Source organism: Mycolicibacterium hippocampi, assembly GCF_010723735.1.
GTDB classification, from domain to species: Bacteria; Actinomycetota; Actinomycetes; order Mycobacteriales; family Mycobacteriaceae; genus Mycobacterium; species Mycobacterium hippocampi.
Genome location: NZ_BLLB01000002.1, coordinates 2,443,251 through 2,500,134 on the forward strand (window position 1 = coordinate 2,443,251; position 56,884 = coordinate 2,500,134).

Sequence of the window (56,884 nt, forward strand, 5' to 3'; positions counted from 1 at the left end):
GCCCACGCTGGTCATCGGCAGCCAGAAAGACCGGCTGCTGCCGATGGTGTCGTCGCGCCGGATCGCGGCCACCGCGCCGAACCTTGCCCGGTTCGTCGAGCTCGCCGGTGGGCACTGCGCGATCCTGGAGCGCCCGGCCGAGGTCAACGAACACCTGCGGTGGCTGGCCGAGGAGGCGAGTCGGGCTCAGGCTGGGGCGAGCGAAACGACGGGGAAGAGTCAGGCTGGGGCGAGCGAAGCGACGGGGGAAAGTCAGGCTGGGGCGAGCGAAGCGACGGGGGAGAGTCAGGGGAGCCGCATCAGCTCCTGATGTGCCTCGGCGGCCGCCCGGAGACCGGAGCGCACCGCGCCGTCCAGAAAGCCCGTCCACTCGTCGGCGGTCTCGGTGCCCGCCCAGAAGATGGCGTCCACCGGGGCGCGCAACCACCGCCCGTGCGTCGTCCACGAGCCGGGCGGGACGGCTGCGGTCGGCCCGCCGGGCGCGAATTGCTCGGTGCCCCAACAGTGATCGAGATAGTCCACCGGGTGTGCGGCGGCGTCGCCGAACAGCGCGGCGAACCCGGCGAGCGCGACCTCGCGCCGCTTGTCGCCGGGCAACGGGTCGAAGACGCTGGCATCGGTGAAACCCAGCAGAATACCGGGGCCCGCGTCGCCGGGGCTGACGTCGAAGGTGATGAACACCGGCCCCTCGTCGGACAGCGCCTCCCCGGAGCTGCCGTTCTCCCGCCAGAACGGGGTCTTGTAGGCCGCGTAGGCCTTGCTCAGGCGTCCCTGCGGCCAATGCCGCGGGAGCTCGCGGTGCTCGGGTGGCAACGCCGGCTCGAACTCGATGCCGGCGCGGTGAGCGGGCGGGACCGCGACGACGACCGCGCGACCGCTGAACTCACCACCTGCGGTGACGACGGTCAGGGTGCCGTCGGGATGGCGTTCGATGCGCTGTACCGGTGCGCCGAGCACCACACGGTCGCCGAGTTCGTCGGCCATCCGGACCGCGATCTGCTGGGTTCCCGCCGGGAAGCGGTCCTGCTGGGCGCCGCCCTCGACGTCGAGCATGCGACCGAGTCCGCCCGCGGCCTTGACGTAGCGCACCGCATGCAGCAGCGAGACCGCGTCGGTTTCGCAGCCCCACGTCACCCGCGCCATGATCGCCATCAGGTCGCGTGTCGAGGCCCCGGCATGCACCGACCGCAGCCAGCCGTCGAGCGAGACGGCGTCGAGGTCCGCGGCGATCGGCGAGGCCCACGGCTCGGCCACCGGGACCTTCCTGCTCAACCGGTCGAACCGCCACTGGATCCGCGACACGTCGAGCAGTTCGATGATCGACAACCGGGGGATCGTGCTGCGGTAGGACCGCACCCGGCCGCGCCAGCGGATCAGGTTCTTTCCCTGGCCGTAGGTCGGGACCGACTCGCACCCCAGCTCGGCGGCCAGCGCGAGCACCGCGTCCTGGGTCGGCCCGACGAACGTCGCCCCGAGATCAACCGGCACCCCGGCCAGGTCCGCGGTGTAGGACCGGCCGCCGACGCGGTCGCGACCTTCGACGACGACAACGTCGTATCCGAGCCGGGTCAGCTCACGCGCCGCGGACAGTCCCGCGAAACCCGCTCCCACGACAACGACGTCGGCCATTCCCCCATCGTGGCGGATTCGGCGTGCAAACGTGCGCGGAGCGACGATTCGCACGCCGAAATCGCCCGATTCATTGAGCGAGATCGTCGACGCGCCGGGGGACGGACCCATATCGTGGTACGTGACCGGACCAAAGGAGCTTGCGGATGTACGGCAACGATGCAGACCCGGACTACACCGATGTGCTGATCATCGGCGCGGGGATCTCCGGGATCGGGGCTGCCTACCGCATCAAGGAGCGCAACCCGGCGATGAGCTATCGGATCCTCGAGCGGCGTTCGCGCATCGGCGGCACCTGGGACCTGTTCCGATACCCGGGCATCCGGTCCGACAGCGACATCTTCACGCTGTCGTTTCCGTGGGAGCCCTGGACGCGTCCGGAGAACGTCGCCGACGGCGAGTACATCCGGGAGTACCTGACGACGACGGCGCGCAAGCACGGCATCGACCAGCACATGCAGTTCGACACGTATGTGAAGTCCGCCGAATGGGACTCGACGACCGACACCTGGACGGTTCGCACCGAGCAGGACGGCCAGGAGCGGCTGTTCCGGTCACGCTTCGTGTTCTTCGGGACCGGCTACTACAGCTACGACGACCCGTACACCCCCGAGTTCCCCGGTATCGAACATTTCCGCGGCGAGGTGGTGCACCCGCAGTTCTGGCCCGAGAATCTGGACTACTCGGGCAAACGGGTGGTGGTGATCGGCAGCGGAGCCACCGCGATCAGCCTGATCCCGGCGCTGACCGAGAAGGCCGAACACGTGACGATGCTGCAGCGCTCGCCGACCTACATGATGTCGATGGCGCGCATCGACCCGATGGTGGACTTCATCCGCAGGGTGCTGCCGCGCAGGTTGTCCCACTCGGTGGTGCGCGTCCGCAACGCGGCCTTCCACATCCTGACCTATTTCATGTTCCGCAAGGCGCCGAAGTTCGGGCGCAAGCTCATCCGCAGCCGCGCCAAGGCGGCGCTGCCCGCCGGCTATGACGTCGACGTGCACTTCAAGCCGAAGTACAACCCGTGGGACCAGCGGATGTGCCTGATCCTCGACGACGATCTGTTCAACCGGATCAAAGACGGGCGCGCCGAGGTGGTCACCGACACCATCGACCACGTCGACGAGAACGGCATCGTGCTGAAATCCGGCGCCCGAGTGGACGCCGACGTGATCGTCACCGCGACGGGGCTGCAACTGCAGGCCCTCGGCGGCATCCGCATCATCCTCGACGACACCGAGATCAAGATCACCGACCGGTTCGTCTACAAGGAGTACCTGCTCGAGGATGTGCCGAACATGGCGTGGTGCATCGGGTACACCAACGCGTCGTGGACGCTGCGCGCGGACATGACGGCCAAAGCGTTCGCGAAGCTGTTGGCGTACATGGATTCTCGCGGTTACACGCACGCCTACCCGCATCGTGGTGACGCCCCGATGGCCGAGAAGCCGGCGTTCGACCTGCAGGCGGGTTACATCAAGCGGGCACCGCACGCGCTGCCGAGGTCAGGCACCCGCCGGCCGTGGAACGTGCGGCACAACTACGTGCTCGACGTCATCGACCACCGGTTCGACCGGATCGAGGAGTCGATGGTCTTCGGCCGCGCCGCGGTCCGCGAACCCCGCCCCGCCTGAGCGCGCACCCTTTCCGCCGGAACGGTATTCCAGCAGGGCTTGTGCGAGTGCACGCGTGCTGGAATACCGTTCCGGCGCAGAGTCAGGGGCTAGGGCGCTACGGTGAGCCAGTCGGCGAAACCTGACGGGTCGTGGCGGCCGAGCGCCCCGTGCTCGAACAGCCCCCAGCCCTCGCGTTCGGCGCCGTCGGCGTCGCGGCACACCGCGCGGCCGACGTGGTCGATGACCCCGAACCCGGCCCGGCCGACGATCGCCGGGTCGGTCATGTCGTAGGTCAGGCGCTCGGTGAAGTTCGGGCCCTTCCACATGCCGTGGATCCAGTCGGAGTCGCCGCCGTAGCCACCACCGACGTGGATCGGCACCGCCAGCTTGGACTCGACATCAAAATGAACGGGGCTGCCGTCGAACGCAGTCGCGTCGACGGTGGCCCCGGTGGGGATGCGGGTGCCGGAGCGGTAGTGGATCTTCACCCGGGGCCACCCCAGCTGTTCCACGCGACCGTCCTTCCAGATCCGCGTGCAGTCGTTGAGCGACCGGAAGCCGGTGTGATCCTCCTGGATGATCACCACGATGCCGAAGTCGTCGAACGCCATCGGAATGTAGAGCCACCACATGCCCTCGAACGGTGGGTCGTCGGGCCTGCCGGCGGGTTCGGCCTCACCGACAGGCCGGATACCCCAGGACCGGTCGCGGGTGCCGACCCATCGGGCGGGATCGACGGTGATGTCCTCACCGTCGATGGACAGCTGACCGCTCCAGGTGCCGACCTGCGCGAACCGCTGGGCGTCCAGCGTCACCCGGGTTCCGCGGCGCATGATGTGCGGCTGCTCCTGGACCACGTCGAACAGGCCGTCCCAGGTGAGATCGGCAGCGATTCCGTCGGTTTCGTCGAGCACGATCCGCAGCTTGCGCAGCGGTTCGACAACCTCGACGCGGTACCCCCCGACATGTTGGTTGAGCCGGTCCTGGTCGATGGCGTCGGACAGGTGCACCGCGGTCTGGGTATCGCCGCTGCCGCCGTATCTGCCGCCTCCGCGGCGGGCCACGAGCAGGAACGCGTCCTTCACACCCAGGTTCGGGTAGTAGCCGATGCCGGTGATGACGAAGATGTCGCCGGTGCGGTCGTGGGCGTTGTAGTAGGACCGGTCGTAGAAGTTGCGGTCCGAGGAACCGGGCCACGCGATCGGCTGCGGCACCTGGTGTACCGGGTATTCGTCCATCGGTCCGAGCATCAGTGGGATTCTCCGATCAGTCTTTTCAGCAGTGACGCGTGGTAGAAGAGGCTCTCGACGTCGTCGGGTTTCTCGATCTCCCCGAAGCGCACCCGGCGCGCCCCGGTACGCATGAACACACAGCACCAGATGACACCGGAGAACACGTAGAACCAGTCGAGGTCGCCGACCTCGACTCCGGTCAGGTCGCGGTAGGTGGCGCGTACATCCTCCTCGCGCAGGAAGTCCGGCATGCCGGGCAATCCGGCCAGCTTGGTCAGCTCCTGGAACACCATGTGCGCGAACCCGATCCACGCGACGTCGAACTCCCGCGGGCCGACGGTCGCCATCTCCCAGTCCAGCACGGCGACCGGGACGAAGTCACGGTAGATGACGTTGCCGATACGGGCGTCACCCCACACCAGCACGGGTTCGGCTGCGGCCACATCGGCGGGGAATCGGTCTTCCAGCCAGGCCAGTGCCCGTTCGACCAGCGGCGACCGGCCGATGTCGGGGACGCTGAACTCGTACCAGTTCTTCAGCCATCCGAAGTGCCGGTGCAGCGCGGTCTCGCCGGGCGGGTCGACATCCTGGAGGAAGCCGAAGACCTGCTGCGCGTGGGGGATCGAATGCAGCTTGGCCAGCACCTCCACGGTGTTGTCCTGAAGCCGGCGCTGTTGGTCGGCGGTGGCGTCGTGCAGCCAGTTGTCCCCGAAGGTGTAGGGCATCACGTCGGGCGGGACGACTCCGTCGACGCGATCCATCAGGAAGAACGGCCGGCCCAGCACGTCGCCGGTGGTCTCCAGCCAGCGCACCCGCGGGACCGCGACGTCGGTCATCTCGCCGACCAGTCGGATCACCTCGTGCTGATGGTCCAGGCGGTAGTGCTCGAACACCGGCACGTCGGCCTCGGTCGGCGCGACCCGGGCCACCCATTTCTGTTCGACCTGGTTGCCGGCCTGTTGCCACCGCCCGGACACCAGGATCGTCTCCGACGACATGCCGTTGGAGTCGACGCCGCTTTCCACGGTGATCTCCGGTGTGGCATCACCCAGCACGGTGGACAGCCACTTCGACAGCGTGGCAGGGACATCGGTCATGTCACGGCTGGACCGCTGGAGCCGCCCCACTTCCTCGACGGCTGGTTCATTGATCACGAAAGGGTCCTTCCCGCCCACCGTTACGCTACCGTGGGTAGCGTTATGAAAGCAGAGCCGTTACCGGTTGACAAGGCCCCGGGTGCCGGGCGCCCCCGGGATCCGCGTATCGACGCTGCCATATTGCGCGCCACCGCGGATCTGCTTGTCGAAATCGGATATCCGAACGTCACGATGGCCGCCGTCGCCGAGCGCGCGGGGACCACCAAGACCGCGCTGTACCGCCGATGGTCCAGCAAAACCGAACTGGTCCACGAGGCGGCGTTTCCGGCCGCTCCGACGGCGATCCAAACTCCGCCGGGGAATATCGCCGCCGATCTGCGCGCCATGATCGAAGCGGCCCGCGACGTGTTCACCAGCCCGGTGGTGCGCGCCGCGCTACCCGGGCTGATCGCCGACATGTCGGCCGACACCGAGCTGAGCGGGCGGGTCACGGCGCGGTTCACCGACCTCTTCGGTGTGGTGCGCGCCCGGTTGCACGACGCGGTCGAGCGCGGCGAGGTACGCGCCGGCGTGGACCCGGACAGGCTCGTCGGGCTGATCGGCGGCGCGACGCTGCTGGCGCTCCTGCAAACCCCCGACGAGCTCGCCGGGTCCGCGTGGGTCGACAACACCGCCGCGATCCTGCTGCACGGTGTGGTGGCATAGCGGAATGTCCGAAGAGCAGTCCCTGCAGCCGTTCCCGTCGGACTGGCGCACCGCGCTGGTGCTCGTCCCGCATCCCGACGATCCGGAGTACGGCATCGGCGCCGCGGTGGCCGCGTGGACCGCGTCCGGCAAGACGGTGCACTACGCACTCGCCACCCGCGGCGAGGCCGGCATCGAGGGTATGCCGCCGGATCAGGCGGCGCCGGTGCGGGAGGCAGAGCAGCGGCGGTCGGCGGCGGTCGTCGGTGTGCACGACGTGCGCTTCTGGGACTTTCCCGACAGCCAGGTGCGGGACACGCCGCAGTTGCGCGGGCAGATCGCCGAGACGATCTCCGAGACCGGACCCGAGGTGGTCATCACCATCTACGGCGGCCCGCGGTGGGCGCCTGATGCGCCGAACCAGGCCGACCACATCGAGTTCGCCAATGCCGTTGCGGCGGCCTTTGATTCGTTGCCGGATCCGCCCCGCTGGCTTTTCGAGAACGGCCCGGAGGCGACGCACGGGCAGCCGGTGGACGGGTTCGTCGACGCCGCCGTGGCATCGCTGGCCGCCCACGAGGCCTACTTGCGGGTCCTCGACCCGGACACACCGGTCATCGAGCAGGCGCGCACTCAGGTCGAGGAGACGACCCGCCCGCACCCGTCGTTCGACGGCCGGCCGACGGTGCAGTTCATCTTGCGCCGACCGATCAATCCGGCCTGATCTGTTCCTTGTTGCGTTGCGACACCGCCTCGAACGCGACACCGAGGGTGTCGAAATCCCGGTGCTGGGCAAACGCGATCTTCTCCTCGGCCGCCAGCGCCGGGCCGGTCACCGCCGACGCACCGGTCGTGTAGATCTCCTTGAGGCCGCGCATCGTCGGCCGCGGCACGTCGGCGATCTGGGCGGCGAGTTCGACCGCCCGCTCGAGCAACCGCTGATGGGGCACCACCTCGGTCACCAGTCCGATCCGCTCGGCGCGCGCGGCGTCGACGACCTCGCCGGTCATCGACAGCCGCCGGGCCATCGCCGCGCCGATCAGTTGAGGGAGGCGGGCGGTCATCCCGCCGCCGGGCAGGATCCCCACCCGGGCGTGGGTGTCGGCGAACACCGCCCGTTCCGACGCGATCAGGAAGTCGCAGCCCAGCGCCATCTCCAGGCCACCGGTGAAGGTGGCGCCGTTGATCGCGCCGACGACCGGGGTGCGCATCTTGGCCACGGCCGCGATGCAACTCTGTGATCGGAACTCTTCGAAGTAGGACAACCCGTCGCGCGCCGCCTCTTTGAGGTCGACGCCGGCGCAGAATGCCGGATCGGTTCCGGTCAGCACGACCGCGCGCACCGACTCGTCCTCGTCAGCCGCTGTCAGCGCGGCGTAGGTCGCTCGAATCAGGTCCCGGCTCAGAGCGTTCCGCGCGGCAGGACGGTTCAACGTCACCACCCGGACTGCGCCCCGGTCGAGGGTCAGCGCCAGCGTCTCGGTCATCACTTCATCATTCGTGTCAAAAGAACCGGTCCGCCGAATTGGCGAGGTCCAGCAGCGGCTGCGGCAGCGCACCGAGTGCAAATGTGACCGCCGCGGTGACGGTGACGACGGCCGTCGTCAGCGCGCTGGGCATCACCACCACCGGGGCGTCGTCGGGGCGGTCGGTGAAGAACATCAACACGATCACCCGGACATAGAAGTACGCCGCGATGGCGCTGGCGATCACGCCGACCACCACCAACGGGATGGCGCCGCCCTCGCCGGCGGCCTTGAACACCGCGAACTTGCTGACGAACCCACTGGTCAACGGGATACCCGCGAAAGCGAGCAGGAACAGCGAGAAGACCACCCCGACAACGGGATAGCGCTTCCCCAGGCCGGCCCACCGCGACATCGTGGCGTCCTCCTCACCCGCGGTGTCACGGACCAGGCTGACCACGGCGAACGCCCCGACGGTGGAGAAGCCGTAGGCGAACAGATAGAACAGCGTCGACGACAACCCGGCCTCGTTGCCGGCGATCACGCCGGTCAGGATGAACCCGGTGTGGGCCACCGCCGAATAGCCGAGCATCCGTTTCACGTCGGTCTGGGTGACCGCCGTGATCGTGCCGACCACCATCGTCAGGATCGCGATCGCCCACAGCACGGGCCGCCAGTCGGCGTGCAATTCCGGCAGCGCCACGTAGAACAGTCGCAGCATCGCGCCGAACGCGGCGATCTTGGTGGCGGCGGACATGAAGGCGGTGATCGGGGTGGGCGCGCCCTGGTACACGTCGGGAATCCACGAATGGAACGGCACGGCACCGACTTTGAACAACACGCCGACCAACACCAACCCGGTCCCGACGAGGGCGAGCGACGGCTTGCCGGCGCCGGAGGACACCGCCTCGGCGATGCCGTCGAGTGACATCGTGCCGGCGTACCCGTACAGCATCGCCGCGCCGTAGAGGAAGAAGGCCGACGAGAAGGCGCCGAGCAGAAAGTACTTCAGCGCCGATTCCTGCGAGAGCAGCCGTCGCCGTCGTGCCAGGCCGCACAGCAGATACAGCGGAAGCGACAGCACTTCCAATGCGATGAACATCGTCAACAGGTCGTTGGCCGCGGGGAAGAGCAGCATGCCGCCCACCGCGAACAGTGTCAGCGGGAACACCTCGGTCTGGGTGATGCCCGCCCGGGTCGCCAGCTTCTCGTCGACACTTCCCGCGATCGCCGAGGCCTGCGGGGTGAATGCGTCCAGCCCGCGGGAATCCGCTGTGTTGTCGGCATGCTCGCCGGTGTGCCCGATCTGCCGCTCACCGATCAGCAGCACCCCCAGCACGCCGACCAACAGGATGGTGCCCTGCAGGAACAACGCGGGCCTGTCGACGGCGACAGAGCCCATCATCGCGGTGAATCCGCTGCCGCCGCCCAGGTCTCGAGACACCATGACCACGGCGACGAACGCTGCGACCAGCGCGGCGAGGCTCAGGGCCACCTGGGCGCCGTAGCGCTGCCGCCGGGGTAGGAAGGCCTCGACGAGAACACCGACGACGGCCGCGCCGAGCACGATGAGCATGGGGGACAGCAGCCAGTACTCGACGCTGGGAGTGGGGACGTTCATCGCGCCGGGCCTTCCGCCATCCGGGGTGCCGGGTCAGGCTGATCGATTGTGGTCAGAGTATGGGTCACCGCGGGGTTGATGACGTCGAGCGCCGGCTTGGGATACACCCCGAGCACCAGCAGCAGCGCGATCAGCGGGGTGACGACGACGAGCTCCCGCGGCACCAGATCACGCAGCTTGCCCTCGCCGTGGGCCAGTTCGTCGGGCACCGGCCCGGTCATCATCCGCTGATACATCCACAGGATGTAGATCGCGGACAGCACCAACGCGCTGGCCGCCAGGACGGCGAACACCGGGTACCGGGTGAATGTGCCGATCAGCACCAGGAACTCACTGATGAACGGCGCGAGCCCGGGCAGCGACAGCGTCGCCAGCCCGGACACCAGGAATGTCCCGGCCAACACCGGCGCCACCTTCTGCACCCCGCCGTAGTCACGGATGAGACGAGACCCCCGCCGCGACACCAGGAATCCGGCGATCAGGAACAGCGCCGCGGTCGAGATGCCGTGGTTGACCATGTACAGCGTCGAGCCGGACTGGCCCTGGCTGGTCATCACGAAGATGCCGAGGATGATGAACCCGAAGTGTGAGATGGACGTGTACGCGATCAGCCGCATCACGTCGGTCTGGCCGATCGCCACCACAGCGCCGTAGACGATCCCGATCACCGCGAGCGTGATGATCAGCGGGCTGAAGTACTTGGCGGAGTCGGGGAACAGTTGCAGGCAGTACCGGATCATGCCGAACGTGCCGACCTTGTCCATGATCGCCATCATCAGCACCGCGCTCGCCGGCGTCGCCTCCACCGCCGAGTCGGGCAGCCACCGGTGCAGCGGCCACAGCGGTGCTTTGACGGCGAAGGCGAACATGAACCCGCCGAACAGCAGGTGCATCACCATCGGGTTCACCACGAACTCGCCGCCGGCCACCGCCGCGACGATCTCGCGGAAATCGAACGTTCCCGCGGCGAAGGCGTCGCTCTGCGCGGTCACCACATACAGGCCGACGACCGCCGCCAGCATGATCAGACCGCCGAACAGGTTGTACAGCAGGAACTTCACCGCTGCGGCGCTGCGGTTCGCACCACCGAAGCCGCCGATCAAGAAGTACATCGGGATCAGCATGGCTTCGAAGAACACGTAGAACAGCAGGATGTCCAGCGACACCAGCGAGATCAACACCATGCCCTCGACGGCCAGCGTCAACGCGAAGTAGATGTGCACCGAGCGACCGCCCCAGCTGAGCCGGTCGCGGGCGTCGTTCCAGCCGGCGATGATCAGCAGGGGCACCAGCACCGCGGTCAGTACCACCAGGGCCAACGCGATGCCGTCGACACCGAGGATGTAGCCGGTGCCGAAAGACGGTATCCACTGGTGTGATTCGACGAACTGGAATTGCTCACCGGCGGGGTCGAACCCGACGGCCACCACCGCCGTGACTGCCAGCACCGCCAACGACACCGCCAGCGCGGTCCACTTCGCGAGAGCGCGCTGGCTCGCCGGCAGCAGCATCACCAACACCGCGCCCAGCATGGGAACCGCCCACAGCACCGTCAGCCACGGAAACGAGGTCACCACAGGTTCACCGCCAGGATCGCCGCGACGACGAGGACCGTGCCGGCGAGCATCGACAGGGCGTAGGACCGGGCGAAGCCGGTCTGCAGCCGCCGTAGACCGTCGGACACGCGGCCGACGGCGGCGCCCAGTCCGCTGCCCGCACCGTCGACTGCCTCGTCGTCGATCTCGACCAGTCCGGCCGTGATGACCGCTCCCGGGCCCATCAGCACCTTCTCGTTGAACACGTCGCCGTACAGGTCGCGGCGCGCCGCGACCGTCAGCGCCGAACCGGCTGGAACCGCTTCGGGTACCGGCCGCGAACCGTACATGCGGTAGGCGATGACGATCCCGACGGCGACCACCGACAGCACGATCACCGTCACCACCCACACCGGCAGCACATGGTGGATCTCCGCGGAGCCGACCACCGGGGCCAGCCAGTGCTCGAGGGTGCCGCCGATCGCCAGGGCGGCGCCTGCGGTGACCGAGCCGACCGCCAGCAGGATCATCGGCACGGTCATCACCGCGGGGGACTCGTGCGGATGCGCGCTGTGTCCTTCCCCCGTCGCTTCGCTCGCCCTGTCATTCCAGCGTTTCGGCCCGAAGAACGTCATCAGCATCACCCGGGTCATGTAGAACGCGGTGATTCCGGCGCCCAGAATCGTTGCGCCACCAAGGATGATGCCCTTGACCCCGCCTGCGCCCAGCGCGACTTCGATGATGCCGTCCTTGGAGAAGAACCCGGCCAGCGGCGGGATGCCGATGATCGCGAGATAACCCAGCCCGAAGGTGACGAACGTGATCGGCAATGCCTTGCGGAGTCCGCCGTAGCGGCGCATGTCGACCTCGTCGTCCATCGCGTGCATGACCGACCCGGCACCGAGGAACAGGCCGGCCTTGAAGAAGCCGTGGGTCAGCAGGTGCATGATCGCGAACGCATAGCCGACCGGGCCCAGGCCGGCGGCCAGCACCATGTAACCGATCTGGCTCATCGTCGACGCGGCCAGCGCCTTCTTGATGTCGTCCTTCGCGCAGCCGATGACGGCGCCGAACAACAGCGTCACCGCGCCGACGACCACGACGGCGGTCTGCGCATGCGGGGCCAGGTCGAACACCGGTCCCGAGCGCACGATCAGATAAACGCCGGCGGTGACCATGGTGGCGGCGTGGATCAGCGCCGACACCGGTGTCGGGCCCTCCATGGCGTCGCCGAGCCAGGACTGCAGCGGAACCTGCGCGGACTTACCGCATGCGGCCAGCAGCAGCATCAACCCGATCGCGGTCAACGTGCCCTCGGTGAGCACCGGCGCGGCGTCGAACACGGCGCCGAACGACACGGATCCGACGGCGGCGAACATCACCATCAGAGCGATCGCCAAGCCGACGTCACCGACCCGGTTGACGACAAACGCCTTCTTGGCCGCCGTCGCGGCCGACGGCTTGTGCGACCAGAACCCGATGAGCAGGTACGACGCCAGACCCACACCCTCCCAGCCCATGTAGAGGCCGAGGTAGTTGTCGGCCAGCACCAGCAGCAGCATCGCCGCCAGGAATAGATTGAGGTAGCCGAAAAACCGTCGGCGTCCGGGATCTTCGGCCATGTAGCCGATCGAGTAGACATGGATCAGCGAACCGACGCCGGTGATCAGCAGCACAAAGCACATCGACAGCTGGTCTAGCTGCAGACCGAAGTCGACGCGCAGCTCGCCGACCGGAACCCAGGAGAACAGCGATTCCCGGGTCGTCCTGCTCTCGGCGTCACGGCCGACCATGTCGACGAACAGCACTGCGGCACAAACGAAGGACGCCACCGCGGCAAACGTCCCCAGCAGGTGACCCCACCGGTCGGTGCGCCGGCCGGCCAGCAGCAGGACCGCCGCACCCGCCAGTGGCAGCGCGATCAGGAGCCACACAGGAACTGTCATCGGCTCATCAGGCCCGTCTCTTCTTCGCGCAAGCGGCTCATCAGTTCTTCAGCAGGCTTGCGTCGTCGACGCTGGCAGAGCGTCGGGAACGGAAGATGGTCATGATGATGGCCAGGCCGATCACCACCTCGCATGCGGCGACCACCATCGTGAAGAACGCCACCACCTGACCGTCGAAGTGTCCGTGCATCCGGGAGAACGCGACAAACGCCAGGTTCGCGGCGTTGAGCATCAGTTCCACGCACATGAACATGACCAGCGCGTTGCGGCGCAGCAGCACCCCGGAGGCGCCGATGGTGAACAGCAGCACCGACAGATAGAGGTAGTTCTCGGGATTCACCGAAGCTCACCGCCGACGCCGCCGTCCTCGCTGTCCGGATCTCGGGGTACCTCGCGCAATTGCAGGATCGCGCTGACCGACAGTTCGGAGGCCGAACCGTCGGGCAGTCGGGCCGGCACGTCGACGGAGTTGTGCCGTGCGTAGACGCCCGGGTTGGGCAGTGTGGTCGGGTGCCCGCCCGGCGCGAACCGCTCGGCGGCCCGCTCCCGCTGGGTCTTGCGTCGCTCCAGTCGTTCCCGGTGTGCCAGCAGCATTGCTCCCAGCGTGGCCGTGATCAGCAGTGTCCCGGTCAGTTCGAAGGCCCACAGGTAGCGGGTGAAGATCAGCGCCGCCAACCCTTCGACGTTGCCGTACGCGTTCGCCTCGGTCATGCCGGCAAACCCGCTCACCGAGAAGCTGCCGATGCCGGCGATCAACAGGACTCCGAAGCCCGCACCGCTGCCGATCGCCGCGAGGCGTTGGCCGCGAAGGGTTTCCACCAGGGAATCCGAGGAGTCGACACCGATCAGCATCAGCACGAACAGGAACAGCATCATCACCGCGCCGGTGTACACGACCACCTGGACCACGCCGAGAAACGGTGCGTCCTGGGCGATGTAGAGCACAGCGAGCGCGATCATCGTGACAGCCAGCGCGATCGCCGAGTAGACCGCCTTCGGCGCGGCGACCACGCCGAGGGCGCCGGCCACCGCCACCGGCGCGAGGATCCAGAACAGGACGGCTTCGCCGGTGGTGGTGTTACCGGATTCGGTGATCGCTGCGAGGATCTCGGTGCTCACCGCGCCTCCTCGGTGGGGCTGATGTTACCGAGGTAGTAGTCCTCGTCGGTGCTGCCCGGTGCCATCGGGTGAGGTGGCTGCTCCATGCCGGGCTGCAGCGGGGCCAGCAACTTGTCCTTGCCCAGGATCAGGTCGGCCCGGTTGTCGTCGGCCATCTCGTAGTCGGTGGTCATCGTCAGCGCCCGGGTGGGGCAGGCCTCGATGCACAATCCGCACCCGATGCAGCGCAGGTAGTTGATCTGGTAGACGCGGCCGTAGCGCTCGCCGGGTGAAAACCGTTCGTCCTCGGTGTTGTCGGCGCCTTCGACGAAGATGGCGTCGGCGGGGCAGGCCCAGGCGCACAGCTCGCAGCCGATGCACTTCTCCAGCCCGTCGGGATACCGGTTGAGCTGATGACGGCCGTGGTACCGCGGCGCCACGGGGCCGGGTTTCTCCGGGTACTCCTCGGTGACCGGCTTCTTGAACATCGATCCGAACGTGACGCCGAACCCTGCGACGGCATCGAGGAACTTAGGCATCTGCGGGCTCCTTCGCCGGCATCGGCGGCACCGGGAAGGCACCGTCGTCGACCGATCGGGCGGGTGGTGCGGGGGTCCTGCGTACGTTCCTGGCGCGCACGGCTCGCCAGCCGGCGAGCAGCAGAGCGATCGTCGCCACGATGCCCGCGCCGATCAGTGCGGTGGCCCAGGCCTGGTAGCCGGAGTCCCGCAGCGTGCGGGTGGCCGCGACGATCATCGTCCACCCGAGCGCCACCGGGATCAGGATCTTCCAGCCCAGCGCCATGAATTGGTCGTAGCGCATCCGGGGCAGGGTGGCGCGCAACCACATGAACACGAACAGGAACAGCCACACTTTCGCGGTGAACCACAGCAGCGGCCACCAGCCGGTGTTGGCACCGTCGATGATGCTGATCGGCCACGGCGCGTGCCAGCCACCGAGGAACAGTGTGGTGGCCAGCGCCGACACCGTCGTCATGTTGACGTACTCGGCGAGCATGAACATCGCGAACTTCAACGACGAGTACTCGGTGTGGAACCCGCCGACGAGTTCACCCTCGGCTTCGGGCAGATCGAATGGTGCCCGGTTGGTTTCGCCGACCATCGAGGTCAGGTAGACCAGGAACGACGGCAACAGCAGGAAGATGAACCAGACGTCGTTCTGGGCCGCGACGATCCCCGAGGTCGACATGGTCCCGGCGTAGATGAACACCGTGACGAACGACAGCGCCATCGCGATTTCGTAGGAGACCACCTGCGCCGACGACCTCAGCCCGCCCAGCAGAGGGTAGACCGAGCCCGACGCCCAGCCGGCCAGCACGATGCCGTACACCCCGATCGAGGTGACCGCGAGGATGTAGAGCACCGCCACGGGCAGGTCGGTGAGCTGCAGGGCGGTCCGGTGGCCGAACACCGACACCTCGCCACCCATCGGAATGACGGCGAATGCCATGAACGCCGGTATCACCGCGATGACCGGCGCGGCCAGGTAGATCCCCTTGTCCACCCCGGCGGGGATCAGCCCCTCTTTGAGGGCGAGCTTGACACCGTCGGCCAGCGACTGCAGCAGCCCTCCCGGTCCGACCCGGTTGGGCCCGAGACGCAACTGCATGCGGCCCAGGATCTTTCGTTCGATCAGGATGGCCGACAGCACGGTCAGCAGCAGGAAGACGAAGATGCCCAGGGACTTCGCCAGGATCAGCCACCAGGGATCGTGGCCGAACAGTGTCGGATCTGGATAGGTCACGCCGGACCCCTTCCGATCGCCACAACCGCCCCCAGCGACACCCCGAGGGTGTGGTGCACCGAGCTGCCGGCGGAGTTCAGCGGCAGCCACACCACGCGGTCGTCCATGTCGGTGATCTCCAGTGGAAGCGTGATGGCGCCGTGGTCGGTTCGCACAGTCACCGGTTCGCCGTGGGCGGCGCCGATCTCGGCGGCGGTCGCGGCCGACAGCCGCACCTGGGGCGCGCGGGCGGTACCGGCGAGGTGCGGTTCGCCGTCTTGAAGTCGCCCGGCGTCGAGCAGCATTCGCCAGCCCGTCAGGACCGCCTGCCCGCTCACCGGGTGCGACGGTGCGACCCCGGACTGTGGCGGCTCTTGGCGGGCCCCCGCCCACAGTCCGAGCGCGGCGTGTTCGTCGGCGGCCGCGGTGACCGTCCGCAGGCCGAGGTCGACGCCGATCTCGTCGGCCAGGAAGGTCAGCACCCGCAGGTCCGGGACCGCGTTGGTGTGCAGCGACGGCTCGAAGGGCCGGATCCGTCCCTCCCAGTTGACGAACGAACCCGCCTTCTCCACCACCGGCGCGATCGGGAACACCACGTCGGCACGGGCGGTGACCGCACTCTCGCGCAGTTCCAGGCTCACGACGAACGGGGCCGCTTCGATCGCGGCCAGCGCGGCGCCGGGATCGGGCAGATCGTCGAGTTCGACGCCGCCGACGAGCAGAGCGCCGAGTTCACCGTGGCGTGCCGCGTGCAGGATCGCTGTGGTGTCGCGACCCGGCACGTTCGGCAGCTCGTCGACGTGCCAGGCGGTGGCCATCTGTTCGCGGGCCGCCGCATCGGCCACCGGACGCCCGCCGGGCAGCAGGTTCGGCAATGCGCCGGCCTCCAGGGCGCCCCGCTCACCGGCGCGCCGGGGCACCCAGGCCAGCCGTGCCCCGGTGGCCTGGGCGAGACGTCCCGCAGCCGACAGTGCGCCCGGGGAGGCCGCGAGCCGTTCACCGACCAGGATCAGCGACCCGGGCATCGTCAGCGATTCGTCGTCGGTCAACCGGTCCAGCGCATCGGCCTCGCCTGCCGGGCCGGACCTGATCAAGCGGCCCGACAGCTTCGTCAGGCCGCTGGAGGCGAACGGCGCGATCGAGTGCACCGCCAGGCCGCGCTTTCGCACCGCCTTGCGCAGTCGCAGGAAGATGATCGGCGACTCTTCCTCGGGTTCGAGCCCGGCCAACAGCACCGCCGGTGCGTTCTCCACATCCGAGTAGGTCACCGTCATCGGCCGGCCGGCGATGTGGGCGGCCAGGAAGTCGGCCTCCTCGGCGCTGTGCGCCCTGGCGCGGAAGTCGACGTCGTTGGTACCCAGCACGATTCGGGCGAACTTGGCGTAGGCGTAGGCGTCCTCGGCCGTCACCCGGCCGCCGACGAGCACCCCGGCCCTGCCGTGCGCCGCCGCCAGCCCGGCCCCGGCCACCGTGTGCGCTTCGGACCACGACGCCGGTCGCAACCCGCCGTCGGGAGAATCGGCGTCGCGCACCAGCGGCGTGGTGATCCGGTCGCCGACCGTCGCGTAGGTGAACGCCCACCGGCCCTTGTCGCAGTTCCATTCCTCGTTCACCGCGGGATCGTCACCGGCCAGGCGGCGCAGCACCTTGCCACGACGGTGGTCGGTGCGCTGGGCGCAACCCGACGCGCAGTGTTCGCAGACACTCGGGCTGGACACCAGGTCGAAGGGCCGCGCCCGGAACCGGTAGGCCGCACCGGTCAGCGCCCCCACCGGGCAGATCTGCACGGTGTTGCCGGAGAAGTACGACTGGAACGGTTCGCCCGGGGCGATCCCGACCTGTTGCAGCGCGCCCCGCTCCATCAACTCGATGAACGGGTCACCGGCGATCTGGTCGGAGAACCGGGTGCACCGGGCGCACAGCACACAGCGCTCACGGTCGAGCAGTACCTGCGACGAGACGTTGATCGGCTTCGGGAACGTGCGCTTGACATCCTCGAAGCGGGTCTCGGGGCGTCCGTTGGACATCGCCTGGTTCTGCAGCGGGCACTCACCGCCCTTGTCGCAGACCGGGCAGTCCAGCGGATGGTTGATGAGCAGCAACTCCATCACGCCGTGCTGCGCCTTGTCGGCGGCCTCGGAGGTGAACTGGGTGCGCACCACCATGTCCGGGGTGCAGGTGATCGTGCAGGACGCCATCGGTTTGCGCTGTCCCTCGACCTCGACCAGGCACTGCCGGCACGCGCCGACCGGGTCGAGCAGCGGGTGGTCGCAGAACCGGGGGATCTGCACCCCCATCAACTCGGCGGCGCGGATCACCAGGGTGCCCTTGGGAACGCTGACCTGCGCCCCGTCGATCGTCAGCGTGACCATCTCGACCGGAGGCGCGTCGTGGTTGTGCTCAGCGAGCGTCATGCACCACCCCGATCCCTCCGCGAGCAGACACAAAGTCGCACACTTTCGACCCGATCGGCGCGAGTTTGTGTCTGCTCGCGTAAGTGCGCAGTGTCATGCACCCACCCTTTCCGGAGCGGCGAGCATCGACGCGTACGGATCGAACGGGCAGCCGCCATCGAGGTGTGCCTCGTACTCGTCGCGAAAGTATTCGATGGAAGACACGATCGGGCTGGCCGCGCCGTCGCCCAGGGCGCAGAACGACTTGCCGAGGATGCTGTCGGAGATGTCGAGGAGCTTGTTGATGTCGGCCGGGGTCCCGGTACCGTCCTCGAGCCGCTGGTAGATCTGCGCCAGCCAATAGGTGCCCTCGCGGCACGGGGTGCACTTGCCGCACGATTCGTGCGCGTAGAACTGCGTCCAGCGCCGCACCGCCCGCACCACGCAGGTGGTTTCGTCGAAAATCTGCAGCGCCTTGGTGCCGAGCATCGACCCGACGCCGGCCATTCCCTCGTAATCCAGTGGCGCGTCGAGGTGTTCGGCTGTCAGCAGCGGTGTCGAGGATCCGCCCGGTGTCCAGAACTTCAAGGTGTGTCCGGCCCGGACACCGCCGGCGTAGTCGAGCAGTTCGCGCAGCGTGATCCCCAGCGGGGCCTCGTACTGGCCGGGTGTGGTGACGTGCCCCGACAGCGAGTACAGCGTGAAACCGGGCGACTTCTCCGAACCCATCGAGCGGAACCAGTCGATCCCGTTGAGCAGGATGGGTGGCACGCTGGCGATCGACTCCACGTTGTTGACCACCGTCGGGCACGCGTACAGGCCCGCCACCGCGGGGAACGGCGGCCGCAGCCTGGGCTGACCGCGTCTGCCCTCCAGCGAGTCAAGCAGGGCGGTCTCCTCGCCGCAGATGTAGGCACCCGCACCGGCGTGCACGACGAGGTCGAGATCGAACCCGGAACCGTGGATGTCGGTACCCAGGTGGCCCGCGGCGTAGGCTTCGGCGACCGCGGCCTGCAGCCGCCGCAGTACCGGGAGAACCTCCCCGCGCAGGTAGATGAACGCGTGGTGCGCCCGGATCGCGTACGCCGCGATGATCGCCCCCTCCACCAGGAAGTGCGGGGTCGTCATCATCAGCGGAATGTCTTTGCACGTGCCGGGTTCGGACTCGTCGGCGTTGATCACCAGGTAGTGGGGCTTGGCCGCGGCGCCCTCATCGCCCTGCGGGATGAACGACCACTTGGTGCCGGTGGGGAACCCGGCGCCGCCACGGCCCCGGAGCCCGGAGTCCTTGACCATCGTGATGACATCGTCGGGGCTCATGGCCAGAGCCCGGTCCAGGGCCTGATAACCGTCATGGCGACGGTAGGTGTCCAGCGACCAGGGCTGCGGCTCGTCCCAGAACCGGCTGAGCACGGGAGTCAGTGGCGTCATCTACGAATCCGTCGCCTTCGGGTCGGTTTCGGGTGTCGACGGCCCGGCCGGAACATCGGCCGAAGGCGCCGGCGCGGGCTCGTCCCTGGCGGACTCGGCTGCATGGGCTTCGTCGTCGCCGGCGGTTTGCCCTTCGCGGGTGGTCACCGCCTCCGATCCGGACGAGTCCGGCGCCGGCGCAGCCATGTCGTGTCGGTGAGCGAATCGCAGCCCGGCCAGGCTGGCGTCGCCGGGCAGCGAACCGTCGGCCTCGCGGTCGGCGGCCGGCAGCCCGGCAAGGACTCTCGCGGTGTCGCGGAAGGTGCACAACGACGCTCCGCGTGTGGGTTTCGGGAGCTCACCGCTGCGCAGCGCGTCGACGAGATCGCGGGCCGAGTGCGGCGTCTGGTTGTCGAAGAACTCCCAGTTGACCATCACGACCGGCGCGTAGTCGCAGGCGGCGTTGCACTCGACGTGTTCGAGGGTGACCTTGCCGTCCGCGGTCGTCTGACCCGCGTCCACCCCGAGGTGCTCCTGCAGGGTGTCGAGAATGGCATCGCCGCCCATGATCGCGCACAACGTGTTCGTGCAGACACCGACCAGGTAATCGCCGGTGGGGGTACGTCGGTACATCGAGTAGAAGGTCGCCACCGCGGTCACCTCGGCCGGGGACAAGCCCAATTGCTCGGCACAGAAGGCGATTCCAGCCGGTGTCAGGCAGCCGTCCTCGGACTGGGTCAGGTGCAGCAGCGGAAGCAGGGCCGAGCGTGACTGCGGGTAGCGCGCAATGATCACCGCGGCGTCGGCCGCGAGCCGGGATGCGACGTCTGCGGGGTAACTCGCCGTCCCGTGGATCGGCGGTCCGGGTTCGTCGGGCCGTTGCCCGAGCTCGAGGAAGACGCCCGTCACCTGTCGACCCCGCCCATCACCGGGTCGATCGACGCCACCGCGGCGATCGCGTCGGCGACCATGCCGCCCTCGCACATCGCCGCCACCGCTTGCAGGTTCGTGAACGACGGGTCGCGGTAGTGCACCCGGTACGGGCGGGTGCCACCGTCGGACACCATGTGCACCCCGAGCTCGCCGCGGGGTGATTCGACGGCGACGTAGACCTGGCCGGCGGGCACCCGGATCCCTTCGGTCACCAGCTTGAAGTGGTGGATCAGGCCCTCCATCGAGTGCCCCATGATCTTGGCGATGTGCTCGGGTGAATTGCCGAGCCCGTCGGGCCCCAGCGTCAGATCGGCGGGCCAGGCGAGCTTCTTGTCCTCGATCATCACGGGTTGACCGGCGAGCTTCTCCAGCCTCTCGACGCACTGCTCGACGATCTTGATCGACTCACGCATCTCCTTGACCCGGATCAGATAGCGGCCATAGGAGTCACAGCGGTCGTCGGTGATGACGTCGAAGTCGTATGTCTGGTAACCGCAATAGGGTTGCGACTTGCGTAGATCGTGCGGCAGACCGGTGGAGCGCAGTATCGGGCCGGTGATCCCGAGCGCCATGCACCCGGTCAGGTCCAGATAGCCGATGCCCAGGGTGCGGGCCTTCCAGATGTAGTTCTCGTTGAGCAGGTCCTCCAGGTCGCGCAGCCGTGTCGGCAGCAGCTCCAGCAGGTCCCTGACCTGGGTGAGCCCGTCGTCGGGCAGGTCGACGGCGACGCCCCCGGGCCGCACGTAGGCATGGTTCATCCGCAGGCCGGTGATGGACTCGAACACCGACAGGATCAGTTCGCGTTCCCGGAAGCCGAGGAACATCGCCGACATGGCCCCGAGCTCCATGCCGCCGGTGGCCAGGGCGACCAGGTGGCTCGAGATCCGGTTCAGTTCCATCAGCATCACCCGGATCACCGACGCGCGCTCGGGGATCTCGTCGGTGACATCGAGGAGCTTCTCCACGCCGAGGCAGTAGGCCGTCTCGTTGAAAAACGGTGACAGGTAGTCCATCCGGGTCACGAACGTCACGCCCTGGGTCCAGTTCCGGAACTCCAGGTTCTTCTCGATACCGGTGTGCAGATAGCCGATCCCGCACCGGGCCTCGACGATGGTCTCGCCCTCGATCTCGAGGATGAGGCGCAGCACCCCGTGCGTCGACGGGTGCTGCGGGCCCATGTTGACGACGATGCGCTCCCCGGCATGCTCGGCGGCGTTCTGCCTCGCGGCGATGACGACCTCTTCCCAGTCCTGGCCGCCGACGACGACCACCCGTTCAGCCGGGCTGGGAATGCTCTGTGATGTGGTCATCAGCGATAGGCCCTCCGTTCGTCGGGCGGGGGGATCTGGGCACCGTGGTACTCCACCGGGATCCCGCCGAGCGGGTAGTCCTTGCGCTGCGGGTGGCCGACCCAGTCATCGGGCATCTCGATGCGGGTCAGCGACGGGTGGCCGTCGAAGATGATGCCGAAGAAGTCGTAGGTTTCGCGTTCGTGCCAGTCGGTGGTCGGATACACCCGGAACAGCGACGGGATGTGGGGGTCGGCGTCGGGGGCTGCCACCTCGACACAGATGCGCCGGTTGTGGGTGATCGACATCAGAGGATAAACCGCGTGCAGCTCACGGCCGGTGTCCTCGGGGTAGTGCACCCCGCTGACGCCCAGGCACAACTCGAACCGCAGGCCCGCGTCGTCGCGCAGCGCCTGAGCCACCGCGGGGAGGTGCTCGCGTCGGACCTCCAGCGTCAGCTGGTCACGGAACACCACCACCCGCTCGATCGCGGCAGCGAACGCCTCGTCCCCGAGCGTGGCGACCAACGTGTCGACGACGTCGTCGAAGTAGCCGCCGTAGGGCCGCGGTGAACCGCCGGGCAGTGCCACCGGCCGCACGAGGCGGCCGTAGCCGGAGGTGTCCCCGGTGCCCGCGGCACCGAACATGCCGCGTTGCACCCCGATGACCTCGGGTGGCGAATCCCCGTCTTCGGCGCTCATTACCGCAACAGACCTTTCAGTTCGATCGTCGGCTGAATCGCCAGCGCGGCCTGTTCAGCCTCCCGAATCGCCTCCTCGCGGTTCACGCCGAGCGGCATCTGCTGGATCTTGTCGTGCAGTTTGAGGATCGCGTGCAGCAGCATCTCCGGTCGGGGCGGGCAGCCGGGCAGATAGATGTCCACCGGAACGACGTGATCGACCCCCTGGACCACCGCGTAGTTGTTGAACATGCCGCCGGACGACGCGCACACCCCCATTGCCAGCACCCATTTCGGCTCGGCCATCTGGTCGTAGATCTGCCGCAGCACCGGCGCCATCTTCTGGCTGACGCGCCCGGCGACGATCATCAGGTCGGCCTGGCGCGGCGTCGCCGAGAACCGCTCCATGCCGAAACGTGAGATGTCGAAGCGTGGCCCGGCGGTGGCCATCATCTCGATCGCGCAGCACGCCAGGCCGAAGGTCGCGGGCCACAGTGACCCTTTCCGCACATAACCGGCGACCTTCTCGACCGTCGAGAGCAGGATCCCGCCCGGTAGCTTTTCCTCTAGTCCCATGCCAGACCTCCCCGTCTCCACTCGTAGGCGTACGCCACCGAGACGTTGAACAAGAACAGCGCCACCGCGATCACACCGAAGGCGCCCAGGCTGTCGAACGCCACCGCCCACGGGTAGAGGAAGACGATCTCGATGTCGAACACGATGAACAACATCGCCGTCAAGTAGTACTTGATCGGGAAGCGCTGCGCGGTCGCGGCCACGGCAGGATCGGAGACGTCCATGGGCTCGATCCCGCACTCGTACGCCTCGAGCTTGGAGTGGTTGTAGCGCCTCGGCCCGACCAGCAGCGCGATGCCCACCGAGCCGACGGCGAACACGGCAGCGATCGCGCCAAGCACCAGGATCGGCGTGTACAAATTCATGCTGCGCAGGCGCTCCTCGGGGCTGTCGATGTGAGCTGACCCACAGCCTAACCATGTTTTGGATGCAAGCCACACATTTTGGTTAGTATCGCTATTGGCGCCGTTCGGCGATGTCGCTTTGCCGCGAAAATGCAAGCGCGACAAGTAATTCCGTGTTGGATCAGGTCACATGGCGGTGCGGAGCAGCGACACGACCGCGTCGCCCAGTCGGATCGGGTCGATCGGATGGGGGACCGCGGCCTCGGCGCGGGACCAGCGGGCCAGCCACGCATCGTCGGGTCGGCCCGTCAGGACCAGCACCGGCGGACACGGATCGATCTCGTCCTTGAGCTGTTTGGCGATGCCCATTCCGCCGACGGGGCTGGCCTCGCCGTCGAGGATCACCAGATCGAAGCCGCCCTCGTCCATCTGCCTGATCACCATCGCGGCGGTGGCGACCTCGACGTAGCTGAGTTCGGGAAGTTCGGGGTGCACCCGCTTACCCAGCGCGAGGCGCACCTGTTCCCTGGTCCTCGGGTTGTCGCTGTAGACCAGGATGCGCAGGGTCACCGTGGGCGCAGCCATGCCCGCGATGGTAGCCCCGCGGCGCGGTGACGGCACCGAAAACGCCTGCCTGATCGGCGAGTCGGTGCTCAGCGGCCGGCGGCCAGCAGCGCGGCGATCTCCGCCGGGTCGAAGTACTCGTCGATGCTGCTGATCAGGCCGTCGGAGTCCAGCTTGATCACGATGCACACCCGCATGGCGATCGACGTGTCCGCATGGCCGTTGGCGTGCAGGATGTGCTGCTGGACGAAGCCGCCGTCGAAGAACTGGCGGTCGAGGATCTGGTAGCGCCGGTCGACGGTGGCGTTGACGAACCAGGCGATGATCCGCACCGACCTGGCGCGGTCGCTGGGTCGCTCGTCTCCGGTCTTCCACACTGCCACCTCGGGGCTGAACAGCTGTTCCACCATGGCGATGTCGCTGCGTTCGATCGCGTCGAACAGCCGGTCGGCGACGTCGGCGGTGGTGCGCAGATCGGTTTCAGACATCCTGTTGACCTCAACTTCGGTTCAGGTTGAACACTGGTGTGCATGGACCAGACGCCCACACTCTCCCGATTCGACGAGTTCTACAAGAACCAGACGCCGCCGTGGGTGATCGGCGAGCCGCAACCGGTGATCGTCGACCTGGCCGCCGCGGGCGCCATCAGCGGCCGGGTGCTCGATGTCGGGTGCGGTACCGGCGAGCACACGATCCTGCTGGCTCGCGGCGGCGTCGACGTGCTCGGCATCGACGGCGCACCCACAGCCGTCGAGCAGGCCAGGCGCAACGCCGCGGACCAGGGTGTGGACGCCCGCTTCGAGGTCGCCGACGCGCTGCGCCTCGCCGACTCGCCCGGCTACGACACGATCATCGACAGCGCGCTGTTCCACATCTTCGACGACGGTGACCGCGCGACGTACGTGCGCAGTCTGCACGCCGCAACCCGACCCGGTGCGGCCGTGTTCGTGCTCGCGTTGTCCGACGCCGGGCGCGGGTTCGGGCCCGAGGTCAGCGAGGCGACCATCCGGGACGCGTTCGGTGCGGGGTGGGAGATCGAGGACCTGGCCGCGACCACCTACCGCGGTCTCGTCACCGAGGTGCACGCCGAGCAACTGGGTCTGGCCGTCGGCAGCCGAGTCGACGAGCCGGCCTGGCTGGCCCGGATCCGCCGGCAGTAACGCCTGCCTCATCCCGGGGAATCGTATCCGGGGTGTGCGAGGGACAACCGGTGTCGCACCAGCAGTCTCAGCACTGCCATCACCTCGTCACCCCGGTCATCCAATCGGCCTGCGCGGATGGCGTCCGACAGCGCGGTCTCGTCGGGGAACCCCAGGCCCGCCAACGCCTCAGCCACCTCACCCGCCGTCTCGTCGCGCAGTTCACGCTCGACGATCCGCAGCACGTTGGCTGCGACGCGGGCGTGGAAACCGACCTGCCCGTCACAGGCGCTGCGGACCTCGTCGTCGAGGAAGTCGGCGACTGCGGCGACGAGCTCGGCGGCGGTGGGTCGCCCGGAGAATGCATTCATCGCGGTCCCCCTCCGGACAGCAGATCCAATATGTCCCATTCGGTTTCGCTGACCCGACGGCCGATCGCGGCGAGCTCGACAGAGCGCTGCTCGCCGGACAGGTGCCGTTCGGCCTGGTGCCTGCAGATAACGCCCCACCGTAACGTCGCCACGGTCAGCCACCACCGGAACGCGTCGCGGTCCACCGCCGTCCCCGCCGCCTGCTCATAGGCCCGCAGGAACGTCTCCACGCTGCCGAGGCCACCGGCGCCGAGCGTCACCGGCGCGCCGAACCGCCACGCCCGGATGCAGAACCACGCCAGATCCTCATACACCTCCCCGATGTGGGTCAGCTCCCAGTCCAGCACCGCGGCCAGTCCGGATTCGTCGACGATCAGGTTGCCCATCCGGAAGTCGCCGTGCACCAACCGCATCGGCGACGGATCCGGGCGCCGGTCGGCGAGCCGACGGAACGCCCACTCGAAAGTGGCCGTGGTGTCGCCGATCTCGTCGAGCCGGGTACGCCAGTCCGCGAGGTCGTCGGGGGCGGTCAACCCGATCCCGTCCGGATCGGCGCGGTGGATCGCCGCCAGTGCCGCGGCGCACTGTTCGAGCAGCCGGGATCTGCCCTCCTCGTCGAGCCCGCGCAAGATGCGTCGCACGATGGTCTCGCCTGCCACCGCGTCGCAGATCAGGTACGGATTGCCCAGGGCGGCAGGCGAGTTGTCGGCCGTCAGGATGTGGGGGACCGGTGCGCCCGCGGCGGCAGCCCGCTGCTGCACCAGGGCCTCCAGTTCCATGCCCGCATGGATGTCGTCACCGGCGCCGGTGCGCAGGATGAGGGCACGCCGTCGGTCGGGGTGCGCAGCGGTGAACGCCCAGGTGATCCTGGACGCGCCGCCGGTCAGCGGTTGCAGGTCCTCGACGCTGACCTCACCGAGTACCGGCGCCAGCACCTGCTCGAGAGCGCGCGCCAGCGTATCGCTCATCGGTGCTCTTTTCTCTTCGGGCAAGCGCTCATCGGCGCCCGAACCCAAACAGCCGTTGCGCGACCCTGCGGATCTGTATCTCCTCGGCGCCTTCGGTGATCCGATAGCGGCGGTGGTGCCGGTAGATGTGCTCGAACGGTTCATGCCTGCTGTAACCCACACCGCCGAACACCTGCATCGCGCGGTCCGCGGCCTCACACACCAGGCGGTTGGCACGATAGTTGGCCATCGATACCTTGTCCGAGACCTCCATGTGGTGGTTGCGGTCGAGTTCGGATGCGGCGAACCGCACCAGCAACCGCACCATCTGTGCCTCTGTCTGCAGCTCCACCAACGGCCACTGCACCGCCTGGTTGACCGCCAGCGGCTTCCCGAACACCGAGCGTTCCCCGGCGTAGGCGACGGCCCGGTCGATGCAGTACTGCGCAGCCCCGAGGCTGCTCGCCGCCTGACGGATCCGATTCTCGTGCAGGAACGTCTGCCCGACCTCCAGGCCGCGGTCCACCTCCCCGAGGATCGCCTCGGCGGGCACCCGGACGTTGTCCAGCACCACCTCGCCGTGATCGGTGGGCATGTTGAACGTCCACCAGTAGTACGGGACCGAGAAGCCCGGGGCATCGGTCGGCACCAGGAATGCGCTGATGCCCCGGGCCTGACCCGCTTCGCCCGATGTGCGGGCGAACACCAGGTCATGGGTGGCGCGATGGACACCGGTGTTGAACCGCTTGGCGCCGTTGATGATCCATTCGCCACCGTCCTGCACTGCGGTGGTCTCCAGCCAGGTGGCATCAGATCCGTGGTTGGGTTCGGTGAGCCCGAACGCCATCGACCGCTCGCCGGTGATCAGGGCATCGGTCCACTCTTTCTTCTGAGCTTCGGTGCCGAACCGGTACATCATGATCACCTGGGGGAAGTTGCCGACGATCGAGGACTCGTCCTGCAGGTCGTTGTGCAGCCCGAGCCCCTTGTGAGCCAGGTGTTCCCGGATGACCGCCATGTCAATGTTGCTGCCGTTCCGGCCGCCGAACCGGGACGGCAGCCCGTACCGCAGCCACCCCGCGTTGTCGGCACGCCTGCGCATCTCGCCGAGCAGGTCTTCCCACTCCCGCCGCGGGATCCCGCCGTTGTCCCAGTCGGTGCGGGCATGCTCACGACGGTGGTCGAAGTACTGGATGTGTTCGCGTTCCAGTGGTTTGATCTCGGCCTCGATGAACGCGTCCATCTCGGTGAGCAACCCGGGAAGGTGGTCCGGAAGGCTGAAATCCACAGTGATCTCCTTTGTCGCGGTCTTTGTTGGCGGCGGTGCTAGAACCCGTACAGCGTCTTCTTCCAGATGCGTGACAGCGTGGTGACGGCGTCCTCGTCGCCGATGTCGATGCCGAGACCCGACGTGCCGACGAAGACGGTGGTGAAGTTCTCGAACAGCAGCGCTATCGCGGCGGCGGTGTACTCCGGGTTCAGCTCGCCACCGTAGCCCTGCTCCTGCGCGCGCTGCACCGAGGCGGCGACGATGTCGACACCGAAGCGACGGAACTCGTTCTGGACGGCGGCGAAGCGCGGCTTGGTGGACGCCAGTTGCGCCACCGCGATCATGATCCCGATGTTCTGCTTGAACATCGTCCAGTAGCCGGACACCACCGCGGTGAAGAAGGCGTCGTCATCGGGGGAGTCGGGCAGCTTCAGGCTCAGCCCCGACGGTGTCACCACTTCTCGCAGGAAGGACTCGGCCAGGGCGGCGAGAAGATCTTCCTTGTCGGCGAAATAGCGGTAGAACGCCCCAGGGGACTTGCCCGCTGCCGAGGTGATGTCGCTCAGGGTGGTGCCGTGAAACCCGCGTTCGGCGAACAGTTTCCGGGCGGCCTGCTCGAGGGCCAGCCGGGTTTGACGGCCTTTTGCGCTCAACGTGGCTGACGGTCCGGGCGCCACGTCCGCTAACCCAGGATCCGGTCACCGGCGCGCAACAGTGCGCCGGGCAGTTCGTGCCCGACAGCGTTCTGCGCGACCTCGGCCGCGGCGATCGCCTTCTCCAGGTCGACGTCCACGTCGACACCGCTGTCGCGCAACAGGTACACCAGGTCTTCGGTGGCGATGTTGCCGCTGGCGCCGGGGGCGAACGGGCAGCCGCCGAGCCCGCCGACGGATGCATCCAGCCGGGTGACACCGGCGCCGACTGCGGCGTATGCACTGGCCAGGCCGGTCCCTCGGGTGTTGTGGAAGTGCGCGCCCAGGGGCAGTTCTGCACTTGCCGGATGGACGAGGTCGATCAGCTCGCTGACCCGGCGGGGGGTGGCGGTGCCGATGGTGTCGGCGATCGCGAGCCGGTCGGCCCCGGCGTCGGTGGCGGCGGCCACGATGTCGACGACCCGTGTCGGCGGCGTCGGCCCGTCGAACGGGCAGTCCCACGCGGTGGCGATGATGACCTCGACGCTCACGCCACTGTCATGGGCGATCGCCACGATCTCGGCGATCTGGGCGGTCGCCTGCGCCGACGTGCGACCCACGTTGGCACGGCTGTGCCCGTCGGCTGCTGAAACCACGAACTCGATGGAGCGCAGTCCGGCGGCGATGGCGCGTTTGGCGCCGTTGGGACTGGCGACCAGCGCGGAGAACTCGATATCGGCGAAGTTGTGCAGTTCCGCGGCCAGTTCGGCGGCGTCGGCCAGCGCAGGCACCTTGGAGGGGGAGACGAAGGCCGTCGCCTCCATCTCCCGCACGCCGGTGGCTGCGATCGCCGCGAGCAGGTCGAGCTTCGCCGACAGCGGAATCGGGTCTTCGATCTGCAGCCCGTCGCGCAGCGAAACGTCACGGATGTCGACATGTGTCGGCAGTGCGGTCATATGACGCCCTCCTCCCGTAGCTTGCCCAGCTCGGCTTCGCTCATACCGAGCAGGCCGCGGTAGATCTCGTCGTTGTGCTGGCCGGGGCGGGCCGATCCGGCATGGCGGATGGTGCCCGGGGTCTCGGACAGCACGGGAACCACGCCGGGCCCCTTCACATTCCGCCCGATCCGGTCGTCCCAGTGGTCGGCGATCATGCCGCGGGCCTGCAGCTGGGGGTCCTCGACGACCTCGGCGACGGTGTTGATGGGGCCGCTGATCACCCCGGCTTCCGAGAGCGTCGAGATGATGTCGGCGGGCTGGCGTTCAGCGGCCCACGATCCGATGATCTTGTCGAGTTCGTCCTGGTTACGTCCTCGCGCAACATGATTGGCGAAACGTTCGTCAACCGCGAGTTCGGGCCGGCCCATGGCTCCGCACAGCCGGCGGAAGACGGTGTCCTGGTTCGCCGCGATCACCACCCAGCTGCCGTCCGCCGCCGGGTAGATGTTCGAGGGGGCGATGCCCTCCAGACGGGTACCGGACGGGCCCCGTACCACCCCGCCGACGTCGTAGTCGGGGATCGTGGACTCCTGCACCGCCAGACAGGATTCGGTCAGCGCCGCGTCGACCACCTGGCCCTGTCCGGTCACCGAGCGGCGGTACAGCGCGGCCAACGCCCCCTGCGCGGCGAACATCCCGGCCAGACTGTCACCCAGCGACAGCGCCAGCCGTGGGGGAGGGCCGCCCGGAAACCCGTTCATGTGCCGCAGCCCACTGGCGGCCTCGGCGACAGAGGCATAACCGGCCTTGTGCGCCTCCGGCCCGGTCTGGCCGTACCCGGACACCCGCACCAGGATGATTCCGCGATTGCGTTCGCGCAGCACCTCGTAGCCCAGCCCCCATTTCTCCAGGGTGCCGGGCCGGAAGTTCTCGACGATGACGTCGCTGCGCTCCACGAGCTCGAGGAACAGATCCCGCCCCGTGCTCTCCCGCAGGTTGAGGGTGACCGCTTTCTTGTTGCGCGCGTGGACCGTCCAGAAGAAGTGGTGCCCGTCGAGCTCGGCCTGTCCCCAGGTGCGCAGCGGGTCCGGTGACCCGGGCGGTTCGACCTTGATGACCTCGGCGCCCATGTCCCCGAGGAGACGACCTGCAAACGGCCCCGAGATCAACGTTCCCACCTCGATGACGCGGATTCCGTCGAGCGGCCCGGTCGGCGGGGCGGCTGCCGTCATCGGGGTACCGCGAAGTCGTGGCGGACCAGCCAGTCGGTCACGACGCCGACGGCCTGGCGCAGCTTGCCCCGCTGGTCGGCGCCGGCGTAGTAGTGGTTCGCGCCGGGGATCTCGTACATCTCCTTGTCGGGATGGCCGATCGCGGTGAAGATCCGGCGGGTGTGGCTCGGTGTGCACGCGTCGTCGGCGAGGTTTCCGATGACCAGCGCGGGCACCGCGATGTCGGGGCCGCACTTGACTGCGTCGCCGTTGGCGTCGTCGTAACTCCACTGCGACAGCCAGCTGCGTAGCGTGCAGAACCGCGCGAGACCCACCGGGCTCATGTTCACCACCTCAGGATCACCCAGATAGCAGGTTCCCGGGGTGCGTTCGTTGGGATCGACGGCGGGGTCCAGCCAGCGCGGGTCGGCCATGGTGCCGTGCACGACGAACGCGAACTCCTCGACGTCCGCGCCGGGGCGCCCGCTGGCTCTGATCTCGGCGAGTTTGTCCTTGGCCCACCGGGTGATTCGGCGGTTGCGGGCAATCTGCGCCCGGTGATAGCGCTCCAGGAAGGCGGCCGTGTACGGCGGCTGGTTGGGATTGTCGGGGTTGTAGAGATCCAGCTCGGGATCCCGCTTGGCGGGATCGTTCTCATCGAGGATCGAGGCGTCCATCCACTCGGTCATGGTGCCGTGCCTGCTGATATGGGCCGCCAGCAGCATGATGCCGTCGGCGGGGATCAGCCCGAGTGTGGTCAGGTCAGGGCCGTCGCCGGACGGGCTCGCGGTCACCGTGGGGTGCTGGGCCTGCTGCTGGTAGAAGACCGACAGCGAGCCGCCGCCGCTCCAGCCGGCGAGCACCACCTTCGAGTAGCCGAGCCGGTTCTTGGCGTCCTTGATGCACTCGCCGAGATCTTCGACGACCTTCTCCATCAGCAACGCCGAGTCGGTGCCCCGGAACCGGCTGTTGCAGTAGATGACGTGGTGACCGGCGCGGGCCAGTGCGTTGATCATCGGCAGGTAGGCGCCACCACCGATGGGGTGCATGAACACCAGCACGGTGTCGGAAGGCACCGCCTTCGGTTTGAGGAGGTAACTCTCCAGCACCACCAATTCGGCCACGCCACCGTAGACGTCGCGGACGGTCGAATTGTTCTGATACGCAACCAGATAGGGAATGCGATCGTATTCGTACCGGACCGGTGTCTGCTGGCTCTGCATCAGTGCTGCCCGAGGTCGTTGGCCAGGATCTCCGCCGAGGGGACCAGCCGCCGACGAGTGTCGATCGCGATCACCCGCCAGTCCACGGACTGGAAGTCGTCGAACTTACGGCGTGCCCTCTCGCGGGCCTTCTCCGGCGCACCATGATGGACCCCCTGGGGCGCATGCGAGATGAGCCCCGGCGGCATCGCGATCCCGTAGAGCGATCCACCGTGGAAGAAAGCGATCTCGTCGAAGTCGACGTTGCGGTGATACCAGGGCGTGCGTTCGGTGCCCGGTACCCCTTCGGCGGGCTTGGGCAGGAAGTTCATGATGTACACCCCGGTGGCCTGCATGAACAGGTGCACCGTGGGGGGTAGGTGCACGCTGTCAGAGGTGACCACGTTGTAGTCGTCGATGTTGAAGGTGAACGCGAAGTTGTCGCCACGCCACCCCTCGACATCGAGCGGATGGTGTGGGTAGTACAGGGTTGTGGTGCCGACACCGTCGACGGGTGAGTGCACCAGCCGTACCTCGTACTCGTCGCGGCCGTCGTCGTCGCACGGCTGCGGTTCGGGGATGACCGCCTGCGACGGGTCGAACGGGAAGTGACGTCCGAGCTGACCGGGCGGCGGCACCCGGAACTCGTCGGTGGCCTGGATCATCAGCCAGGTGCACTGGTCGTCCGGCACGTGCCGCCACGTACAGGCCTTCGGCAGATACAGCCAGTCGCCTTGGCGATAGCGCAGTGGTCCGAACTCGGTCTCGACGAGCCCGGAGCCCTCGTGAACAAAGCACAGCAGGTCCCCGTCGATGTGACGCACGAAGTGCGGCATCGGCGAGGCGCGCCGGGACAGCAATACCTCACAGTCGGCATTGGAGAACATCAGCAGGGGACCTCCCTGCGCGTCGGTGGCATCCGCGGGCTTGAGTTCGCTCGACAGCACGTCCAGCGGCCGCAGCGGGCCGACGGTGCGGTACGCCGTGGGGTCGTGGCGGCGGTAGAGGTTGGCAGTGCGGCCGGTGAAGCCGCCGCGGCCGAGTTCATCGTCTTTGAGCCCGTTGAGGTCGGCGTGCAGCCGTCGGGGCGTGACCCCTTTGCGTAGGTGCACGAACGACTCCATGGTGTTCCTCCCGGCTAGTGAAAGTAAAACTGACGTTAGGTTTATTTTTGGGGGCCGTCAATGACGTCGCGGGGCCGAACCTTTTTCAGTCGACGAGATCGACTCGCACCGTCAGCAGGTTCGTTCCGAACGTGCGGACGCCCATGCTGTTGACCTGGGGCAGCGACCGGAGCCGAGCGCGGGCGTCGTCGTCGGGCAGCAGCTGCGCCGTGCCGCGGTGCCAGCGCCCCTTCAACCGCACCCGCACCTTCGGGTCGGCCTTGATGTTGCGCACATACTGCGACTTCTCGCCGAACTCCGAGACGAACCAGAACTCGTCGCCGTCCCGGCGGCCGCCCACCGGCGTGCGTCGGGGTTCGCCGGACTTTCGGCCGGTCGTCTCGAGCAGTGTCTGGAACGGCATTCGCCCCATCACCTGATTCCCGACATATTTCTGGAAGAACTTGGTGACGTTGTCGCGGACGCTGGTCATCGGAACTCCGTTCGCCGGTTTCACACCATGGCGGTGCGGGGGACCGCCATCCCCATTGTCAGCGCAGCGGCGAGTTCGCGGCTGGTGTCGTAGTCGAAGACCACGTGACCGCCGATGACGTCGACGTCGCGTTTGATGCGTTGCAGCGGGTTGTCCAGGAAGTGTGCGCTCGCGCCCGACGCGCCGAGCAGATCGCCGATCACCGTGCGCGACTCGTGGACGATGTGTGCCGCGGCGAGCCTGGCCTGAGCGCGCACCGGACGTCCCACCGGGTCACCCGCTGCGACGATGCCCTCGATCTCGCCCACGGTGTCGGCCAGCAGTCCGCGCAGTGACCGCAGCCGGACCAGCGCCTGCCCGAGGTGCACGGAGGCGACGGGCTTGTCTTTCTGCATCACGCCCTCGTAGGCCAGGAACCGCTGGGAGAGCCGCTCGGTGTAGATCTGCGCGGCGCGTTCTGCGCTGCCGAGTGCGGGCATCGCGGCCAACAGGGCCAGTGCGGGCACCATCGGCCACCGGTAGGTGTCGGCGTCGTGTAGCGCGGCGCCGGGTGCGGTTCCTGTGTAGATGTCGGCGACGGCCACCAGTCGGTGCTCCGGCACGAAGACATCGTCGATCACGACATCGTTGGAACCCGTCGCCCGCATGCCGTCGGTGTGCCACACGTCCTCGATGCGCACGGCGTCGATCGGCAGCAGCGCCAGCACGGGATAGACGGTCGCCTGATCGCCCGGCACGCGCTCGCGCAGTGCACCGACGATGATCCAGTTGCCGTCCATCACGCCGGTCGCCCACGACCACCGCCCGGAAAGTCGGATCCCGCCGTCGCAGCCGACGCCCTGGCCCGTCGGTGCCAGCGGCGCCGGGGCCAGGAAGGGGCGTGATCCGAACGCCTCGCTCTGTGCCTGCTCGCTGAACAGCGCGAGCATCCAGTTGTGCAGGGCATAGAACCCGAGGGTCCACGCCGTGGATGCGCACCCGTGCGCCATCAGCCGGACGGGGTCGAGGATGGCCGGCAGCGGGGCCTGGCGGCCGCCGTAGCGGGCCGGCACCAGCAGGTTGACGAACTCCGTCGTCGCGGGGTCGGCCAACGTTTCCGCCGGTAGCCGGCGCTGACGCTCGGCCTCCGCCGCCCGTTCCGACAGCCGCGCGACGTATTCGGGGGTGACGGTAGTGGTGGCGACCATGACTGGCATGACGGCGACCGTACCATACGGTTTGGTATGGAAGCGTTGCGGTCAGGGCTTGAGCATGAGGTCGAGAAAGCGTTCCCGCTGTCGGGCCGTCCCGGCGGTCGGCGGCGCGTTCGAGAGGTGCAGGAAGCCGATGCCCGCGGCGAACGTGGCGTTCGCCCGCATCGCGGCGTCATCGGCGTCGAACCCGGCATCCGTGAACGCCTGGCGAACCGCGCCCAGCACCCGCTGGTCGGCGGCGTGCACGCTCTCGGCGACGGCCGGGTCGGTGCGTGCCCATTCCCGCATCGCCCGCTCCAACGCCCACTGCCGTTCGCCGAGAAGTGACGCCATCATCTGCGCGAGCCGCTCCCGGGCCGGCACATCCGCCAGGTCGCCGAAGTGACTGCGGTCCCGATCGCGCAGTTGGGCCCACGCCTCGACCACAGCGGCTCGATAGCTCGCGATGTCCTTGAAGTGCCAGTAGAAGCTGCCCTTGGTGACGCCGAGGCGGCCGCACAGCCGGTCTATCTTGAGGGCCTCGAGTCCGTCGTCCACCAGCAGGGCGTAACCGGCCTGGATCCAGTCCTCGGCGGAGAGCCTGCCTGCACCGGAAGGACTACTCGCCATCCGCTGGAGCCTACTGACCACGCCGGGTGTGACGACGGTCACCATGACGGAGGTATTACATTGGCGGGACTGGACGAGGCGTGGTACTTGCTCACTGCCGTCGGGAACAGCCGGTGATTTCGCCGGCGCCCGGACCTCAATTGGCTGCAGCGTCAGTTTTGTTTTCCAGCAGGAAGTGGCTGTTCGGCGTGGCCGGGCTTTCTCACATGCTGGTCACATGCTTTACTGCAACCGCTACAACTGAAGATTTTCCGGCTCACTGTGCCGCCATTCGGCAGTGCGCAGTAGTGGGACGGTGCGGCAAGCCATCGCTGAGGTGGTAACGGTTGCGCTGGCCCGCCCGAAAAGTCTAAGGACAAGCCGCGTCACGCGGTAACCAGGATGGATGGATTGACGGTATGAGACTTCTTGACAGGATTCGCGGGCCCTGGGCGCGCCGGATCGGCGTTGCGACCATGACGGCGGCGCTGCTGCCCGCGCTGGTCGGCCTCACCGGAGGGTCGGCGACTGCCGGAGCATTCTCCCGGCCGGGTCTGCCGGTCGAGTACCTGATGGTGCCGTCGCCCTCGATGGGACGCGACATCAAGGTCCAGTTCCAGAGCGGCGGAGAGAACTCACCCGCGGTCTACCTGCTCGACGGCCTGCGCGCGCAGGAGGACTTCAACGGCTGGGACATCAACACCCAGGCGTTCGAGTGGTACCTCGACTCCGGGCTGTCGATCGTGATGCCCGTCGGCGGCCAGTCCAGCTTCTACACCGACTGGTACCAGCCGGCCACCAACAAGGGCCCGACCGTCACCTACAAGTGGGAGACGTTCCTGACCCAGGAGCTGCCGGGCTTCCTGGCCTCGCAGCGCGCGGTCAAGCCCACCGGCAGCGCTGCGGTCGGCCTGTCGATGGCGGGCTCGGCGTCGCTGATCCTGTCGGTGTACCACCCCCAGCAGTTCACCTACGCCAGCTCGATGTCGGGCTTCCTGAACCCGTCGGAGGGGTGGTGGCCCTTCCTGATCAACATCTCCATGAGTGATGCCGGCGGCTTCGACGCCAACGAGATGTGGGGCAGGACCGAAGATCCGAACAGCGCCTGGAAGCGCAATGACCCGATGGTGCAGATCCCGCAGATCGTCGCCAACGGCACCCGGATCTGGATCTACTGCGGTAACGGCCAGCCCAACGAGCTCGGCGGCGGCGACCTGCCGGCGACCTTCCTGGAGGGTCTGACCATCCGCACCAACGAGACCTTCCGCGACAACTACATTGCCGCGGGCGGTAGCAACGGTGTGTTCAACTTCCCGTCCAACGGCACGCACAACTGGGCGTACTGGGGCCGGGAGCTGCAGGCCATGAAGCCCGACCTGCAGGCGCACCTGCTCTGATCCGGTACTGACGAACAAAGCCCCCGGCCGGCGGTCGGGGGCTTTGTCGTTCTCCGCCACCGGCCTGGCTAGGGTGGCCGTCATGACGGAAATCAATGCGATGGTCGCGCATGAGGACGCCGAAGGTGCCATTGTGCTGCGCCACGAGGTGGTCGACGAATCGTTTCTGCCCGAGGGCGACGTGGAGATCCGGGTCGAGTACTCGAGCGTGAACTACAAGGACGCGTTGGCGATCACCCCGAAAGGCGGAGTGGCACGCGGCTATCCGTTGATCCCGGGCATCGACGTCGTGGGCACGGTCACCGCGAGCACCTCACCCGAGTTCGCCGTCGGTGACACCGTGATCGCCCACGGGCAGGACATCGGCACCGGCCGGCACGGCGGTTATGCGCAGGCGGCGCGGTATCCCGCCGAATTCCTGGTCAAATTGACCTCGTTGAGCGCGGCCGACGCGGCGGCCATCGGAACGGCCGGCTTCACCGCCGCGATGAGCGTGAACGCGGTGCGCGCGCACGGTGTCAGCCCGTCCGACGGGCCGGTGCTGGTCACCGGCGCCACCGGCGGGGTGGGCAGCGTCAGCGTCGACCTGCTCGCCGGACTGGGTTACGAGGTGGTGGCGTCGACCGGTAAGGCCGAGGCGCACGATCTGTTGCGTGAGTTGGGGGCCGCAGAGGTCATCGACCGGGTCCCCGGCCCCGAGGAAAAGATGCGCCCACTGGGCAAGTCGCGTTGGGCCGCCGTCGTCGACTGTGTCGGTGGCAAGACCCTGGCCTACGCGCTGAGCACGCTGAATTACGCCGGCGTGGCAGCTATTTCGGGGCTCGCCGGGTCGGCGGATCTGCCGGCCACCGTGCTGCCGTTCATCCTGCGCGGGGTGACGCTGGCAGGTATCGACTCGGTGCTGCTGCCCATCGGAGCACGCCGCGAGGTCTGGGGTCAGATCGAGGCGGAACTGCAGCCGCGTCACCTGACCCGCATCACCCGCGACGTCCCGGTGCGCGATGTCTCCGACGTCCTCGGCAGCATCGTCGGCGGCGGCGTCACCGGGCGCACCCGCGTCGTCGTCCACGACGGGTTCTGAGCGGCGTTCAGTCGGCCCCGACGCTCACCGGCGCGACCCAGCAGGGCACGCCGTTGACGACCTGGGTGTTGCTCGGAACATCAATCAGCACAGCAGGGTTGAGCATGTTCGTGTTGGCGCCGGGATGGGCGTTGGCGACGTCGAGTCGGGTCCCGTCGACACCGTGACCCCAGCCGTGGGGTAGCGACACCACGCCGGCCATCATCTCGTCGGTGACTTCGGCGACCACCCGGATCGAACCCTCGGTGGTGCAGACGTCGACCAGGTGTCCGTCCGTCACCCCGAGCCGAGCGGCGTCGGTGGGGTTGATCAGCATCGTGCAGCGGTCCTTGCCACGCATCAACCCGGCCACGTTGTGCAGCCAGGAGTTGTTGGAGCGCAAGTGGCGTCGGCTTGTCAGCGCCAGCCCGTCGACGGTGCGGTCGATCCGGGCGAGCAGTCGCGGAATGTCGGCAGCCAGCAGCGGGTGCATCAGTTCGATGCGTCCCGACGGCGTGGTGAGCACCTCGTTCAGGCGACCGCCTTCGAGCTCGCCCAACCGCAGTCCGTCGGGATGGCGGCGTACCTCCTCGAGGGTGAGGCCGCCGGGGCGACGTCCGAGGTCGTCGCCCCACGGCCCGACCCGGACGCCGAGATCGATCATCCGCTCGGGTCCCCGGCCCCGCAGTGCGGCGAAGACCTCCTCGGGATCGCGGCCGAACAGGGGAGTGTCGGCAGCCTGGCAGGCGGTGTAGATGATGCCCTGGGTGTACATGTCGTCCATCGCAGGGACATCGACGTCGGGCAGCGGCGTACCGAGCAGCGCCCCGGCCAGGCGCAGCATGATCTCCCACTCCTGGGGTCTCCCGGCAGGCGGAGCCAGCACCGGGTCGGACCATTTCACGCACGACGCGATGGCGTACATCCAGTACAGATCGTCGCAGTGCGGGCGTTCCAGCGGGGACAGCCCGGGAAGCACCACATGGGCGTGCCGGGTCGTCTCGTTGAGCCAGTTGTCCACGGAGATCATCGCGTCCAGCCCGCCCAGCGCCGCGTCGAGCCGGCGGGCCCCTGGCGCGGAGACGGCCGGATTGCCGGCCACGGTGACAAGGCCGCGGATCTGGCCGTCACCCGGTGTGTCGATCTCTTCGGCCAGGCAGCTGACCGGGAACTGACCCAGGACTTCGGGCGCGCCGCGCACCCGGCTGCGGAACCGCCCGAACTGCCAGCCGGGGCCGGTCTGGTCGGGCGGCTTCATGAACATCGGCGACCAGACCGGGGCCTTGGGGAACAGGGCTCCGCCGGCACGGTCCACCGACCCGAGCGCGACGTTCAGGACGAACACCAGCCAGGTGGCCAGGGTGCCGAATTCCTGTGTGCAGGCGCCGATCCGGCTGTACAGCACCGGTCGGTCGGCGTCGGCGAGTCCTGCCGCCAGCCGGCGGATGGTGCCGGCGGAAACACCGGTGGCTGCCTCGACCCGCTCGGGTGGGAACCGGGCGGCGAGGGCGATGACGTCGTCGAGTCCGGTCACCATGTCGTCCAGATGGGGTGGGGGCCGCAGCCGGTGCTGTTCGACCAGTGTGTGCAGGATGGCGAACAGCAGCAGGGCATCGGTGCCGGGAAGCACCGGTACCCACTCCGAGGCGCGCCGCGCCGTCTGCGTCCGCCGCGGGTCGATGACCACCACGGTGCCGCCGCGCTCCCGGATCGCCGCGAGCCGCCCCATGATGTCGGGTGCCGAGAGCATCGAGCCCTGCGAGGCAGAAGGGTTGGCACCCAACATCATCAGGTGGTCGGTGCGGTCCAGGTCGGGGATTGGTGCATTCCACATACCGCCGAACAGCAGGGCGCTCACGACATTCAGCGGCCACTGATCGACGGTGCCCGGGGTGTAGTACGCGGGCATTCCCGCGGCGCCGGCCATCCCCACCAGCGCGCCGACGTAGGTCTCCAACCCGAGGTTGTGCGCGACCGGGTTGCCGATGTACACCGAGACCGCCGCGGCGCCATGGCGGTCCAGGACCGGCCGCAATACCGCCTCCGCCTCGGCGAGCGCGTCGTCCCAGGAGACCTCGACATGTGCACCACTGCGCGTCCGTACCAGCGGTTGCCGCAGCCGGTCGGGGTCGTGGTGGATCTGCTGCAGCGACGCGCCCTTGGGGCACAGGTGCCCGCGGGACCACACATCGTCGGGGTTGCCGCGAACGGCGCCGGCCGTCCCCGCCTGCACGGTGACCCGCAGGCCACACATCGCCTCACACAACGGACAGGTGATGCGATGCTCCACGAGCGCACCGTAACAAGCGGTGCCCGCGGTTACTTCAGTTCAGCCGATGACAGGCCGAGCAGGCGGCGCGCGACCACCAGCTGCTGGATCTGCTGGGTGCCCTCGAAGATGTCGAGGATCTTCGAGTCGCGGGCCCACTTCTCCAGGAGAGCCTGCTCGGAGTAGCCCGTGGTGCCGGCCAGTTCCACTGTCTTGAGCGTGATGTCGCTGGCGACGCGGGCGGCCTTGGCCTTGCCCATCGACGCTTCCTTCGAGTTCGGGATCCTGTTGTCGGCCTGCCACGCCGACCGCAGGGTCAGCAGATAGCCGGACTCCCAGTCGGCCTCCATCCGCAGGAACTCCGCCGCCGCAGCGCTCTGGGCGTGTGCGGGTTTGTCGTAGGAGATCTCGACGCCCGCGGCGGTCAGGATCTTGCGGAGCTCCTCGAGCGCGGCGCGCGCGATGCCCACGGCCATGCCGGCGACGACGGGCCGGGTGTTGTCGAAGGTCTCCATGACCCCGGCAAAACCCTTCTCCACGTTGACGTCGGGGTTGCCCAGCAGGTTGTCCTTGGGGATGCGGACGTTGTCGAAGCGGATCGCGGCCGTGTCGGACGCTTTGATGCCGAGCTTGTGCTCGAGGCGCTCCACGGTCACGCCGGGGTGCTCGCGGGGCACGATGAACGACTTGATCGCCGCCCGGCCCTTGGACTTGTCGAGAGTCGCCCAGACCACGATGTGCGTCGCACGAGACCCGGCGGTGACGTAGATCTTCTCCCCGTTGATCACGTACTCGTCACCGTCGAGCTTGGCGGTGGTCGACACCGCAGCCGAGTCGGAGCCGAAATCCGGTTCGGTGATCGCCATCGCGGCCCACACCTTGCCGAGTCGCTCGAGTTGCTCGTCGGTCGCGACACCCGAGATCGCCGCATTGCCGAGCCCCTGGAAGGGGATCGACAGCACCAGCGCGACGTCACCCCAGCTGACCTCCACGATGTTGAGGACAGCGGACATGTTGCCGCCGTTGACGTTTCCCTTCGGGCCGTCCTCACCGTCACGGAAAGCCTCGGCGCCGGCGAACGAGATCGTCTTGGCCTCCGAGATGCCCTCGAACAGGGTCGCGACGGTGTCCAGTTCGACGGGGTAGGCGTGTTCCTTGGCGTCGTACTTGCGCGAGATCGGTCGCAGGATCTCGGCCGCGCCCTGATGCCCCTTCTCCACCACTGCCTGCAGCTTCTTCGGCAGTTCCAGATTTATCGCCATGTCAGTCTCTTCTCGTCAGGGCCGGTGGGAATCAAAGGACCACAACACCTTCGGCGACGCCGATGGCACGCAGATCGCGGTACCAGCGCTCGACCGGGTGTTCCTTGGTGAAGCCGTGGCCGCCGAGCAGCTGCACGCCGTCGAGGCCGATCTGCATGCCCTTGTCGGTGCCGAGCTTCTTTGCCAGGGCCGCCTCGCGGGCGAATGACAGACCCTGTTCCGCACGTGCAGCTCCCCGCCAGGTGATCAGCCGCAACCCGTCGAGCTCGATCGCGATGTTGGCGCACATGAACGCCACCGACTGCCTGCGGGCGATAGGTTCGCCGAAGGCTTCGCGCTCCTTGACGTAGGGGACCACGTAGTCGAGCACTGCGTGCGAGGTGCCGACGGCCAGCGCCGCCCAGCCCAGCCGGGACAGCGCGATCGCCTCGGAGTAGTCCTGGTCGTTTGCGCCGTCCTCGCCCAGCCGCGCGCTGAGCGGCACCGTGACCTTGTCCAGCTCGACTCGGCCGAGGGCGGCGGCGCGGATCCCCATGCTCGGGTCCGCCTTGACCGTCAGTCCCTGCGACGACGCCTCGACGATGAACAGCGCCGGCTTGCCGTTGAGTTGGGCCGCGATGATGAACAACTCGGCATCCGCGGCGGCCGGGACCAGCGACTTGACCCCGTCGAGCCGGTATCCGCTCGGGGTGCGCACCGCCGTCGTCTTCAGCGCGGTGGGGTCGAACAGCGGATGCGGCTCAGCGATCGCCAAGCAGGCCTGCGGCACGTTCTCCCCGGCGAACTCTTCGAGGTAGGTGGCCTGCTGGTCGGCGCTGCCCCAGTGGGTGAGCGCGGCGGCGACGCCGCCGGGGGCCAGGATCGGCAGCGCCAATCCCATGTCGCCGTAGGCCAGTGCCTCGGCGACGAGCGCGTTGGTGACGGTGCTGCGGTGCTCGGCGATGCCGTCGAAGTCCTCGGGGATGTTGATCGCGGTGATGCCCAGTTCGGCAGCCTTCGCGATCAGATCCGCCGGGTACGTCGCGGCGTCGTCGGCATCGTGGGCGGCAGGCCGCAGGATCACTTCGGCGAACTCGTTGACCGTCTCGACGATCATCTTCTGGTCGTCGTCGGGCGTCAGGTCGAAGTAGTCCGACCCGCCGGCCTTCAGCCGGGTGGCCGGCTTGCCCACGCCCTGGATCCGCTTGAACTGCCGGGTCGTGGCGCCCGCAGCGGAGAAGCCGTGCTTGACGCCGTACTTGATGCCCCGGTTCAGCGGGTCACGCAGGTTGTACTTGTCCAGGAATTCCTGGCCCATGAGCGGGGTGAGCAGGGCCATCCCCACGTCGATCACACTTCGCTTGTGCTTCTGGAGGCCGACGGCGCTCTCGTGGCCGCTCCGTCTGGGAGGCAGGGTGTTCGTCATTGGCAGCTGCCCTCGTGTGGTGGTTCGGGATGCGCGATCGCGCAACTGACTCCACAGTAAGGTACCGGAACTGACTCTCCAGTAAGGTTCACCGACTTGTAATGGACCTCACACCTCCAGGCGGGCCAGAACCTCGTCGTGCAGCAACCCGTTGGTCGCCACCGCGCTGCCACCGTGCGGACCCGGGTCGGCGGCCAGATTCGTGAACCGGCCACCGGCCTCGCGTACCAGGATGTCCAGCGGTGCCAGATCCCATAACTTGACCTCCGGCTCGACGGCGATGTCGACGGCCCCCTCGGCGACCAGGCAGTACGACCAGAAGTCGCCGTAGCCGCGGGTGCGCCACACGGCGTCGGTGAGGTCGACGAACCGCGAGCGGCCCGCCTCCCACCCGGTGGTCATGTCGGAGAACGACAGGCTCGCCGCGTCGAGCGCACTGACCTCCGAGACCGAGATCTGCCGGGTCGCGCCGCCGAAGGATGTGAACGCCCCTTGCCCCTCGCCGGCCCACCAGCGTCGGCCCAGAGCCGGCGCACTCGCCACGCCGACCACCGGGACGCCGTCGACGAGCAACGCGATCAATGTGGCCCACACCGGCACGCCGCGGACGAAGTTCTTGGTGCCGTCGATCGGGTCGATCACCCACTGCCGGCCGCTGAATTCCCTGGTGCCGCCGAACTCCTCACCGAACACCGAGTCCTCGGGCCGACGGTGTGCGAGCCGGTCGCGCAGCAGCGTCTCGGCGTCGAGGTCGGCGTCGGTCGCCGGTGTCATGTCGGGCTTCGTCTGCACGCGCAGGTCCACCGCCCCGAAGCGCTGCATCGTCAGCGAGTCGGCCTCGTCGGCCAACTCGAGCGCCAGTGCCATGTCGTCCAGCAGGGTGTCCATACCTGCCGTCCTACCATGTGGGGGTGGCCGAACTCGCAATCCTCCTCCTGCTCGGCGGCGCGCTGGCGCTGCTCCTCGCGCCGTGGATCCGGCGCAAACGCGGCGTCGCCAACGACTGGGTGCCGGGCACCATGGTCGTCACCGGGGTCAGCCCGCGGCCCGACGTGGAGGGCGAGCAGTACGTCACCATCACCGGGGTGATCAACGGCGCGACGGTCAACGAGTACACCGTCTACACCCGGATGGCCGTCGACGTGAACAACTGGCCGACCATGGGTCAGCTGTTCGAGGTGGTGTACTCGCCGCGCAATCCCGAGAAGTGGGCGTTCGCGCCGCAGCCCGCACCCCCGCCGCCCATTCAGGACTCCTGACTTCCGCTTCGTCGTCAGGCGTGCCCGATGCGGAGCAGTTCCGCCACGCTCGTCAGCTTCACCCGCGGCCGCCCGGCCCCGACGCCTGCCGAGCGTTCGTGTTCGTCGATCAGCTTCCAGTGGTCGTCGGTCACCACCTTCGGCTGCCGCTCCACCAGCCACCTCGCCAGCTGATCGGCGTGGTCGTCGCCGAAGTCGGCCAGCTCGGCGGTGCTGAGGTCTTCGAGCAGGGTGTTGACGGTGGCCTGGGAGTCCTTCTTGTTGGTGCCGATCACGCCGCTGGGGCCGCGCTTGATCCAGCCCGCGACGTATTCGTTGCGGCTGCCCGCGACCCGCCCGTCGACGTGCGGGATGGTCCCGGCGCGCTCGTCGAACGGCAACCCCGGTGTGGGCATGCCGCGATAGCCGACCGCCCGCACCACCAGCTGCGCCGACACCTCGTCACGTTCGCCGGTGTCTTTGGCGCTCACCCGGCCATCGGCGTCGCTGACCAGTTCGTTGCGGCCGAGCACGACCGACTCGACCCGCTCCTCGCCTCTGATCTCGATCGGGGAGGTGCAGAAGCGGAACACGATGCGACGTGTCGCGCCTGCGGGTGTGTTCTCCGCGTACCCGCGCAACACCTTGATGTTGTTGCGCACCGTCCTGTCCGCTGCCTCGAGATCGTCGTCGGTGATGTCCGCCAGGTCGGCGGGGTCGACGATGATGTCGACGTCGCCGAGCGCTTCGAGTTCGCCGAGCTCTCGCAGCTCCATCGTGGTGAAGGGGGCCTGCAGCGGACCGCGCCTGCCCACCACCAGCACCTCTTCCACACCGCGGCCGTGCAGCGACTCCAGCGCGTGGTCGGCGATGTCGGTGGCCGCCAGCACGTCGGGGTCGCTGACGAGGATGCGCGCGACGTCCAGCGCAACGTTGCCGTTGCCGATCACCACCGCACGTCCGGTCGTCAGGTCGGGCGCGATCTCGCCGAAGTGAGGGTGCGCGTTGTACCAACCGACGAAGTCGACTGCGGCCACGCTGCCCGGAAGGTCTTCGCCCGGGATCCCCAGCGACCGATCCGACTGCGCGCCGGTGGCGTAGACGACGGCGTCATAACGCTCGGCCAGCTCGACCGGATGCACGTGCTCCCCGACGACGACGTTGCCGAAGAAGCGGAATCGCGGATCCATCGCCGTCTTCTCGAACTGAGCGCTGACCGACTTGATCTTCGGATGGTCAGGGGCCACGCCCGAGCGCACCAACCCGAACGGGGTCGGCAACATCTCCAGCATGTCGACGCGCACGTCGTGGTCACCGTCGGAGTCGGCGAACTTCAGCAGGGACGCGGCGGCAAAGTACCCCGAGGGTCCTGAGCCGACGATGGCCACGTGGTAGGGCCGGTTTTCGGGCATGTAGGGCTGCCTTCTGTCGCTGCCCGGGCGCGCGCAAGGGGCTGTCGCGACGCGGCCGGGCGAGGTTCCATCCCGATGCTAGATCGCGAGGAACCCCAGACACGGCATTCCGCCAGGGTCGTCCGGAATCGGGCCTGATTTTCCGAGAACATGCCGATGAGCGTTTGCCGCCGACACGGTGAGTACCCTGAACTCCCGTGGATCCTGACCGTCAAAGCGACATCGCCAGCCTCGACACCACGCTCACCACGGTGGAGCGGGTTCTCGATGTCGAGGCGCTTCGCGGTCGCATCGAGATGCTGGAGCAGCAGGCGTCCGACCCGAACCTGTGGGACGACCAGGCGCACGCCCAGAAGGTGACCAGCGAGCTGTCGCACGCCCAGGGAGAGCTGCGGCGCGTCGAGGAGTTGCGCGGGCGCCTCGAGGACCTGCCGGTGCTCTACGAGCTGGCCGGCGAGGAGGCGGGGGCGGAAGGCGACTCTGCGCTCGTCGAGGCCGACGCCGAGCTCGCCCAGCTGCGTGAGGACATCGCGGCGATGGAGGTGCGCACCCTGCTCTCCGGTGAGTACGACGAGCGCGAAGCCGTCGTCACCATCCGGTCGGGTGCGGGCGGAGTGGACGCCGCCGACTGGGCCGAGATGCTGATGCGGATGTACATCCGGTGGGCTGAGCAGCACAACTACGGCGTCGAGGTGTTCGACACCTCCTACGCCGAGGAAGCGGGCATCAAGAGCGCGACCTTCGCCGTGCACGCGCCCTATGCGTACGGGAACCTCTCGGTCGAGCAGGGCACCCACCGCCTGGTGCGGATCAGCCCGTTCGACAACCAGAATCGCCGTCAGACGTCGTTCGCGGACGTCGAGGTGCTGCCCGTCGTCGATACCACCGATCACATCGAGATCCCCGAGGGCGACGTCCGGGTGGACGTCTACCGCTCCAGTGGGCCTGGCGGTCAGTCGGTGAACACCACCGACTCCGCTGTTCGACTCACCCACGTCCCGACCGGTATCGTCGTCACCTGTCAGAACGAGAAGTCGCAGTTGCAGAACAAAGTGTCGGCGATGCGCGTGCTTCAGGCAAAGTTATTGGAACGCAAGCGTTTAGAAGAGCGGGCCGAAATGGACGCCCTCAAGAGCGACGGCGGCAGCTCCTGGGGTAACCAGATGCGTTCCTACGTGTTGCACCCCTACCAGATGGTGAAGGACCTGCGCACCGAGTACGAGGTCGGAAATCCAGCCGCCGTGCTGGACGGAGACATCGACGGCTTCCTGGAAGCCGGTATTCGGTGGCGCAACAGAAAAGATGACGACTAGTACCTATCAAGCCCTCAACTTCGCCGAGGGCTGGCGCAGCTTCTGGCACGGCGAAATCGGCGTGTGGCTGCTTACGCAGGGATTGCAGATCGCCCTGCTGGTCATCGGCGCGCTGCTGGCCGCGAGGTTCATCAACTGGATCGCGCGGCGGGTGACGCGGCGAATCGACGCCGAGTATCAGGAAAGCAACCAGCTGGTGCGCTCGGAGAGCGCCAAGCACCGCCAGGCGGTGGCGTCGGTGATCTCGTGGGTGTCGATCGCGATCCTGTTCGTCGTGGTCGCGGTCGAGATCACCGATGTGGTCAACGTCCCCGTGGGGTCCCTGGTGGCACCGGCGGCGGTGCTCGGCGCGGCGCTCGGTTTCGGCGCTCAGAAGCTGGTGCAGGACCTGCTGGCCGGGTTTTTCATCATCACCGAACGTCAGTACGGCTTCGGTGACCTGGTGCAGGTCAACATGCTCGGCGCACCGGATGAGGCCGAGGGCACCGTCGAGGAGGTCACCCTGCGGGTGACCAAGTTGCGCACCAGCGAAGGCGAGGTGTGGACCGTGCCGAACGGCAACATCGTCCGCTCGCTGAACATGTCGAAGGACTGGGCGCGCGCGGTCGTCGACATCCCGGTGCCCACCACCGCCGATCTCAACCGGGTCAACGAACTGCTGCACGCGGTCGGCGTGGACGCCATGGAGGACGAGGGACTCAGCGCACTGCTGCTGGACACGCCGCAGTTGATGGGTGTGGAGAGCATCGAGCTGGACACCGTCAACCTGCGGATGGTGGCCCGGACGCTGCCCGGCAAGCAGTACGAAGTAGGCCGCCGGCTGCGCATCCGGATCATCGCGGCCCTCAACCGCGCCGGCATCGCCACCAGCGAGCACCCGCCGACCTTCGACACCATCGCCGGACAGAGCGAGCAGGCCCAGGGCCGCGCGGAGGCCAAGAAATGAACCTCGGGGAGAAGCTGCGCGGTTGGCGCCGGGACGACCGGGGTTGGCCGCGGTACATGCCGGGCGGCCGGATCCGCACGTCGACAGCGGGGCTCATCGTCGCCTTCATCGCGCTGTCCTGGGTGGCTCAGGTCTTCGAGCCGCCGGCCCGACCGCCGGCGGCGCCGGAATCGTCGGTGGTGCCGCCCGGTTTCGTGCCCGACCCGAACTACACCTGGGTGCCGCGAACCAACGTGCGCACCCGCGAACCCGAGGTCACCACGACGACCCCGACGACCACCACGACCACGACCACGACCACCCCGACGACGACCGGCACGACGGAACCGCCGCTGCCCGGGGTGACGACGACCCCGACGGGTCCCGAGGGCCCGACGACGACCGTCATCGACCCCGACGGCGTGGGACCGGGCAGCCCGGAGACGTTCACCCAGGCGCCGACCGAGACTCCGGCGCAGGTCCCCACCCTCGCGCCGACCGCTCCGGTACCGCCGACCACGGTCCCCCCGCAGTAGTGCCGAGGTAATCGGATGTCTGCCCGCTACACTGGCGTGCCGTGATGATCACCCTCGACCATGTGTCAAAGCAGTACAAGTCGTCGGCACGTCCAGCGCTCGACAACATCTCGGTCAAGATCGACAAGGGTGAGTTCGTCTTCCTCATCGGACCGTCCGGATCCGGCAAGTCCACGTTCATGCGGCTGCTGCTGGCCGAGGACCAGCCGTCGTCGGGAGACATCCGTGTCTCCAAGTTCCACGTCAACAAGCTGTCCGGACGCCACATCCCGGGCTTGCGGCAGGTGATGGGCTGTGTGTTCCAGGATTTCCGGCTGCTGCAGCAGAAGACGGTGTTCGAGAACGTCGCCTTCGCGCTGGAGGTGATCGGCAAGCGCGCCGACACCATCAACCGGGTGGTTCCCGACGTGCTCGAGATGGTGGGGCTGTCCGGCAAGGCCAACAGGCTGCCCGCGGAGTTGTCCGGCGGTGAGCAGCAGCGCGTCGCGATCGCCCGGGCGTTCGTGAACCGGCCGCTGGTGCTGCTGGCCGACGAGCCGACCGGCAACCTGGACCCCGACACCAGCAAGGACATCATGGACCTGCTCGAGCGGATCAACCGCACGGGCACGACAGTGCTGATGGCCACCCACGACCATCACATCGTCGACTCGATGCGCCAGCGGGTCGTCGAACTCGAACTCGGCCGGCTGGTTCGTGACGAACAGCGCGGCGTCTACGGAATGGACCGTTAAGTGCGCTTCGGCTTCCTGATCAACGAGGTCCTGACGGGGCTTCGCCGCAATGTGACGATGACCGTCGCGATGATCCTCACCACGGCGATCTCCATCGGTCTGCTCGGCGGCGGGCTGCTGGTGGTGCGCCTTGCCGACCAGTCGCGCGACATCTACCTCGACCGGGTCGAGAGCCAGGTCTTCCTCACCAACGACGTCTCGGCCAACGATCCGAACTGCGACGCCGACCCGTGTGTGGCGCTGCGGCAGGCGATCGAGGACCGTGACGACGTGCGGTCGGTGCGCTTCCTGAACCGCGACGAGGCATACGACGATGCGATCCAGAAGTTCCCCCAGTACAAGGATGTCGCCGGCCGGGACGCGTTCCCGGCGTCCTTCGTGGTGCGGCTCGAAGACCCCGAGCAGCACCAGGACTTCGACGAGGCCATGGTGGGCCAACCGGGCGTGCTCAATGTCCTGAACCAGAAGGACCTGATCGACCGGTTGTTCGCGGTGCTCGACGGGCTGTCCAACGCCGCGTTCGCGGTGGCGCTGGTGCAGGCGATCGGTGCGGTGTTGCTGATCGCCAACATGGTCCAAGTCGCCGCCTACACCCGCCGCACCGAGATCGGAATCATGCGCCTGGTCGGCGCGAGCCGCTGGTACACCCAGCTGCCGTTCCTGGTGGAGGCGATGCTGGCCGCCCTGATCGGCGTGCTGATCTCGATCGTGGGCCTGATCGCGGTGCGCGCACTGTTCCTGGAGAACGCGCTCGACCAGTTCTACCAGGCCAATCTGATCGCCAGGATCGACTACGCCGACATCCTCTACATCTCGCCGATCCTGCTCTTGGTGGGTGTGGCGATGGCTGGGGTGACGGCGTATGCGACGTTGCGACTGTACGTACGAAGGTAGCCGTGGCGAAGAAGGCCAAGACGGCCAAGGACAGCAACAACCAGGTGGTTGCCACCAACCGCAAGGCCAGGCACAACTATGCGATCCTCGATACGTTCGAGGCCGGGGTCGCGCTGGTCGGCACCGAGGTCAAGAGCCTGCGCGAGGGCCAGGCGTCGCTGGCCGATGCGTTCGCCACCGTCGACGACGGCGAGATCTGGCTGCGCAACCTGCACATCCCGGAATACCACCACGGCAGCTGGACCAACCACGCGCCGCGGCGGAATCGCAAGCTGTTGCTGCACCGCCGCGAGATCGACAACCTGATCGGCAAGATCCGCGACGGCAACCTGACCCTGGTCCCGCTGTCGCTGTACTTCACCGGCGGGCGGGTGAAGGTGGAGTTGGCGCTGGCCCGCGGCAAGCAGGCGCACGACAAGCGCCAGGATCTGGCCCGTCGTGACGCCGAGCGCGAGGTCACCCGGGAACTGGGCCGTCGCGTCAAGGGCATGACCTCCTGACCGGCATCTTCACTGCGCTGATCGCGGCGCTGGGATACGGCGTCAGCGACTTCGTCGGCGGTATCGCGTCACGGCGGGTGGCGGCCCTGCGGGTGGTGCTGGTGTCCTACCCGGTGGCGCTGGTGCTGTTGGTCGTCATCGCGGTGCCGTTCGGGGGTCAGATCGACACCCCCGCCGTGGTGTGGGGCGTGCTGTCCGGCGTGACCCAGGCGTTCGGGGTGTGGTGGTTCTACGCCGCGCTGGGTTCGGGGCCGATCTCGGTGGTGTCGCCGCTGACGGCGATCCTGGTCGCCGGGATCCCGGTGGGTTTCGGGCTCGCACTGGGGGAGCGGCCCGGGGTGATCGCCCTCGTCGGCGTGGCGCTGGCGCTCGCCGCGGTTGTGCTGGTCAGCCGCGAGGCGACCGACGAGGACGTCAGACCGCACAGGTTCACCGTGAAGGTGGCGTGGTTGACCGTCGGCGCCGGGGTGGCGTTCGGGATGAACTTCGTCGTCCTCGATCAGGTGCCGCCCGAGGCCGAGTTGTGGCCGCTGGTGTTCGGCCGGATCGCGGCGACGGCCATCGTGCTGCTGGTTGCCGTCGTCACGGCCAACCTGGTGCTCGAGCGGGGCATTCCGCTGCGGTTGGCGGTGTTCGCCGGCGTGCTGGACACGATCGCCAACGTTGCCACTTTGCTTGCCCTGCAGTCGTCGATGTTGTCGCTGGCCGGTGTCCTGATCGCGCTCTATCCGGCCGCGACCGTCCTGCTGGCGATCATGGTCCTGCGTGAGCGCGTGACCCGGTGGCAGGCGATCGGCATGGTGCTGGCTCTGGCATCTGTCGCAATGATCGCCTCCGGTTAGCTACGGTCAGGGTTCAACCCCGAAACGGGGGCGCCGCCCGCAGCGGAGGGAGGGGCCGGTCAAGTCAAACCAGCTGCGCCTTTGGCTGTTCGCCATCGTCACTGCGCTGGTGTCGGTCAACGCACTGGCACCGTGGGGAGACGAGGCGGCTCAGCGCGGGGAAGTGATGCTCCAGTTGGCTGCGGGACTGGGGGCGGTGGTCTGCGGCCTCGTCGTCGGTTTGCGGGCCGAGGGGATGGCGCGCCGGTGGCGGCTGCTCCTCGCGGCGGGGTTGACGGCGTGGCTGGTCGGTCAAGGTCTCTGGTGGGCCGGCGGCGCCGGGGCGGACGGTGATCCGGTGGCGCCGGCAGGGCTTGTCGCGTATTTGCTGTGTCCGGTGTTCGCGCTGGCATCGGTGGTGGTGCTGGTGCGTTCCAGCGGCGGTGCCACCGAACCGCAGGATGGCTGGTTGCGGCAGTTCAGGGACACCACCGTTCTCGACGGGGTGGTGGCGGCCGCGGCGTTTCTGATCCTGTGTGCGATCGGGGGTTTCGGCGTCGGGTCGACCGCCTCACTGCCGCGGTCGGCGAATCCGGTGATCGAAGTCGGGTTCGCGCTCGCTGAACTGGTCGTGGTGGTGGCAGCGGTGATGATGACGATGATCTACCGCCCGGATCGCCCGTTTCGGGCGAACTACCTTCTGCTGGCCGGCGGTATCGTCACCATGGCCTCTTCCGACCGGCTGGTCGCCTACTTCACATCGGTGGGTTCGGTGAGCGGTCAACGATGGGCTGCAATAGGTTTCGCCATCGGACCGCTGATATTGGCCTACGCGATGGTGGTCCGGTCGCCACGACAGCATGATGCCGACGACCGCCAGAACCCCGGGATGGACTGGGCGCAGCTGATCCTCCCGTACATCGGATTCCTCGGCGTAGCACAGCTTTTCGCCTTCCATGTGATTACCGGGCGGCAGTTGACCACTTTCGTCGTCAGTCTGACGGTGGTGATGGTGTTGCTGGTCGCGGTGCGCCAGGTGGTGGCGATGCGTGCCCAGCACCTGCTGACCCAACGGTTGTACTGGGCCCAGCGGGGATTGGCCTATCAGGTCCACCACGACGCGCTGACCGGACTGCCCAATCGCCTGCTGTTCGCCCAACGGCTCGACGAGGCGATCCGCGATGGCCGTTTTGTGCTGATCTTCGTCGATCTCGACGACTTCAAAGAGGTCAACGACCGGTTCGGACACGCCGCGGGCGACGACCTGTTGCGGGCGGTGGGTGAGCGCCTCACGCGGTGCATCACCGAGGCGGATACGTTGGCGCGCATCGGCGGTGACGAGTTCGCGATCCTGATCGCCGGTGAGGCGGACGAGCCGGAGATCGTCGCCGACCGGCTGCGGGTGGCGCTGCGGGATCCCTTCGCGGTGCACGGCTCGTCGCTGCGGGTGCGGGCCAGCATGGGGCTGGTCCGGTCCGATGCCGACGGGCTGGACCAGACGTCGGACGATCTGTTGCGGCGGGCCGACATCTCGATGTATGCCGGAAAGCGGCTCGGCAAGGACACCGCGGTGATCTACCAACCGTCCACCGGCCTTCAGGACGATTTCCCGACTGCGCTGCGGCGGGCGCGCGGTGGTGTTCCCGACGGGTTCAGGCTCGCCTACCAGCCGGTCGTGCGCCTCCCCGGGCGGATCCCGGTGGCGGTCGAAGCTCTGGCGCGGTGGACCGCGCCGAGTGGAATCGACATCGCCCCGCAGACTTTCGTCGCGGCCGCCGAAGCAGCGGGGTTGGGTGCCGAACTCGATGCGCTGGTCCTCGACCTGGCGTGCAGTGACGTCAAGGCTGCCGGTCTGGACCTCACCATCCACGTCAACATCGGGGCGGCACGGCTGGGCAACCCGTCCTTCGAGGACCACGTCCGCCGCGCGATAGACCGCCACGACGTGGAACCGACCCGGCTCGTCCTGGAGATCACCGAGACCGTGCCGATCGTCGACCTCGCCGACGCCGCCGCGCAGATCAACCGGCTGCAGTCATTGGGTGTCAGGGTGGCGCTGGACGACTTCGGTGCGGGATTCAATTCGCTGATGTACATGCACGCGCTGCCGGTGCAGATCGTCAAGCTCGATCGCAGCTTCGCCGTGGGTACCGATTCCGAACGGAATCTGACGATGTACCGGTCTGTCGTCCGGCTGTGCAGCGAGCTGGGACTGTCGGTGATCGCTGAAGGCGTCGAGTTGCCTCCCCAGGCAGAGACGGTCTACCTGGCCGGGTGCCGGCTCGCCCAGGGTCATCTGTTCGGCAGCGCGGTTCCCATCACCGAGCTCAGCCACGGTTCGAAGGCGCACGGCGCGCCCGTCTGACCCACAGTCCCCGCGAGCGGGCGCGTCTGCTCGCCGACACGCCGGGCGGAACGTGCATTTCGCGCACGCTCGCGGCCGGAACGCACTACGTTCTGCCGGGTGAACAGCCCCTCTCGCCCCGTCACCCTGCTCGACAAGTCCGACGTGCTCGATGGTCTTTTTGCGTCGTGGCGCAACATCGATGCGTTGTTGCAGACGGTGCGTCCCGAGGACTGGACGGCGCCGACGTCGCTGCCCGGGTGGACGGTGCACGACGTCGTCGCCCACATGGTGGGCACGGAATCGATGCTGCAGGGTATGCCGACGCCGCAGGCGGACATCGACGTCGCGGCCCTCGAACACGTGCGCAACGACATCGGGGTGCTGAACGAGCACTGGGTGTGGAAACTTCGCGACCTCGGCCACACCGAGCTGCACGGGGAGTTCCGCAACGTGACCGCCCAGCGCCAGGTGGTGCTGTCCGAGATGCCGGCCGAGGAGTGGAACACCACCACCGCGACGCCGGCCGGGCCCGACACCTACGGGCGGTTCATGCGGGTACGGGTTTTCGACTGCTGGATGCATGAACTCGACATCCGGGACGCGCTCGGGCGGCCTGCAGGCAGCGACGAGCTCGACGGTCCGGCGTCGAGGCTGGCGCTGGACGAGATGACCGCCAGCATGGGGTTCGTGGTGGGCAAGCTGGGCGGCGCGCCCGACGGTTCCCGGGTCAGGATCGAGCTGACGGGGCCGCTGGCGCGGGAGATCAACGTCGCGGTGGACGGCCGCGGGCGCGTGGTCCCGGACTTCGGCGCCGACGAGCCGACCACGACGATCACCCTGGACGCGGTGCTGTTCACCCGGGTGGCGGGAGGCCGGACAACACCGGCGACAGCCGGCACGGAGATCGGCTACACCGGCGACGAGGAGGTCAGCCGTCGCATCGTCGAGCGCCTGAACTACGTGATCTGACCCCTGTGGATTAATTAGTCGCTGGACGGTGTTGAACGGACCGGTAGTATGAAAGGTCCTGCCGGAGGTCGGCAGGGGTGCGAGGGGCTGAACGGTTTCGACTTCGCGCATCGAATCAAGGGAAGCGTGCCGGTGCAGGCAACTGACCACCGTAAGCGTCGTTGCAACCAATTAAGCGCCGATTCTAATCAGCGCGACTTCGCCCTCGCTGCTTAAGCGACGGTGAGTCTGTCAGACCGGGAGCGCCCTCGGCCCGGACCCTGGCATCAGCTAGAGGGACCCACCGATACGTCCGGTCGCGGGATGTATCGGGACATCAAACAGCGACTGGGATCGTCATCCTGACTTGTTCGCGTGAGCAGGAGATCCGAGTAGAGACATAGCGAACTGCGCACGGAGAAGCCTTGAGGGAATGCCGTAGGACCCGGGTTCAATTCCCGGCAGCTCCACCAGAAAGAAGCAGGTCAGGGACGTAATCCCCCTGGCCTGCTTTCTTTTTTCCATCAACATCTCATCAACATTCGGGTCTGAAGTGCCCGCTATGGCGTCGCTGCGACCGGTCACCCGCAAGAACGGCACCGAGCACGTCCAGCGACGAAGTTCAAGGGTCTGGTCGAGAAGTTCGGAGCCGCGCAGGCGCTGACGGCACTGGGCACCGATCCCGAGATGACGACGATGACGGTCCAGGAATGGATGGAGCACCACATCGAGCATCTGACCGGGCTCCGGAAGTCGCCCCTGTGGGACTACCAGTCGTATCTGCGCAAGGACATCGGCCCGGCGCTCGGCGAGCTTCCGCTGACTGGGCGCACCCGCGAGCACGTCGCGAAGTGGACCCAGGATCTCGCCGCCGGGGGAGCATCGGGCAAGACGATCTCCAACAAGCACGGGTTCTTGTCCTCGGCGCTCAACGCAGCCGTGCGGGCCGGACGTATCCCGACCAACCCAGCGCTCGGTCAACGACTGCCAACCTCCGAGCGGGAAGAAATGACCTGCCTCAGCCACGAAGACTTTGCCCTCTGCTGGACAACGTCACCGACCACTGGAAGCCACTCGTGGAGTTTTTGGTGGCCTCCGGTGCCCGTTGGAGCGAGGCCACTGCGCTGCGGCCACCGGACGTCAACATGGCGACCAACATCGTCAGGATCACCAGGGTGTGGAACGGACCTATGACCGGACAGGCTACGAGCTAGGTCCGCCGAAGACCAAGACGCAGCAGTCTCAGCTCAGCGTCGACGTCGCCGAGATCCCGCACACCTTGAACCCTATTGCTGCGCGCTACCACCGCGATGCAGCAGTTCACAGACTGGACGTGTGCGCTCTACTCTCAGCTCTATGGGGGATAGAAGAAGTTGGGGAGACAGGTTCGCGCAGTGGCTTACCGCACTGCCGATGGGCATCAAGTTTGTCGTCGCGCTCGTTCTGGCGTTGAGCACGATCGTGCCTGCTGGGCTGATCGTAGCGGCGCTGGACCCGCTGGTGTGGGGGTCGGACGATCAGACGGTGCGCATAACCTGTGGCGACCGGAAGGTCGAACGGACTTTCAGCAAGGAAGAATTTGAACTCAAATCCAGTGATGTCGAGTCTCTGGCAGTGGAGATGTGCACGACCTAGCCTTCTGCCCGCAGTCACCAGAAAGCCCCGCCCGGTGATCCCGGAGCGGGGCTTTCCTGCGTTGTGCCTCTCCGTCACTCCGCCCCGACGCCGTCCAGCAACTCTCGAATTGCAGCCTCAGTGAATGTCTGACCGGCCTGGAGCATGTCGGCTACGTCGTTGATCCCGGCGGAGCCGACGGCGTCGTCATCGGAATCGGCGATGTCCTCGTTGGCGCGTCCACCTAGGATGAAGCCTCCACCTCATAGCCCCCGGCGGTGACGCACATCCGGTCAGGACTTGTCCGGCCACACCGAACATCAAGCAGCTCCCGGAGGAACCCGGTGGCTCGGAGTACCTGGCGGCGATCGAAGACATGCACCCGATGGTCCGCATCGGCGAACCCGCCGAAGTTGCCAGCGCCATCGTCTTCCTCGCCTCCGACGACGCTTCCTTCATCACCGGCGCCGTGCTCCCCGTCGACGGCGGGTACCTCGCGCAATAGCGGCGATCCGGCCAGCTCCACGCCGGCCGTGCTTACCCCGCCCCGAAGCGGGTATGTCATCGGTCGAATTCGGCTGACGCGCTGGCTTTCAGCGCACCGGGGAGGCGAGCGTGACATCGGAACCGACCACTGCGCGTGCGCACGCGACCGACGACGAGTGCGACGGGCGCAAACTCAAACGCGAGATCACCGGCCCCCTTTTGTTCCTGTTCATCCTCGGCGACGTGCTCGGGGCCGGTATCTACGCGCTGATGGGGGTGCTGGCCGAGGACGTCGGCGGCGCGCTGTGGGCGCCGCTGCTGGTGGCGCTGTTCCTGGCGCTGCTCACTGCGGGGTCCTATGCCGAACTCGTCACCAAGTATCCGAAAGCCGGCGGCGCCGCCGTCTTCGCGCAACGGGCCTTCCGGCGACCCCTGCTGTCGTTCCTCATCGGCTTCTGCATGCTGGCCGCCGGAGTGACGAGTGCGGCGGGCCTGTCGCTGGCCTTCGCCGGTGACTACCTCACCACGTTCATCGACGTCCCGGCGATACCGGCGGCCATCGTGTTCCTGGCGCTGGTCGCGGCCCTCAACGCCCGCGGGATCAGCGAATCGCTCAAGTCCAACGTCGTGATGACGGTCATCGAGCTCACCGGTCTGCTCATCGTGATCATCGCCGTGGCCGTGATGGTCGGCGGCGGTCGTGGCGACCTCGGCCGCGTCGGTCAGCTCCCCGATGGCTCCGCTCCCGCGCTGGCCATCCTCGGCGGCGCGATCATCGCCT

The 56,884-nt window shown here is 67.7% G+C and carries 55 protein-coding genes, 1 other RNA gene and 1 pseudogene (2 of these 57 only partly in view); 21 read left to right on the forward strand and 36 right to left on the reverse strand.

Going from position 1 to position 56,884, the window contains the following annotated elements; genetic code table 11:
- On the forward strand, positions 1-310 hold the final stretch of the coding sequence (locus tag G6N53_RS12880) for an alpha/beta fold hydrolase (protein WP_163888830.1). The gene continues 761 nt to the left of window position 1, outside the view; only the last 310 of its 1,071 coding nucleotides appear in the window; the start codon falls outside the window, past its left edge; it ends in the stop codon at positions 308-310.
- On the opposite strand, the gene G6N53_RS12885 is transcribed toward G6N53_RS12880, so the two are convergent.
- Positions 286-1,740: a flavin monoamine oxidase family protein gene (locus G6N53_RS12885; protein ID WP_353961940.1), complete on the reverse strand. Its 1,455-nt coding sequence runs from the start codon at positions 1,738-1,740 to the stop codon at positions 286-288. The genes G6N53_RS12880 and G6N53_RS12885 overlap by 25 nt on opposite strands.
- 35 nt (positions 1,741-1,775) lie before the next feature.
- Between G6N53_RS12885 and G6N53_RS12890 the strand changes: the two genes are divergently transcribed.
- The gene (locus G6N53_RS12890; protein WP_163888834.1) at positions 1,776-3,263 is read left to right on the forward strand and encodes a flavin-containing monooxygenase; all 1,488 of its coding nucleotides are present in this window, start codon (positions 1,776-1,778) and stop codon (positions 3,261-3,263) included.
- Positions 3,264-3,352: 89 nt separating this feature from the next.
- Here the strand turns inward: G6N53_RS12890 and G6N53_RS12895 are convergent, their stop codons facing one another.
- Both G6N53_RS12895 and G6N53_RS12900 read right to left on the reverse strand, forming a co-directional pair.
- A complete protein-coding gene (locus G6N53_RS12895) occupies positions 3,353-4,504 on the reverse strand; it encodes an Rv3169 family protein (protein WP_205390551.1) in 1,152 nt (383 codons plus the stop codon).
- Positions 4,495-5,631, reverse strand: coding sequence for a phosphotransferase family protein (locus G6N53_RS12900; protein WP_163888838.1), 1,137 nt, complete (start codon positions 5,629-5,631; stop codon positions 4,495-4,497). Before G6N53_RS12900 ends, G6N53_RS12895 begins: the two co-directional genes overlap by 10 nt.
- A gap of 45 nt (positions 5,632-5,676) precedes the next feature.
- On the opposite strand from G6N53_RS12900, the gene G6N53_RS12905 reads away from it, so the two are divergent.
- The gene (locus G6N53_RS12905; RefSeq protein ID WP_163888841.1) at positions 5,677-6,279 is read left to right on the forward strand and encodes a TetR/AcrR family transcriptional regulator C-terminal ligand-binding domain-containing protein; all 603 of its coding nucleotides are present in this window, start codon (positions 5,677-5,679) and stop codon (positions 6,277-6,279) included.
- Between the two features lie 4 nt (positions 6,280-6,283).
- Positions 6,284-6,982, forward strand: coding sequence for a PIG-L deacetylase family protein (locus G6N53_RS12910; protein ID WP_163888843.1), 699 nt, complete (start codon positions 6,284-6,286; stop codon positions 6,980-6,982).
- On the opposite strand, the gene G6N53_RS12915 is transcribed toward G6N53_RS12910, so the two are convergent.
- From G6N53_RS12915 to G6N53_RS12995, 17 genes are all read right to left on the reverse strand, one after another.
- Entirely contained in the window at positions 6,969-7,745 is a 777-nt protein-coding gene (locus G6N53_RS12915; protein WP_163888845.1) for an enoyl-CoA hydratase, read from the reverse strand. The two genes, G6N53_RS12910 and G6N53_RS12915, sit on opposite strands and share 14 nt — an antisense overlap.
- Before the next feature lie 16 nt (positions 7,746-7,761).
- Positions 7,762-9,345 (reverse strand): NADH-quinone oxidoreductase subunit NuoN, encoded by a 1,584-nt coding sequence (gene nuoN, locus G6N53_RS12920; protein WP_163888847.1) that lies wholly within the window; start codon positions 9,343-9,345, stop codon positions 7,762-7,764.
- Positions 9,342-10,919, reverse strand: a complete 1,578-nt coding sequence (locus tag G6N53_RS12925) for an NADH-quinone oxidoreductase subunit M (protein ID WP_205390374.1) — start codon at positions 10,917-10,919, stop codon at positions 9,342-9,344. Before G6N53_RS12925 ends, nuoN begins: the two co-directional genes overlap by 4 nt.
- On the reverse strand, positions 10,916-12,826 hold the full coding sequence (nuoL, locus tag G6N53_RS12930) for an NADH-quinone oxidoreductase subunit L (protein WP_163888851.1): 1,911 nt from the start codon (positions 12,824-12,826) through the stop codon (positions 10,916-10,918). The genes G6N53_RS12925 and nuoL overlap by 4 nt, the downstream gene beginning before the upstream one ends.
- Positions 12,827-12,866: 40 nt before the next feature.
- Positions 12,867-13,166 carry an NADH-quinone oxidoreductase subunit NuoK gene (nuoK, locus tag G6N53_RS12935; RefSeq protein ID WP_163888854.1) on the reverse strand — a complete coding sequence of 100 codons (300 nt, stop codon included), beginning with the start codon at positions 13,164-13,166 and terminating at the stop codon, positions 12,867-12,869.
- The gene (locus G6N53_RS12940; RefSeq protein WP_163888856.1) at positions 13,163-13,945 is read right to left on the reverse strand and encodes an NADH-quinone oxidoreductase subunit J; all 783 of its coding nucleotides are present in this window, start codon (positions 13,943-13,945) and stop codon (positions 13,163-13,165) included. Before G6N53_RS12940 ends, nuoK begins: the two co-directional genes overlap by 4 nt.
- Entirely contained in the window at positions 13,942-14,463 is a 522-nt protein-coding gene (gene nuoI / locus G6N53_RS12945) for an NADH-quinone oxidoreductase subunit NuoI (RefSeq protein ID WP_163888858.1), read from the reverse strand. Before nuoI ends, G6N53_RS12940 begins: the two co-directional genes overlap by 4 nt.
- The gene (gene nuoH / locus G6N53_RS12950; protein ID WP_163888860.1) at positions 14,456-15,688 is read right to left on the reverse strand and encodes an NADH-quinone oxidoreductase subunit NuoH; all 1,233 of its coding nucleotides are present in this window, start codon (positions 15,686-15,688) and stop codon (positions 14,456-14,458) included. The genes nuoI and nuoH overlap by 8 nt, the downstream gene beginning before the upstream one ends.
- Positions 15,685-18,081 (reverse strand): NADH-quinone oxidoreductase subunit G, encoded by a 2,397-nt coding sequence (locus G6N53_RS12955; protein WP_163888862.1) that lies wholly within the window; start codon positions 18,079-18,081, stop codon positions 15,685-15,687. The genes nuoH and G6N53_RS12955 overlap by 4 nt, the downstream gene beginning before the upstream one ends.
- Positions 18,082-18,174: 93 nt before the next feature.
- A complete protein-coding gene (nuoF, locus tag G6N53_RS12960) occupies positions 18,175-19,491 on the reverse strand; it encodes an NADH-quinone oxidoreductase subunit NuoF (protein ID WP_163888864.1) in 1,317 nt (438 codons plus the stop codon).
- Positions 19,492-20,379 (reverse strand): NADH-quinone oxidoreductase subunit NuoE, encoded by an 888-nt coding sequence (gene nuoE / locus G6N53_RS12965; protein WP_163888867.1) that lies wholly within the window; start codon positions 20,377-20,379, stop codon positions 19,492-19,494. It lies immediately after the preceding gene.
- The gene (nuoD, locus tag G6N53_RS12970; RefSeq protein WP_163888869.1) at positions 20,376-21,713 is read right to left on the reverse strand and encodes an NADH dehydrogenase (quinone) subunit D; all 1,338 of its coding nucleotides are present in this window, start codon (positions 21,711-21,713) and stop codon (positions 20,376-20,378) included. Before nuoD ends, nuoE begins: the two co-directional genes overlap by 4 nt.
- Positions 21,713-22,393: an NADH-quinone oxidoreductase subunit C gene (locus G6N53_RS12975; RefSeq protein WP_163888871.1), complete on the reverse strand. Its 681-nt coding sequence runs from the start codon at positions 22,391-22,393 to the stop codon at positions 21,713-21,715. The genes nuoD and G6N53_RS12975 overlap by 1 nt, the downstream gene beginning before the upstream one ends.
- The gene (locus G6N53_RS12980) at positions 22,393-22,947 is read right to left on the reverse strand and encodes a NuoB/complex I 20 kDa subunit family protein (protein ID WP_163888873.1); all 555 of its coding nucleotides are present in this window, start codon (positions 22,945-22,947) and stop codon (positions 22,393-22,395) included. The genes G6N53_RS12975 and G6N53_RS12980 overlap by 1 nt, the downstream gene beginning before the upstream one ends.
- The gene (locus G6N53_RS12985; protein ID WP_163888875.1) at positions 22,938-23,312 is read right to left on the reverse strand and encodes an NADH-quinone oxidoreductase subunit A; all 375 of its coding nucleotides are present in this window, start codon (positions 23,310-23,312) and stop codon (positions 22,938-22,940) included. Before G6N53_RS12985 ends, G6N53_RS12980 begins: the two co-directional genes overlap by 10 nt.
- Positions 23,313-23,477: 165 nt before the next feature.
- Complete coding sequence (locus tag G6N53_RS12990; protein WP_163888877.1) at positions 23,478-23,876, reverse strand: Rv3143 family two-component system response regulator; 399 nt, start codon at positions 23,874-23,876, stop codon at positions 23,478-23,480.
- Between the two features lie 68 nt (positions 23,877-23,944).
- A complete protein-coding gene (locus G6N53_RS12995; protein WP_205390375.1) occupies positions 23,945-24,343 on the reverse strand; it encodes a nuclear transport factor 2 family protein in 399 nt (132 codons plus the stop codon).
- Between the two features lie 42 nt (positions 24,344-24,385).
- Here G6N53_RS12995 and G6N53_RS13000 point away from each other — a divergent pair, with 42 nt between their 5' ends.
- The gene (locus G6N53_RS13000; protein WP_163888879.1) at positions 24,386-25,015 is read left to right on the forward strand and encodes a class I SAM-dependent methyltransferase; all 630 of its coding nucleotides are present in this window, start codon (positions 24,386-24,388) and stop codon (positions 25,013-25,015) included.
- A gap of 8 nt (positions 25,016-25,023) precedes the next feature.
- Here the strand turns inward: G6N53_RS13000 and G6N53_RS13005 are convergent, their stop codons facing one another.
- The 11 genes from G6N53_RS13005 to G6N53_RS13055 form a co-directional block, all read right to left on the reverse strand.
- Positions 25,024-25,365 carry a DUF6285 domain-containing protein gene (locus G6N53_RS13005; RefSeq protein WP_163888881.1) on the reverse strand — a complete coding sequence of 114 codons (342 nt, stop codon included), beginning with the start codon at positions 25,363-25,365 and terminating at the stop codon, positions 25,024-25,026.
- Positions 25,362-26,333 (reverse strand): phosphotransferase family protein, encoded by a 972-nt coding sequence (locus tag G6N53_RS13010; protein WP_163888883.1) that lies wholly within the window; start codon positions 26,331-26,333, stop codon positions 25,362-25,364. The genes G6N53_RS13005 and G6N53_RS13010 overlap by 4 nt, the downstream gene beginning before the upstream one ends.
- A gap of 28 nt (positions 26,334-26,361) precedes the next feature.
- Positions 26,362-27,600 (reverse strand): acyl-CoA dehydrogenase family protein, encoded by a 1,239-nt coding sequence (locus G6N53_RS13015; RefSeq protein WP_163888885.1) that lies wholly within the window; start codon positions 27,598-27,600, stop codon positions 26,362-26,364.
- A gap of 38 nt (positions 27,601-27,638) precedes the next feature.
- Positions 27,639-28,259 carry a TetR/AcrR family transcriptional regulator gene (locus G6N53_RS13020; RefSeq protein ID WP_163888887.1) on the reverse strand — a complete coding sequence of 207 codons (621 nt, stop codon included), beginning with the start codon at positions 28,257-28,259 and terminating at the stop codon, positions 27,639-27,641.
- A 5-nt stretch (positions 28,260-28,264) separates the two neighbouring features.
- Positions 28,265-29,170, reverse strand: coding sequence for a hydroxymethylglutaryl-CoA lyase (locus G6N53_RS13025; protein ID WP_163888890.1), 906 nt, complete (start codon positions 29,168-29,170; stop codon positions 28,265-28,267).
- Complete coding sequence (locus G6N53_RS13030; RefSeq protein WP_163888892.1) at positions 29,167-30,384, reverse strand: CaiB/BaiF CoA transferase family protein; 1,218 nt, start codon at positions 30,382-30,384, stop codon at positions 29,167-29,169. Before G6N53_RS13030 ends, G6N53_RS13025 begins: the two co-directional genes overlap by 4 nt.
- Positions 30,381-31,586 (reverse strand): alpha/beta hydrolase family protein, encoded by a 1,206-nt coding sequence (locus G6N53_RS13035; RefSeq protein WP_163888894.1) that lies wholly within the window; start codon positions 31,584-31,586, stop codon positions 30,381-30,383. Before G6N53_RS13035 ends, G6N53_RS13030 begins: the two co-directional genes overlap by 4 nt.
- The gene (locus G6N53_RS13040; protein ID WP_163888895.1) at positions 31,586-32,689 is read right to left on the reverse strand and encodes a homogentisate 1,2-dioxygenase; all 1,104 of its coding nucleotides are present in this window, start codon (positions 32,687-32,689) and stop codon (positions 31,586-31,588) included. Before G6N53_RS13040 ends, G6N53_RS13035 begins: the two co-directional genes overlap by 1 nt.
- An 85-nt stretch (positions 32,690-32,774) precedes the next feature.
- Positions 32,775-33,161: a nitroreductase/quinone reductase family protein gene (locus G6N53_RS13045; RefSeq protein ID WP_163888897.1), complete on the reverse strand. Its 387-nt coding sequence runs from the start codon at positions 33,159-33,161 to the stop codon at positions 32,775-32,777.
- A gap of 20 nt (positions 33,162-33,181) precedes the next feature.
- Positions 33,182-34,357 carry an acyl-CoA dehydrogenase family protein gene (locus G6N53_RS13050; protein ID WP_163888899.1) on the reverse strand — a complete coding sequence of 392 codons (1,176 nt, stop codon included), beginning with the start codon at positions 34,355-34,357 and terminating at the stop codon, positions 33,182-33,184.
- 42 nt (positions 34,358-34,399) lie between these two features.
- Positions 34,400-34,963: a TetR/AcrR family transcriptional regulator gene (locus tag G6N53_RS13055; RefSeq protein WP_163888901.1), complete on the reverse strand. Its 564-nt coding sequence runs from the start codon at positions 34,961-34,963 to the stop codon at positions 34,400-34,402.
- Positions 34,964-35,361: 398 nt separating this feature from the next.
- Here G6N53_RS13055 and G6N53_RS13060 point away from each other — a divergent pair, with 398 nt between their 5' ends.
- Complete coding sequence (locus tag G6N53_RS13060; RefSeq protein WP_163888903.1) at positions 35,362-36,339, forward strand: esterase family protein; 978 nt, start codon at positions 35,362-35,364, stop codon at positions 36,337-36,339.
- 82 nt (positions 36,340-36,421) lie between these two features.
- Positions 36,422-37,420, forward strand: a complete 999-nt coding sequence (locus tag G6N53_RS13065; RefSeq protein ID WP_163888905.1) for an MDR family oxidoreductase — start codon at positions 36,422-36,424, stop codon at positions 37,418-37,420.
- Positions 37,421-37,427: 7 nt separating this feature from the next.
- On the opposite strand, the gene G6N53_RS13070 is transcribed toward G6N53_RS13065, so the two are convergent.
- From G6N53_RS13070 to hisN, 4 genes are all read right to left on the reverse strand, one after another.
- The gene (locus G6N53_RS13070) at positions 37,428-39,689 is read right to left on the reverse strand and encodes a molybdopterin-dependent oxidoreductase (protein WP_163888907.1); all 2,262 of its coding nucleotides are present in this window, start codon (positions 39,687-39,689) and stop codon (positions 37,428-37,430) included.
- Between the two features lie 29 nt (positions 39,690-39,718).
- Positions 39,719-40,930, reverse strand: coding sequence for an acyl-CoA dehydrogenase family protein (locus G6N53_RS13075; RefSeq protein ID WP_163888909.1), 1,212 nt, complete (start codon positions 40,928-40,930; stop codon positions 39,719-39,721).
- A gap of 31 nt (positions 40,931-40,961) precedes the next feature.
- Positions 40,962-42,335, reverse strand: coding sequence for an acyl-CoA dehydrogenase family protein (locus G6N53_RS13080; RefSeq protein ID WP_163888911.1), 1,374 nt, complete (start codon positions 42,333-42,335; stop codon positions 40,962-40,964).
- 108 nt (positions 42,336-42,443) lie between these two features.
- The gene (gene hisN / locus G6N53_RS13085) at positions 42,444-43,223 is read right to left on the reverse strand and encodes a histidinol-phosphatase (protein WP_163888913.1); all 780 of its coding nucleotides are present in this window, start codon (positions 43,221-43,223) and stop codon (positions 42,444-42,446) included.
- 23 nt (positions 43,224-43,246) lie between these two features.
- Between hisN and G6N53_RS13090 the strand changes: the two genes are divergently transcribed.
- Entirely contained in the window at positions 43,247-43,594 is a 348-nt protein-coding gene (locus G6N53_RS13090) for a hypothetical protein (protein WP_163888916.1), read from the forward strand.
- A gap of 14 nt (positions 43,595-43,608) precedes the next feature.
- Here G6N53_RS13090 and G6N53_RS13095 read toward each other — a convergent pair whose 3' ends face one another.
- A complete protein-coding gene (locus tag G6N53_RS13095) occupies positions 43,609-44,985 on the reverse strand; it encodes an FAD-dependent oxidoreductase (RefSeq protein ID WP_163888918.1) in 1,377 nt (458 codons plus the stop codon).
- A 197-nt stretch (positions 44,986-45,182) separates the two neighbouring features.
- Here G6N53_RS13095 and prfB point away from each other — a divergent pair, with 197 nt between their 5' ends.
- The 13 genes and pseudogenes from prfB to G6N53_RS13160 form a co-directional block, all read left to right on the forward strand.
- Entirely contained in the window at positions 45,183-46,298 is a 1,116-nt protein-coding gene (gene prfB, locus G6N53_RS13100) for a peptide chain release factor 2 (RefSeq protein WP_163888920.1), read from the forward strand.
- Complete coding sequence (locus tag G6N53_RS13105) at positions 46,288-47,244, forward strand: mechanosensitive ion channel family protein (RefSeq protein WP_163888922.1); 957 nt, start codon at positions 46,288-46,290, stop codon at positions 47,242-47,244. Before prfB ends, G6N53_RS13105 begins: the two co-directional genes overlap by 11 nt.
- On the forward strand, positions 47,241-47,759 hold the full coding sequence (locus tag G6N53_RS13110) for an Rv3103c family proline-rich protein (protein WP_163888924.1): 519 nt from the start codon (positions 47,241-47,243) through the stop codon (positions 47,757-47,759). The genes G6N53_RS13105 and G6N53_RS13110 overlap by 4 nt, the downstream gene beginning before the upstream one ends.
- 44 nt (positions 47,760-47,803) lie before the next feature.
- A complete protein-coding gene (gene ftsE, locus G6N53_RS13115) occupies positions 47,804-48,493 on the forward strand; it encodes a cell division ATP-binding protein FtsE (RefSeq protein ID WP_163895844.1) in 690 nt (229 codons plus the stop codon).
- Positions 48,494-49,387, forward strand: coding sequence for a permease-like cell division protein FtsX (gene ftsX / locus G6N53_RS13120; RefSeq protein ID WP_163888926.1), 894 nt, complete (start codon positions 48,494-48,496; stop codon positions 49,385-49,387). It begins immediately after the preceding gene.
- Positions 49,388-49,389: 2 nt separating this feature from the next.
- The gene (gene smpB / locus G6N53_RS13125; RefSeq protein WP_163888928.1) at positions 49,390-49,887 is read left to right on the forward strand and encodes an SsrA-binding protein SmpB; all 498 of its coding nucleotides are present in this window, start codon (positions 49,390-49,392) and stop codon (positions 49,885-49,887) included.
- Positions 49,884-50,729, forward strand: coding sequence for a DMT family transporter (locus G6N53_RS13130; protein ID WP_264063481.1), 846 nt, complete (start codon positions 49,884-49,886; stop codon positions 50,727-50,729). The genes smpB and G6N53_RS13130 overlap by 4 nt, the downstream gene beginning before the upstream one ends.
- Positions 50,730-50,895: 166 nt before the next feature.
- A complete protein-coding gene (locus G6N53_RS13135) occupies positions 50,896-53,073 on the forward strand; it encodes a putative bifunctional diguanylate cyclase/phosphodiesterase (RefSeq protein WP_237166737.1) in 2,178 nt (725 codons plus the stop codon).
- A 99-nt stretch (positions 53,074-53,172) separates the two neighbouring features.
- Positions 53,173-54,024: a maleylpyruvate isomerase family mycothiol-dependent enzyme gene (locus G6N53_RS13140; protein WP_163888930.1), complete on the forward strand. Its 852-nt coding sequence runs from the start codon at positions 53,173-53,175 to the stop codon at positions 54,022-54,024.
- 83 nt (positions 54,025-54,107) lie between these two features.
- Positions 54,108-54,476, forward strand: a transfer-messenger RNA (tmRNA) gene (gene ssrA / locus G6N53_RS13145).
- A gap of 940 nt (positions 54,477-55,416) precedes the next feature.
- A complete protein-coding gene (locus G6N53_RS13150) occupies positions 55,417-55,638 on the forward strand; it encodes a hypothetical protein (RefSeq protein WP_163888932.1) in 222 nt (73 codons plus the stop codon).
- 310 nt (positions 55,639-55,948) lie between these two features.
- Positions 55,949-56,122: pseudogene (locus G6N53_RS30435) on the forward strand (SDR family oxidoreductase); the annotation flags it as partial.
- Positions 56,123-56,232: 110 nt separating this feature from the next.
- A protein-coding gene (locus tag G6N53_RS13160) for an APC family permease (RefSeq protein WP_163888934.1) crosses the window boundary here: on the forward strand, positions 56,233-56,884 show its 5' portion. 695 nt of this gene lie beyond the right edge of the window; only the first 652 of its 1,347 coding nucleotides appear in the window; the start codon lies at positions 56,233-56,235; its stop codon lies beyond the right edge, outside the window.

Coding starts and splice junctions, on each gene's coding strand:
- G6N53_RS12885 (WP_353961940.1), bottom strand. CDS start 1,740: ATGGGTCCGTCCCCCGGCGCGTCGACGATCTCGCTCAATGAATCGGGC.
- G6N53_RS12890 (WP_163888834.1), top strand. CDS start 1,776: ATGTACGGCAACGATGCAGACCCGGACTACACCGATGTGCTGATCATC.
- G6N53_RS12905 (WP_163888841.1), top strand. CDS start 5,677: ATGAAAGCAGAGCCGTTACCGGTTGACAAGGCCCCGGGTGCCGGGCGC.
- G6N53_RS12910 (WP_163888843.1), top strand. CDS start 6,284: ATGTCCGAAGAGCAGTCCCTGCAGCCGTTCCCGTCGGACTGGCGCACC.
- G6N53_RS12915 (WP_163888845.1), bottom strand. CDS start 7,745: ATGACCGAGACGCTGGCGCTGACCCTCGACCGGGGCGCAGTCCGGGTG.
- nuoN (WP_163888847.1), bottom strand. CDS start 9,345: ATGAACGTCCCCACTCCCAGCGTCGAGTACTGGCTGCTGTCCCCCATG.
- nuoL (WP_163888851.1), bottom strand. CDS start 12,826: ATGACAGTTCCTGTGTGGCTCCTGATCGCGCTGCCACTGGCGGGTGCG.
- nuoI (WP_163888858.1), bottom strand. CDS start 14,463: ATGCCTAAGTTCCTCGATGCCGTCGCAGGGTTCGGCGTCACGTTCGGA.
- G6N53_RS12955 (WP_163888862.1), bottom strand. CDS start 18,081: ATGACGCTCGCTGAGCACAACCACGACGCGCCTCCGGTCGAGATGGTC.
- nuoF (WP_163888864.1), bottom strand. CDS start 19,491: ATGACGCCACTGACTCCCGTGCTCAGCCGGTTCTGGGACGAGCCGCAG.
- nuoD (WP_163888869.1), bottom strand. CDS start 21,713: ATGACCACATCACAGAGCATTCCCAGCCCGGCTGAACGGGTGGTCGTC.
- G6N53_RS12975 (WP_163888871.1), bottom strand. CDS start 22,393: ATGAGCGCCGAAGACGGGGATTCGCCACCCGAGGTCATCGGGGTGCAA.
- G6N53_RS12980 (WP_163888873.1), bottom strand. CDS start 22,947: ATGGGACTAGAGGAAAAGCTACCGGGCGGGATCCTGCTCTCGACGGTC.
- G6N53_RS12985 (WP_163888875.1), bottom strand. CDS start 23,312: ATGAATTTGTACACGCCGATCCTGGTGCTTGGCGCGATCGCTGCCGTG.
- G6N53_RS12990 (WP_163888877.1), bottom strand. CDS start 23,876: ATGGCTGCGCCCACGGTGACCCTGCGCATCCTGGTCTACAGCGACAAC.
- G6N53_RS12995 (WP_205390375.1), bottom strand. CDS start 24,343: ATGTCTGAAACCGATCTGCGCACCACCGCCGACGTCGCCGACCGGCTG.
- G6N53_RS13000 (WP_163888879.1), top strand. CDS start 24,386: ATGGACCAGACGCCCACACTCTCCCGATTCGACGAGTTCTACAAGAAC.
- G6N53_RS13005 (WP_163888881.1), bottom strand. CDS start 25,365: ATGAATGCATTCTCCGGGCGACCCACCGCCGCCGAGCTCGTCGCCGCA.
- G6N53_RS13010 (WP_163888883.1), bottom strand. CDS start 26,333: ATGAGCGATACGCTGGCGCGCGCTCTCGAGCAGGTGCTGGCGCCGGTA.
- G6N53_RS13025 (WP_163888890.1), bottom strand. CDS start 29,170: ATGACCGCACTGCCGACACATGTCGACATCCGTGACGTTTCGCTGCGC.
- G6N53_RS13030 (WP_163888892.1), bottom strand. CDS start 30,384: ATGACGGCAGCCGCCCCGCCGACCGGGCCGCTCGACGGAATCCGCGTC.
- G6N53_RS13035 (WP_163888894.1), bottom strand. CDS start 31,586: ATGCAGAGCCAGCAGACACCGGTCCGGTACGAATACGATCGCATTCCC.
- G6N53_RS13040 (WP_163888895.1), bottom strand. CDS start 32,689: ATGGAGTCGTTCGTGCACCTACGCAAAGGGGTCACGCCCCGACGGCTG.
- G6N53_RS13045 (WP_163888897.1), bottom strand. CDS start 33,161: ATGACCAGCGTCCGCGACAACGTCACCAAGTTCTTCCAGAAATATGTC.
- G6N53_RS13050 (WP_163888899.1), bottom strand. CDS start 34,357: ATGCCAGTCATGGTCGCCACCACTACCGTCACCCCCGAATACGTCGCG.
- G6N53_RS13055 (WP_163888901.1), bottom strand. CDS start 34,963: ATGGCGAGTAGTCCTTCCGGTGCAGGCAGGCTCTCCGCCGAGGACTGG.
- G6N53_RS13060 (WP_163888903.1), top strand. CDS start 35,362: ATGAGACTTCTTGACAGGATTCGCGGGCCCTGGGCGCGCCGGATCGGC.
- G6N53_RS13065 (WP_163888905.1), top strand. CDS start 36,422: ATGACGGAAATCAATGCGATGGTCGCGCATGAGGACGCCGAAGGTGCC.
- G6N53_RS13075 (WP_163888909.1), bottom strand. CDS start 40,930: ATGGCGATAAATCTGGAACTGCCGAAGAAGCTGCAGGCAGTGGTGGAG.
- G6N53_RS13080 (WP_163888911.1), bottom strand. CDS start 42,335: ATGACGAACACCCTGCCTCCCAGACGGAGCGGCCACGAGAGCGCCGTC.
- hisN (WP_163888913.1), bottom strand. CDS start 43,223: ATGGACACCCTGCTGGACGACATGGCACTGGCGCTCGAGTTGGCCGAC.
- G6N53_RS13095 (WP_163888918.1), bottom strand. CDS start 44,985: ATGCCCGAAAACCGGCCCTACCACGTGGCCATCGTCGGCTCAGGACCC.
- G6N53_RS13105 (WP_163888922.1), top strand. CDS start 46,288: ATGACGACTAGTACCTATCAAGCCCTCAACTTCGCCGAGGGCTGGCGC.
- G6N53_RS13110 (WP_163888924.1), top strand. CDS start 47,241: ATGAACCTCGGGGAGAAGCTGCGCGGTTGGCGCCGGGACGACCGGGGT.
- ftsE (WP_163895844.1), top strand. CDS start 47,804: ATGATCACCCTCGACCATGTGTCAAAGCAGTACAAGTCGTCGGCACGT.
- G6N53_RS13135 (WP_237166737.1), top strand. CDS start 50,896: ATGCTCCAGTTGGCTGCGGGACTGGGGGCGGTGGTCTGCGGCCTCGTC.
- G6N53_RS13150 (WP_163888932.1), top strand. CDS start 55,417: ATGGGCATCAAGTTTGTCGTCGCGCTCGTTCTGGCGTTGAGCACGATC.